50 protein-coding genes (1 of these 50 running past the window's edge) are annotated in these 56,912 nt (G+C 72.3%); 23 read left to right on the top strand and 27 right to left on the bottom strand.

What is annotated here, in order from left to right; genetic code table 11:
- On the bottom strand, positions 1-250 hold the start of the coding sequence (locus AB0N31_RS05635; protein WP_366057075.1) for a cob(I)yrinic acid a,c-diamide adenosyltransferase. Its footprint begins 323 nt before the window's first position; 250 of the gene's 573 nt are visible here — the first part of the coding sequence; it begins with the start codon at positions 248-250; its stop codon lies off the left edge, out of view.
- 448 nt (positions 251-698) lie between these two features.
- On the opposite strand from AB0N31_RS05635, the gene AB0N31_RS05630 reads away from it, so the two are divergent.
- Together AB0N31_RS05630 and AB0N31_RS05625 are read left to right on the top strand one after the other, a co-directional pair.
- A complete protein-coding gene (locus AB0N31_RS05630) occupies positions 699-1,022 on the top strand; it encodes an STAS domain-containing protein (protein ID WP_086770578.1) in 324 nt (107 codons plus the stop codon).
- 244 nt (positions 1,023-1,266) lie between these two features.
- Positions 1,267-3,783, top strand: a complete 2,517-nt coding sequence (locus AB0N31_RS05625) for an ATP-binding protein (RefSeq protein ID WP_366057074.1) — start codon at positions 1,267-1,269, stop codon at positions 3,781-3,783.
- Between the two features lie 64 nt (positions 3,784-3,847).
- Here the strand turns inward: AB0N31_RS05625 and nucS are convergent, their stop codons facing one another.
- Complete coding sequence (gene nucS, locus AB0N31_RS05620; RefSeq protein WP_363090937.1) at positions 3,848-4,519, bottom strand: endonuclease NucS; 672 nt, start codon at positions 4,517-4,519, stop codon at positions 3,848-3,850.
- Positions 4,520-4,827: 308 nt separating this feature from the next.
- On the opposite strand from nucS, the gene AB0N31_RS05615 reads away from it, so the two are divergent.
- Entirely contained in the window at positions 4,828-5,220 is a 393-nt protein-coding gene (locus AB0N31_RS05615; RefSeq protein WP_366057073.1) for an SCO5389 family protein, read from the top strand.
- A gap of 71 nt (positions 5,221-5,291) precedes the next feature.
- Here the strand turns inward: AB0N31_RS05615 and AB0N31_RS05610 are convergent, their stop codons facing one another.
- The gene (locus tag AB0N31_RS05610) at positions 5,292-6,320 is read right to left on the bottom strand and encodes an LLM class flavin-dependent oxidoreductase (RefSeq protein WP_366057072.1); all 1,029 of its coding nucleotides are present in this window, start codon (positions 6,318-6,320) and stop codon (positions 5,292-5,294) included.
- A 221-nt stretch (positions 6,321-6,541) separates the two neighbouring features.
- Here AB0N31_RS05610 and AB0N31_RS05605 point away from each other — a divergent pair, with 221 nt between their 5' ends.
- Positions 6,542-6,874: an ATP/GTP-binding protein gene (locus AB0N31_RS05605; RefSeq protein ID WP_366057071.1), complete on the top strand. Its 333-nt coding sequence runs from the start codon at positions 6,542-6,544 to the stop codon at positions 6,872-6,874.
- Between the two features lie 25 nt (positions 6,875-6,899).
- Here AB0N31_RS05605 and AB0N31_RS05600 read toward each other — a convergent pair whose 3' ends face one another.
- The 7 genes from AB0N31_RS05600 to mce all read right to left on the bottom strand — a co-directional run bounded on the left by AB0N31_RS05600 (position 6,900) and on the right by mce (position 16,738).
- Positions 6,900-7,769: an ABC transporter permease gene (locus AB0N31_RS05600; RefSeq protein ID WP_366057070.1), complete on the bottom strand. Its 870-nt coding sequence runs from the start codon at positions 7,767-7,769 to the stop codon at positions 6,900-6,902.
- Complete coding sequence (locus AB0N31_RS05595; protein ID WP_366057069.1) at positions 7,766-9,073, bottom strand: ABC transporter ATP-binding protein; 1,308 nt, start codon at positions 9,071-9,073, stop codon at positions 7,766-7,768. The genes AB0N31_RS05600 and AB0N31_RS05595 overlap by 4 nt, the downstream gene beginning before the upstream one ends.
- Positions 9,074-9,184: 111 nt before the next feature.
- Positions 9,185-9,955: an ABC transporter permease gene (locus AB0N31_RS05590; RefSeq protein ID WP_366057068.1), complete on the bottom strand. Its 771-nt coding sequence runs from the start codon at positions 9,953-9,955 to the stop codon at positions 9,185-9,187.
- 1 nt (position 9,956) lies between these two features.
- Positions 9,957-10,910, bottom strand: coding sequence for an ABC transporter ATP-binding protein (locus AB0N31_RS05585; RefSeq protein WP_366057067.1), 954 nt, complete (start codon positions 10,908-10,910; stop codon positions 9,957-9,959).
- A 117-nt stretch (positions 10,911-11,027) separates the two neighbouring features.
- Positions 11,028-11,963 carry a cellulose-binding protein gene (locus tag AB0N31_RS05580; protein WP_366057066.1) on the bottom strand — a complete coding sequence of 312 codons (936 nt, stop codon included), beginning with the start codon at positions 11,961-11,963 and terminating at the stop codon, positions 11,028-11,030.
- A gap of 183 nt (positions 11,964-12,146) precedes the next feature.
- Positions 12,147-16,061 (bottom strand): polarized growth protein Scy, encoded by a 3,915-nt coding sequence (gene scy / locus AB0N31_RS05575; RefSeq protein ID WP_366057065.1) that lies wholly within the window; start codon positions 16,059-16,061, stop codon positions 12,147-12,149.
- A gap of 236 nt (positions 16,062-16,297) precedes the next feature.
- Entirely contained in the window at positions 16,298-16,738 is a 441-nt protein-coding gene (gene mce / locus AB0N31_RS05570; protein WP_366057064.1) for a methylmalonyl-CoA epimerase, read from the bottom strand.
- A 150-nt stretch (positions 16,739-16,888) separates the two neighbouring features.
- On the opposite strand from mce, the gene AB0N31_RS05565 reads away from it, so the two are divergent.
- The 3 genes from AB0N31_RS05565 (at position 16,889) to AB0N31_RS05555 (ending at position 20,433) form a co-directional block, all read left to right on the top strand.
- Positions 16,889-18,091, top strand: a complete 1,203-nt coding sequence (locus tag AB0N31_RS05565; RefSeq protein WP_366057063.1) for an acetyl-CoA C-acetyltransferase — start codon at positions 16,889-16,891, stop codon at positions 18,089-18,091.
- 34 nt (positions 18,092-18,125) lie between these two features.
- On the top strand, positions 18,126-19,085 hold the full coding sequence (meaB, locus tag AB0N31_RS05560; RefSeq protein WP_366057062.1) for a methylmalonyl Co-A mutase-associated GTPase MeaB: 960 nt from the start codon (positions 18,126-18,128) through the stop codon (positions 19,083-19,085).
- Positions 19,086-19,251: 166 nt separating this feature from the next.
- Positions 19,252-20,433, top strand: coding sequence for an MFS transporter (locus AB0N31_RS05555; protein ID WP_366057061.1), 1,182 nt, complete (start codon positions 19,252-19,254; stop codon positions 20,431-20,433).
- Positions 20,434-20,567: 134 nt separating this feature from the next.
- Here AB0N31_RS05555 and AB0N31_RS05550 read toward each other — a convergent pair whose 3' ends face one another.
- From AB0N31_RS05550 to AB0N31_RS05535, 4 genes are all read right to left on the bottom strand, one after another.
- Positions 20,568-21,044, bottom strand: coding sequence for a MarR family transcriptional regulator (locus tag AB0N31_RS05550; RefSeq protein ID WP_366057060.1), 477 nt, complete (start codon positions 21,042-21,044; stop codon positions 20,568-20,570).
- Positions 21,045-21,136: 92 nt separating this feature from the next.
- Entirely contained in the window at positions 21,137-21,931 is a 795-nt protein-coding gene (locus AB0N31_RS05545; protein ID WP_366057059.1) for an AIM24 family protein, read from the bottom strand.
- Positions 21,928-22,578 carry an AIM24 family protein gene (locus AB0N31_RS05540; protein WP_366057058.1) on the bottom strand — a complete coding sequence of 217 codons (651 nt, stop codon included), beginning with the start codon at positions 22,576-22,578 and terminating at the stop codon, positions 21,928-21,930. The genes AB0N31_RS05545 and AB0N31_RS05540 overlap by 4 nt, the downstream gene beginning before the upstream one ends.
- A gap of 1 nt (position 22,579) precedes the next feature.
- Entirely contained in the window at positions 22,580-23,212 is a 633-nt protein-coding gene (locus AB0N31_RS05535; RefSeq protein ID WP_366057222.1) for an AIM24 family protein, read from the bottom strand.
- A 227-nt stretch (positions 23,213-23,439) separates the two neighbouring features.
- Here AB0N31_RS05535 and AB0N31_RS05530 point away from each other — a divergent pair, with 227 nt between their 5' ends.
- Positions 23,440-23,787 (top strand): DUF3817 domain-containing protein, encoded by a 348-nt coding sequence (locus AB0N31_RS05530; protein WP_366057057.1) that lies wholly within the window; start codon positions 23,440-23,442, stop codon positions 23,785-23,787.
- Entirely contained in the window at positions 23,784-24,086 is a 303-nt protein-coding gene (locus AB0N31_RS05525; protein ID WP_366057056.1) for an MTH1187 family thiamine-binding protein, read from the top strand. Before AB0N31_RS05530 ends, AB0N31_RS05525 begins: the two co-directional genes overlap by 4 nt.
- A gap of 26 nt (positions 24,087-24,112) precedes the next feature.
- On the opposite strand, the gene AB0N31_RS05520 is transcribed toward AB0N31_RS05525, so the two are convergent.
- Genes AB0N31_RS05520 through AB0N31_RS05510 form a run of 3 tightly spaced genes read right to left on the bottom strand, consistent with a single transcriptional unit; the run spans position 24,113 to position 26,192 of the window.
- Positions 24,113-24,766, bottom strand: coding sequence for a TetR/AcrR family transcriptional regulator (locus tag AB0N31_RS05520; protein WP_366057055.1), 654 nt, complete (start codon positions 24,764-24,766; stop codon positions 24,113-24,115).
- Positions 24,763-25,443, bottom strand: coding sequence for a DUF4166 domain-containing protein (locus AB0N31_RS05515; protein WP_366057054.1), 681 nt, complete (start codon positions 25,441-25,443; stop codon positions 24,763-24,765). The genes AB0N31_RS05520 and AB0N31_RS05515 overlap by 4 nt, the downstream gene beginning before the upstream one ends.
- Complete coding sequence (locus AB0N31_RS05510; protein WP_366057053.1) at positions 25,440-26,192, bottom strand: hypothetical protein; 753 nt, start codon at positions 26,190-26,192, stop codon at positions 25,440-25,442. The genes AB0N31_RS05515 and AB0N31_RS05510 overlap by 4 nt, the downstream gene beginning before the upstream one ends.
- A gap of 251 nt (positions 26,193-26,443) precedes the next feature.
- Here AB0N31_RS05510 and AB0N31_RS05505 point away from each other — a divergent pair, with 251 nt between their 5' ends.
- The 4 genes from AB0N31_RS05505 to AB0N31_RS05490 all read left to right on the top strand — a co-directional run bounded on the left by AB0N31_RS05505 (position 26,444) and on the right by AB0N31_RS05490 (position 30,173).
- On the top strand, positions 26,444-27,403 hold the full coding sequence (locus AB0N31_RS05505) for a matrixin family metalloprotease (protein WP_366057052.1): 960 nt from the start codon (positions 26,444-26,446) through the stop codon (positions 27,401-27,403).
- Between the two features lie 79 nt (positions 27,404-27,482).
- Positions 27,483-27,992 carry a MarR family transcriptional regulator gene (locus tag AB0N31_RS05500; protein WP_366057051.1) on the top strand — a complete coding sequence of 170 codons (510 nt, stop codon included), beginning with the start codon at positions 27,483-27,485 and terminating at the stop codon, positions 27,990-27,992.
- A 66-nt stretch (positions 27,993-28,058) separates the two neighbouring features.
- The gene (locus AB0N31_RS05495; RefSeq protein ID WP_366057050.1) at positions 28,059-28,397 is read left to right on the top strand and encodes a DUF3817 domain-containing protein; all 339 of its coding nucleotides are present in this window, start codon (positions 28,059-28,061) and stop codon (positions 28,395-28,397) included.
- Positions 28,398-28,472: 75 nt separating this feature from the next.
- Entirely contained in the window at positions 28,473-30,173 is a 1,701-nt protein-coding gene (locus tag AB0N31_RS05490; RefSeq protein ID WP_366057049.1) for a methylmalonyl-CoA mutase family protein, read from the top strand.
- Here the strand turns inward: AB0N31_RS05490 and AB0N31_RS05485 are convergent.
- Positions 30,170-30,832, bottom strand: coding sequence for a TetR/AcrR family transcriptional regulator (locus AB0N31_RS05485; RefSeq protein WP_366057048.1), 663 nt, complete (start codon positions 30,830-30,832; stop codon positions 30,170-30,172). The genes AB0N31_RS05490 and AB0N31_RS05485 overlap by 4 nt on opposite strands.
- Before the next feature lie 213 nt (positions 30,833-31,045).
- Between AB0N31_RS05485 and AB0N31_RS05480 the strand changes: the two genes are divergently transcribed.
- The 4 genes from AB0N31_RS05480 (at position 31,046) to AB0N31_RS05465 (ending at position 35,443) form a co-directional block, all read left to right on the top strand.
- Positions 31,046-32,020 carry a tetratricopeptide repeat protein gene (locus tag AB0N31_RS05480; RefSeq protein ID WP_366057047.1) on the top strand — a complete coding sequence of 325 codons (975 nt, stop codon included), beginning with the start codon at positions 31,046-31,048 and terminating at the stop codon, positions 32,018-32,020.
- 649 nt (positions 32,021-32,669) lie between these two features.
- Positions 32,670-33,302 carry a DUF6230 family protein gene (locus tag AB0N31_RS05475; protein ID WP_366057046.1) on the top strand — a complete coding sequence of 211 codons (633 nt, stop codon included), beginning with the start codon at positions 32,670-32,672 and terminating at the stop codon, positions 33,300-33,302.
- A 145-nt stretch (positions 33,303-33,447) separates the two neighbouring features.
- Positions 33,448-34,059: a DUF6114 domain-containing protein gene (locus AB0N31_RS05470; RefSeq protein ID WP_366057045.1), complete on the top strand. Its 612-nt coding sequence runs from the start codon at positions 33,448-33,450 to the stop codon at positions 34,057-34,059.
- Positions 34,049-35,443, top strand: a complete 1,395-nt coding sequence (locus AB0N31_RS05465; RefSeq protein WP_366057044.1) for a hypothetical protein — start codon at positions 34,049-34,051, stop codon at positions 35,441-35,443. Before AB0N31_RS05470 ends, AB0N31_RS05465 begins: the two co-directional genes overlap by 11 nt.
- Before the next feature lie 110 nt (positions 35,444-35,553).
- Here the strand turns inward: AB0N31_RS05465 and pyk are convergent, their stop codons facing one another.
- The 3 genes from pyk to pta form a co-directional block, all read right to left on the bottom strand.
- On the bottom strand, positions 35,554-36,984 hold the full coding sequence (gene pyk / locus AB0N31_RS05460) for a pyruvate kinase (RefSeq protein ID WP_366057043.1): 1,431 nt from the start codon (positions 36,982-36,984) through the stop codon (positions 35,554-35,556).
- Positions 36,985-37,073: 89 nt separating this feature from the next.
- Positions 37,074-38,306 carry an acetate kinase gene (locus AB0N31_RS05455; protein WP_366057042.1) on the bottom strand — a complete coding sequence of 411 codons (1,233 nt, stop codon included), beginning with the start codon at positions 38,304-38,306 and terminating at the stop codon, positions 37,074-37,076.
- Positions 38,303-40,393, bottom strand: a complete 2,091-nt coding sequence (gene pta, locus AB0N31_RS05450; RefSeq protein ID WP_366057041.1) for a phosphate acetyltransferase — start codon at positions 40,391-40,393, stop codon at positions 38,303-38,305. The genes AB0N31_RS05455 and pta overlap by 4 nt, the downstream gene beginning before the upstream one ends.
- 222 nt (positions 40,394-40,615) lie before the next feature.
- Between pta and AB0N31_RS05445 the strand changes: the two genes are divergently transcribed.
- Positions 40,616-41,641, top strand: coding sequence for an ATP-dependent 6-phosphofructokinase (locus AB0N31_RS05445; RefSeq protein ID WP_366057040.1), 1,026 nt, complete (start codon positions 40,616-40,618; stop codon positions 41,639-41,641).
- Positions 41,642-42,031: 390 nt separating this feature from the next.
- On the opposite strand, the gene AB0N31_RS05440 is transcribed toward AB0N31_RS05445, so the two are convergent.
- Both AB0N31_RS05440 and AB0N31_RS05435 read right to left on the bottom strand, forming a co-directional pair.
- Positions 42,032-42,739, bottom strand: a complete 708-nt coding sequence (locus AB0N31_RS05440) for a response regulator (protein WP_366057039.1) — start codon at positions 42,737-42,739, stop codon at positions 42,032-42,034.
- Positions 42,736-44,382 carry a sensor histidine kinase gene (locus AB0N31_RS05435; RefSeq protein ID WP_366057038.1) on the bottom strand — a complete coding sequence of 549 codons (1,647 nt, stop codon included), beginning with the start codon at positions 44,380-44,382 and terminating at the stop codon, positions 42,736-42,738. The genes AB0N31_RS05440 and AB0N31_RS05435 overlap by 4 nt, the downstream gene beginning before the upstream one ends.
- A gap of 151 nt (positions 44,383-44,533) precedes the next feature.
- Between AB0N31_RS05435 and AB0N31_RS05430 the strand changes: the two genes are divergently transcribed.
- Positions 44,534-45,934: a cation:dicarboxylase symporter family transporter gene (locus AB0N31_RS05430; RefSeq protein ID WP_366057037.1), complete on the top strand. Its 1,401-nt coding sequence runs from the start codon at positions 44,534-44,536 to the stop codon at positions 45,932-45,934.
- A 320-nt stretch (positions 45,935-46,254) separates the two neighbouring features.
- Here the strand turns inward: AB0N31_RS05430 and AB0N31_RS05425 are convergent, their stop codons facing one another.
- Positions 46,255-46,896, bottom strand: a complete 642-nt coding sequence (locus AB0N31_RS05425) for a TetR/AcrR family transcriptional regulator (RefSeq protein WP_366057036.1) — start codon at positions 46,894-46,896, stop codon at positions 46,255-46,257.
- A gap of 154 nt (positions 46,897-47,050) precedes the next feature.
- On the opposite strand from AB0N31_RS05425, the gene AB0N31_RS05420 reads away from it, so the two are divergent.
- The 4 genes from AB0N31_RS05420 to AB0N31_RS05405 all read left to right on the top strand — a co-directional run bounded on the left by AB0N31_RS05420 (position 47,051) and on the right by AB0N31_RS05405 (position 52,354).
- The gene (locus AB0N31_RS05420) at positions 47,051-48,739 is read left to right on the top strand and encodes an MFS transporter (protein WP_366057034.1); all 1,689 of its coding nucleotides are present in this window, start codon (positions 47,051-47,053) and stop codon (positions 48,737-48,739) included.
- A 460-nt stretch (positions 48,740-49,199) separates the two neighbouring features.
- Complete coding sequence (locus AB0N31_RS05415) at positions 49,200-49,628, top strand: MerR family transcriptional regulator (RefSeq protein ID WP_366057033.1); 429 nt, start codon at positions 49,200-49,202, stop codon at positions 49,626-49,628.
- Positions 49,625-49,957 (top strand): thioredoxin, encoded by a 333-nt coding sequence (trxA, locus tag AB0N31_RS05410; protein ID WP_366057032.1) that lies wholly within the window; start codon positions 49,625-49,627, stop codon positions 49,955-49,957. Before AB0N31_RS05415 ends, trxA begins: the two co-directional genes overlap by 4 nt.
- Before the next feature lie 165 nt (positions 49,958-50,122).
- On the top strand, positions 50,123-52,354 hold the full coding sequence (locus tag AB0N31_RS05405) for a UvrD-helicase domain-containing protein (protein WP_366057031.1): 2,232 nt from the start codon (positions 50,123-50,125) through the stop codon (positions 52,352-52,354).
- A gap of 90 nt (positions 52,355-52,444) precedes the next feature.
- On the opposite strand, the gene glgB is transcribed toward AB0N31_RS05405, so the two are convergent.
- The 3 genes from glgB to AB0N31_RS05390 form a co-directional block, all read right to left on the bottom strand.
- Positions 52,445-55,204 carry a 1,4-alpha-glucan branching enzyme gene (gene glgB / locus AB0N31_RS05400; RefSeq protein WP_366057030.1) on the bottom strand — a complete coding sequence of 920 codons (2,760 nt, stop codon included), beginning with the start codon at positions 55,202-55,204 and terminating at the stop codon, positions 52,445-52,447.
- Between the two features lie 13 nt (positions 55,205-55,217).
- Positions 55,218-56,597 (bottom strand): phosphotransferase, encoded by a 1,380-nt coding sequence (locus AB0N31_RS05395; protein WP_366057029.1) that lies wholly within the window; start codon positions 56,595-56,597, stop codon positions 55,218-55,220.
- A gap of 85 nt (positions 56,598-56,682) precedes the next feature.
- Positions 56,683-56,912: alpha-glucosidase C-terminal domain-containing protein (locus AB0N31_RS05390; RefSeq protein WP_363093035.1), on the bottom strand; the 230-nt coding region annotated here is incomplete at its 5' end.

The raw sequence follows: 56,912 nt of genomic DNA, 5'->3' as shown, positions 1-56,912 counted from the left end.
GGTTTTCCACCACCGGCGTCGACAGGTCCGCGCCCACGTCGAACAGGTCGTTCTGCACGCGGGTGAGGACCGCGACGATCGCCTCGTCGAGTCCGCCCAGCGCGATCGCCGTACCGATGACCGCGTTCGCCTCGTTCGCGTCCGCGTACGCCGCGATGCGCAGGTCGGTCTTGGCGACCCGGCTCATGTCGCCGAGAGCGGTGGTGCCCTGGTCGCCGGTCCTGGTGTAGATGCGCGTCAGATTGACCATGCCGCCAATCTAGACCGTCCCCGGCGCCGTGCGGCGTACCGTCCGTCACGGCCGTCGGACGCCGTCCGGGAGGGGGTCAATCGGCGCGAATCCGGCAGGAATTGAGGACGTGACCGGCGTCTCACGCCCTGAGACGTGAAACGCGTTACTAACCGGTCACACAGCGCCTCACGCCCGCTAGTGTCCGGCCGAGAGCCATGCGGAGGGGAGTTCGCTCCGTCGGCACGCAATGCGCCGGATGGTTGACGCCGGTGATATCGGACGTGGGAGCGGGCAGGGCTTTCCGGAAGCGCTGAAACCGCACAGGCCCCATGGGCCTCACCCCTGCGGGTGAATTCGGTATCGGTTCGCTCACAGACGGCAACCTCTGACCGCTTGGCGCAGTCAGACGATGCAACACCGGACATTCACCACCGCGGAGCACGAGACGCACGCTTAGGGGAGCGCTATGCACATCAGGGGCGACCACGTCGAGCTGGCCGTCGGGGGCCGCCTCGACGTCCGCAGCGCGGCGGACGCCCGTACGGTCCTGCACACGGCGGTCGACGACGGTGTCGGCGACCTGGTGCTCGACCTGTCCGAACTCGACTCCTGGGACGCCACCGGACTCGGCGTCATCATGGGCGCCCACCGCCGGGCGGGCCGCTGCGGCCGGCGCCTGGTGCTGCGGGACGTACCGCCCCAGATGCAGCGCCTCCTGGTGGCCACCCGGCTGCACCGGATCCTCGCCATCGAGGGCGGCATCGGAGTGGAGTCCCTCCCGCGCGTGTGAGACCGTCCCCGGCGGGCACCCGAGGCGCGCAAACCTCACATGTACGACGCGCGCAATCCTCACCGGACCGTGACGTCTCGGACGGCGCGGCACCCCGGGCTGTCGTGGATACTGTGCGAAGGTTTACGGTTCGTCTGCCCGCGCCCGCAGCCCTCGAGCGGGCACCGGACCAGAAGCGACAGCGCAGTGTGCAGCGAGGCCGGGAGGGGCTGTCTCCACACCACGCTTTTGGGGGGCTTTACCTATGGACCCGACGCACCGCGGATCCGAGGAGTACGGCCGCGACGGCCACGCGCCGCGCCCGCGCCCCTCCAAGGACCCCCTCACCCCCGACTTCGGACAGCACGCGCCGGCTCTCGCCCGCACCGTGCGACTCGTCGCCGGCGAGCACCTGCTCACCGTCAACCCGGTCGACGGCAGCGAGATCGAACTCTCCCCGCCCACCGGGCGGCCCGGACGCCCTGTCAAGCGCACCCTCGAGGAGCGCGCCGAGGTCGACGAGGCGGCCCGGCCGCCCGCTCCCGCCGGACCCGCCCAGCCCGAACATCCCCTCCTCGGCCGCCAGGAGGAGCGAGAACAGCTCGTCCGGCTGCTGGCCCGCGGCCGTTCGGTGCGTCTCACCGGCCCCGCCGGCTCCGGCCGCACCAGCCTGCTCGACCTCGTCGCCGAGGACTGCGAGGACCTCGCGCCCGACGGCGTGGTCCGCCTCACCGGTTACCGCCGCACCACCGCCGACCTCCTCCACGACCTCTTCCACACCGTCTACGACGCCCCGCTGCGCCGCCTCGACGACGAGGAACTCCGCGCCCTCGTGGGCGAGATCGGCGCGGTCGTCGTGGTCGACGACCTGGAGTTCGGCGGCGCCGACCTCGACGGGCTGCTGGAGGCCACCCCCGAGTGCGCCTTCCTGTTCGGCACCACCCCCGACACGCCACCGCCCACCGCCGGCTCGGCCGTCGCGGAGGTCGCCCTGAGCGGCCTCGACCGCGCGGGCGGCGTCGAGGTGATCGAACGGGCCGTCGGCCGCGTCCTGACCGAGGAGGAGGCCAACTGGGCCGGCGACCTCTGGTTCGAGTCCGAGGGCCTGCCGCTGCGGTTCGTCCAGGCCGGCGCCCTGCTGCGGCAGCGCGACCGGCTGCGGGCCGACACCGCCGCGGTCGACGAGTTCGGCGTCTTCGAGGACGCCCGGCCGTTCACCGCCCCCGCCGACACCCCGCCCGGCGAGGCCGAGGAGATACCCCTGCCCTCCCTGGGCGAGGCCGCCGCGCCCGCTCCCCTGCTCGCCGCCCGGCTCAGCGCCTCCGCCCGCACCGCCCTGCGCTTCGCCGTCGCCCTCGGCGGCGAGGTCCCGCACCAGGCCCATCTGCCCGCCCTGGTCGGCGACACCCACGCCGACGCCGCCCTCGGGGAACTGACCGCCTGCGGGCTCGTCACCCCGGTCGGCGCCCGCTACCGTCTCGCGGCCGGCGTGCAGGCCCAGCTGGAGGCCGCCGGATACGCCGACGACGTCACCGCCCGCGCCCACACCGCCGCCCGGCACTACGCCTGGTGGGCCGGACATCCCTCGGTCACCCCGGCGCGGGTGTGCGCGGAGGCCGACGCCGTGCTCGCTGCCCTGGCCGCGACCGTCCCGGCGACCGAGCGGTCCGCCGAGGGCGAGCGGTCCGCCGAGGGCGAACGGGCCACCGCGGTCGAGCTGGCCCGCACCGCGGCGCCCGCCTTCGCCGCCGGACTTCACTGGGGCGCCTGGGAGCAGGCCCTGCACGAGGGTGCCGAAGCGGCCCGCCTCGCGGGGGAGTCCGCCGACCGGGCCTACTTCCACCACGAACTGGGCGTCCTCGCCCTCTGCACCGGACAGCTCGACCGGGCCCGCTCCGAGCTGGAGGCCTCCATCGGGCTGCGCGGCTCCCTCGCCGACAAGCGGGGCACCACGGCCGGCCGCCGTGCCCTCGCCCTGGTCGCCGACCGCTCGGGCGACGTACCCGGCCTGGTCGTGCTCACGCCGGGCGAGGAGACGCCCGACGCCCGCCGCGAGGAGCCGGTGTCCCCGCCCCGCGGCATCACCGCGGCCCTCCCGTCGGCACCGCCCATCGGGCCCACCGTCGTCACCGGCCGGCCCGCCGCCGCGCCCGCGGCCCACCGCGGCCGGGGCGGCCTGCGGGGCCTGGCCAAGCGCAACCTCGTCGCGGCCGGAGCGGGCGCCCTGCTCGTCGCCGTCCTCGGCACGGTGGTGACCCTCGGCGCCACCTCCGGCGCCGACCCGAACGCTCCCTCCGACACCGGGCGCGTCAACCCCACCGCCGGCACGAGCGTCGGCGACGACGACCTCGACGACGACCTCCCGGCCGCCGACACGGGCGCCGGTGACACCGGGGAGGCCGCCGGTGCGCCCACGGACCCGGGACCGGACGGGACGATGGGGACGTCGGACGACCCGACGCCGACGGGAACGGCGGAGCCGTCGCCGTCGGCGAGCAGCTCGCAGGGCGGCGGCGAACCCTCCGGCTCGCCGAAGCCGTCCTCGTCGACGAGTTCGACCTCCAGGCCTTCGTCCACCCCGCCGCCGACCTCCCCCTCGACGCCCCCCTCCACTCCTGCGACGACTCCGCCCTCGACGCCGCCGACCGAGACCGCTGACCCGTCCCCCTCGGCCAGCACCGACCCGTCGACGTCGACGTCGGCCAGTGGTTCCGCATCCGGCACCCCCGCCGGCTCGTCCGGCACCCCCGCCGGGTCGAGCCCCTCGGACCCCCTGATCTGACCCCGCGACACAAGCGAGGGGGGCGGGTCCCGCAAGGACCTGCCCCCCTCGTCGTGCGGCCGCCTCAGAACAGCCGGAGCTTGTCGTCCTCGATGCCGCGCATGGCGTCGTAGTCGAGGACCTGGCAGCCGATGCCGCGGTCCGTGGCCAGCACCCGGGCCTGCGGCTTGATCTCCTGCGCGGCGAAGACGCCCCGCACCGGAGCCAGATGGGGATCGCGGTTCAACAGCTCCAGATAGCGCGTGAGTTGCTCGACGCCGTCGATCTCGCCGCGCCGCTTGATCTCGACCGCGACGGTCCGGCCCTCGGCGTCGCGGCAGAGGATGTCGACCGGGCCGATGGCCGTCATGTACTCGCGGCGGATCAGCGTGTAGCCCTCGCCGAGGATCTCGATGCGGTCGGCGAGGAGTTCCTGGAGGTGTGCTTCCACGCCGTCCTTGATCAGGCCGGGATCGACGCCGAGTTCGTGCGAGGAGTCGTGCAGGACCTCCTCCATCGTGATGATGAGCTTCTCGCCCGCTTTGTTGACGACGGTCCAGACGCCGTCCTCCGCGTCCGTGCCCTCCTTCAGCGTGCAGGGCGGCGACATCCAGTTGAGGGGCTTGTAGGCCCGGTCGTCCGCGTGGATCGAGACGCTGCCGTCCGCCTTCACCAGGATCAGACGGGGGGCGGAGGGGAGGTGGGCGGTGAGCCGGCCCGCGTAGTCCACGGAGCACCGGGCGATGACGAGGCGCATGGTCGGCAACGCTACTCGACACCCCGCACGCCACGCGATTCGCCCACCTGTCTCCCCTCCCCCACCCCTCACGACGGTCCCGGGCGCCGCACGATTTCACCTGGAAAACACACGTTCGACAGTGGCCGATACTGCGCCCCACCGCGGCCCCCTATGTGCCCGTTCTCCTGGTGCGGTCACGGTCCGTTGCCTACCGTAGGAACGGGAGGTCGCGGTGTGTGTACGCAGCGTGCTCGGTGGCCGTGCGCGGCGAACTCCCTCTATCTGTCCGGCAACCCCTGCGCCTCGGGGGTGCGAGAGGAGTATCCATGTCGCTCGACGTCTCACCGGCCCTACTCGAACAGGCCGAGCGAGGCGAGGTCGACGAAGCAGAATTCGTCGACTGCGTCCGGACCTCCCTGCCCTACGCATGGGAGATGATCAGTTCCCTGGTGGCCCAGCTGAAGGTGGACGGCGGCCAGTTCGCCGACAACCAGACGCCCCCGCCGGACGAGCAGGCACGCGGGCAGTTGCTGCGAGCGCTGGCGAGTGACGCGATACGCGGCGCCCTGCAGCGGCACTTCGGTGTCCGGCTGGCCTTCCAGAACTGCCACCGGGTGGCGGTGTTCCCGTTGGACACGTCGGTCGACGAGTCGCTGTCCCGCTTCACGTCGGTCCGCAGCCAGGTCCTCAACCAGTCCCCGGAATTCCGGGACTGCTGAAGCTCTCGCTTGCCGCTCCCGACCGGGGAGGACTCAGCACGGAGCGGCAAGCTTCCCGGCGGCGGGGCCGCTCACCGGAGGTGGGGGAGGACCTCCGAGCCCAGCCGCCGTACGTTCTCCTCCGTGGCCGCGAGGTCGCCGGAGCCCTCGACGAGCAGGGCGAAGCGCGAGATGCCGGTTCGCTCGCTGGTCGCCGCGAGGCGGTCGGCGCACAGCCGCGGGGTGCCCACCGGGTGCAGCCCGCAGAGGAGTTCGGTGTACGCCACCGGGTCCCGCATGCCGCGGGCCCGGCCGTCCACCGTCACATGGGCGTCGAGGCCCTGCTTCAGCCAGCCCGGCATCGCCTTCACCAGCGTCTCCACGGCGTCGGCGCGGCGGTCCGCGATCTGGCAGACGCCCGCCGAGACGTGGCCGGCGCCCCGGATCTCCGCGGCCGGCCGGCCGGCCGTGCGCGCGTGCTGCCGCCACAGGGCGACCATCTCCGCCTTCTCCTCGTCCCCGACGTGCATGCCGAGCAGCATCGGCAGGCCCCGCTCGGCGGCCAGCCGCACACTCGCCGGGGAGGTGCAGGCGACGACCACCTCCGGGCCCGCCACGTCCGTCAGGGCCTCCGAGGGCCGCGGTACGACGGGGACCTCACGGAAGCGGAAACGCTCGCCGTCCGCCCCCACGGACGGTTCGCGCAGCCAGCGCACCAGCAGGTCCAGCGATTCCGGGAACCCCGACTCGTACGCCTCCAGGCCCGAGCCGAACACCTCCAGGTCGACCCAGGGGCCGCCACGCCCCACGCCCAGCGAGAAGCGGCCGCCGCTCGTCAGATGGAGCAGCGCGGCCTGCTCGCCCAGGGCGACGGGGTGCACGGTGGGCAGCACGCTCACCGCCGTGCCCACCCGCAGGCGCCGGGTGCGGCCGAGCAGCAGGGCCGCCAGGGTGACCGCGGACGGGCACGTGCCGTACGGCACGAAGTGGTGCTCGGCCAGCCAGACCGAGTCCAGCCCCGACTCCTCGGCGACCTCCGCGGAGCGGACGGCGCGGTGCAACGCCTCCCCCTGGCCCTGCCCCGGGAACTGGGCCGCCAACACGAAACTTCCAACACGCATGGGACTTTCCTGCTTCCTCGGCTCCGACACGGAGCTCCCCCGCCCGGCATAACCGCCCGACACGTGCCGAGGTCACGGTCCGGCGAGGAGATTTGCGGATTGTCCGGAGAATGCGCCGTCCGGCGGCGGGCCCGGCGGCACCGGTCCGCCCGGGTACCCGGTACGGCTCCGCGTAGGCTGGTCGGCAACCCTGCACCCTGTACAGCCCCGTGAGGTGTCCCTTGTCCCCGCGTCGCAACCGCCCCAAGGGTGACGACTCGTCCGGCCGGAGCGCCGAGGACGACCGCGCGAGCCGGTACGGCGGCTGGCAGTCCGGCGTCAGCTGGGCCGGCGAGGAGTGGAGCGTGCGGCACGTCGCGGGCACGAGCGCGCAGGGCAAGACGTACCGCTGTCCCGGCTGCGACCAGCTGATCCCCGGCGGCATGCCGCACGTCGTCGCGTGGCCCGAGCACTCGGGGGTCGACGAGCGCCGGCACTGGCACAAGGCATGCTGGAACGCACGGGACCGCCGCACCCCCGGGGTGCGGCGGTCCCGTAACGCGCCGAGGTTCTAGGACCTTCCGTCCGGATCGGGCCGGATCAGACGTCGCGCTTCTGGAGCAGGGCGAAGGCGCCGCCGAGGGCCGCCGCCGTCACGCCGAGCGCGATCCACAGCGGGTCCCAGCCGGACGGTCCGGTGTCGGTCAGCGAGGTGGAGTAGAACACGCTGAGCTGGTTCGGGATCGAGTACTCGAACAGGGCCTGGCGCAGGTCCTCCAGCGAGGACGAGAACATGAACAGCGCGATCACCAGCGGCGCCAGGACGAGGCCGATCATGATGGTGATGGCGCCCGCCGAGTGCCGGATGAGCGAGCCCATCGCCAGCGAGAGCAGGCCGAGCAGCGCGATGTAGAGGGACACGCCGACGGTGCCCTTCAGCCATTCGCCGGTGGAGGGGTCCCTGGCGTCCGTCAGCAACGCCACGTCCACCAGCGCGACGAGAAGGGACGACACCAGCGTCACCACGAAGGCGACCAGGAAGAACACGAGGGCCTTCGCGGCGAGCACGCGGCCGCGGGACGGGCAGGCCACCATCGTGGTCCGGATCATGCCGGTGCCGTACTCCGAGGCGGTGGTCAGCACGCCGAGCGTGATGATGCACATGCTGCCCAGGAGCAGCCCGAAGAAGCCGAACGACAGCGGGTTCTCGCCGCTCACGTCGCCCTCGGACGCGCTCGCGGAGACGATCGCCGCGGTGAGCAGCCCGATGCCGACGACCAGCAGGACGAACACGCCCAGCGTCCACATCGTGGAGCGCACCGACCGGATCTTCGTCCACTCCGAGGCGACGGCGTGCCCGAGGTGCGTGCGCACGACGGGGATCGGCGAGGTGTAGCCGGGGTACGAGGGGCCGGGCGCCGCCTGCCAGGCGGGCGCGGCCTGCGGGGCCGGGGTCTGGGGCGTGCTCATCGGGCGTCCTCGGTCGTGGTCGGGGCGGATGCCTGCGGCGCGACGGCGGGCTGCTCCGACGCCTGCGGAGCGGCGGCCGGGGCCGCAGGCGCCGGTGCGGCGGCCGGCTGTGCGGGGGCGGCGGTCGGCTGCGCGGCCGGCGGCTGCGCAGCGGGCGCGGGTGCCGGTGCGGGGGCCGCCGGCGCGACCGGCTGGGCGTACGGGTTGGGCACGCCGGGCGCCCCGGCGCCGTACGGGCCCGGAGCGGCGCCCGGCGGGGGCTGCGGGGGCGCGTAACCCTGCTGCGGGTGCGGCGGGGCGTACCAGCCGGGCTGGCCCTGGCCGGGCACCGGCATCGGGGGCTGGACGCCCGGCGGCAGCGGCTGCTGGAGTCCGGCCTTCTGGTCGGTGGTCGACCGGTAGTCGACGGCCCCCTGCGTCATCCGCATGTAGGCCTCCTCCAGCGAGGCCTGGTGCGGCGACAGCTCCCACAGGCGTACGTCCGCGTCGTGGGCGATGTCGCTGATGCGGGGGAGCGGCAGGCCGGTCACGCGCAGCGCGCCGTCCTGCTCGGGCAGGACGTGGCCGCCCGCCTCGGTGAGCGCGCCGGCGAGCTTCTCGCGCTGCTGCGGCTCGGTGTGCGGGGTGCGCACGCGCGCGAAGTCCGCGGAGTTGGCCGAGATGAAGTCGGTCACGCTCATGTCGGCGAGGAGCTGCCCGCGCCCGATGACGATCAGGTGGTCGGCGGTCAGGGCCATCTCGCTCATCAGGTGCGAGGAGACGAAGACCGTACGGCCCTCCGCCGCGAGCGACCTCATCAGGTTGCGCACCCAGAGGATGCCCTCGGGGTCGAGGCCGTTGACCGGCTCGTCGAACAGCAGCACCTGGGGGTCGCCGAGGAGCGCGGCGGCGATGCCGAGCCGCTGGCCCATGCCGAGGGAGAAGCCCTTGGAGCGCTTGCGCGCCACGTCCTGGAGCCCGACCACCCCGAGCACCTCGTCCACGCGCCGGGCCGGGATGCCGGAGAGCTGGGCGAGGCTCAGCAGGTGGTTGCGGGCGTGCCGGCCGCCGTGCACGGCCTTGGCGTCCAGCAGGGCGCCTACCTGGCGGGGGGCGTTCGGCAGCTTGCGGTAGGGGTAGCCGCCGATCGTCACCGAGCCCGCGGTCGGGTTGTCCAGGCCGAGGATCATGCGCATCGTCGTCGACTTGCCCGAGCCGTTGGGCCCGAGGAAGCCGGTGACGGCGCCGGGCCGTACCTGGAAGGAAAGGTTGTACACAGCGGTCTTGTCGCCGTAGCGCTTGGTCAGGCCGACTGCTTCGATCATGCTCCGCACCCATCGACAGGTTCAGGACAGCGGGGCACGCGCCCCCCGTAAGGCTTAGGAGGATATCGAGGCGCTGACGGTTCCGCTCACCTCAAAGCAAAGCCCAAAGCTTCACGCATCGCGTTTCCTCAGCAGCAGGTACCCGCCCGCGAGCGCCGCCGCCACCCAGGCCGCCATGATCGCCAGTCCGCCCCAGGGACCGTACGGGGTGTCGTCGTCGAGCGGGGTGACCACCTGCATGATCCTGCTGCCGGCCTGGTCGGGCAGGTACTGGCCGATCTTCTTCGTCGCGTCGACGTTGCCCAGGATGTTGGAGATCAGGAAGAAGAACGGCATCAGGATGCCCAGCGACAGCATCGGCGAGCGCAGCATCACGGCCACGCCCATCGAGAACACCGCGATCAGCGTCATGTAGAGACCGCCGCCGATCACCGCCCGCAGCACGCCGCTGTCGCCGATCGACGCCCTGTGCTCGCCGAGCATGGCCTGCCCGAGGAAGAACGCGGCGAAGCTGGTCGCCATCCCCACCACGAGCGCGAGCCCGGTCGCCACCGCGATCTTGCTGAACAGGAAGGTGCCCCGCTGCGGCACCGCCGCCAGCGAGGTGCGGATCATGCCCGTGCTGTACTCGTTGGACACCACGAGCACCCCGAACACGATCATCGCGAGCTGGCCGAGGCTCATCCCGGCGAAGCTGATGAACGTCGGGTCGAAGGAGAGCCGGTCGCCCCGGCTCATGTCGTCGAACTCGTTCCTCGACAGCGCCGAGATCAGCATGCCGAGGGCGATGGTGACCACCACGGCGAGGGACAGCGTCCAGACGGTGGACGCCACGGAACGGATCTTCGTCCACTCCGAACGGATGACCTGGGTCGCCGCCATCTCAGTCCTTCCTCCGTCCGTCGCCCCACGGCTGCCGCTGCACGGGGTCGCCGCTGTGTGCGTGGTACTCGACCGACTCCGCGGTCAGCTGCATGAACGCCTCCTCCAGGGAGGCCCGCTGGGGGCTCAGCTCGTGCAGCACGATCTGGTGCTGCGCGGCCAGCTCACCGATCCGCTCCGACTTGTCCCCGTCCACCTCCAGCACCTCACCGCCGGTCTCCACGACGGTGACCCCGGCCCCGTGCAGCACATCCAGCAGCCGCTCCCGCTGCGGGGTGCGGATGCGGACGTACGACCGTGAGTTCTGGGCGATGAAGTCGGCCATCGAGGTGTCGGCGAGCAGCCGGCCCTGGCCGATGACGACCAGGTGGTCGGCGGTCAGCGCCATCTCGCTCATCAGATGGGAGGACACGAACACCGTCCGGCCCTGCGCGGCGAGCGACTTCATCAGGTTGCGGATCCAGTGGATGCCCTCGGGGTCGAGACCGTTGACCGGCTCGTCGAACATCAGGATCCGCGGATCGCCGAGCAGCGCGCCCGCGATGCCCAGCCGCTGCCCCATGCCCAGCGAGAACCCCTTGGCCTTCTTCTTCGCCACCGACGTCAGACCGACGGTCTCCAGCACCTCGTGCACCCGGCCGGTGGGGATGCCGTTGCTCTGCGCCATGCACAGCAGGTGGTTGAAGGCGCTGCGCCCGCCGTGCATGGCCTTGGCGTCGAGCAGGGCGCCGATGTACTTCAGCGGGTCCCTGAGCCGGTCGTAACGCTGTCCGTCGATGCGGACGTCCCCGGCGGTCGGCCGGTCGAGGCCGAGCATCATCCGCATGGTGGTGGACTTCCCGGCGCCGTTCGGACCGAGGAAGCCCGTGACGATGCCCGGTCTGACGGTGAAGGTCAGGTTGTTGACCGCCACCTTCTCGCCGTACCGCTTGGTCAGGCCCTCGAGCTCGATCATGCGGCCACGCTAGGGCCGGTGCGGGGCCGGTGCCAACCCGGCGGGCGAACGGCGGCCGAAGCCGACGTGAAAGAGGCGGTGGGAACAGGCCCCACCGCCCCTGATCACCTTCGGCGACTACCGGGTCTGCTGCGCCGGCACACCGCGGGAGATCGGCTCGTCCTCGGCCGGGGAGCTTGCCGCGGCCACCGCGGCGCCCGTGAGGGTGGCGAGCATCTCGCGCACGTTCGTCAGCTGGGCGTTGATCGAGTCGCGGCGGTTGGTGAGAGCCGCCAGCTCGCGCTCCGATTCCGAACGGATCCGGTCCGCCTTGGCGTTCGCGTCGGCCACGATGTCCTCGGCCTGGCGCTGCGCCGTCTCGACGGTCTGACGGGCCCGGCGCTCGGCGTCCGTGCGCAGCTTCTCCGCCTCCAGACGCAGCTGCTCCGCGCGGTGCTCGATCTCCGCGAGGCGCTTCTCCGCCTTCTGCTGACGCGACGCCAGGTCGCGCTCGGACTGCTCGCGGCGCTTGGCGAGGTTCGTCTCGAAGTCGGCGGCGGCCTGCGCGGCCTTGGCGCGGGTCTCCTCGAAGAGGGCGTCGGCCTCCTCGCGCTTGGACTGCGCGTCCTTCTGGGCCTCGGAACGCAGCTGCTGGGCGTCGCTCTTGGCCTTCTCGATGACCCGGACGCCCTCGTCCTCGGCCTTGGCCTTGCGCTCCGCGGCGAACGACTCCGCGTCGTTGCGGACCTGCTGGGCCGCCGACTCGGCCAGCTCACGGTGCTGCTCGGCCGCGCGACGGGCCTCCTCGCGCAGATCCTTGGCCTCCTCCTCGGCGAGGCGGAGGATCTTCTCGACACGCGCGCCGAGACCGGCGTACGACGGCTCGGCGTCGCTCACCTGGGCCTGGGCGTTCTGCGTCTCGAGGTGGAGCTCCTCGATGCGCTTTTCCAGAGCAGTGATACGGGCCAGAGCGCTGTCACGGTCGGAGACGAGCTTCGAGATGCGTTCGTCCACCTGAGCGCGGTCGTACCCACGCCGCACAAGCTCGAAGCCGTAGGGGGAAGTGTCGCTCATGGGGTTCCTGTCGAATGAGACCGGTGAGGTGATAGGGGGAATCCTAGGGGCCGAAGCGGTGTGTCATCGAGCGGATGCGCGTTTGATACGGAGAATGAGACCCCTTTTGGGTGGCTAAGCGTCAGACGGCTTGCGGAAGACCGGGGCAAATGCCCCAGACTTCAACGCAACGCCCCCGCTCGGCTAGCGATCCGAGGACTTGCCACCCGACCGGGGAGCACCCACCGTCGCACCCGCCTTGACACCGCCGTCCTTGTTCCCCGGCGGGGCCTCGAAGGACTCCAGAGCCTCCAGCACGTCCTGGACGCGCGAGATCTCGGCGTTGATGTCCTCGCGCCGCCGCACCAGGACCTCCAGCTCGCGCTTGCCCTCCTCGACCGTGCGCCGGGCCTCGCGGATCGCCTCGGCCTTCAGCTCCTCGGCCTCGCGGATCAGCGTGGCCTTCTTCTGCTCGGCCTCCTTGAGCAGGCCCTCGGCCTTCTTCACGGCGGCGATCCGGACCTTGCCGGCCTCCGAGTTCGCCTCCGACACCAGCTCCTTGGCCTTCGCCTGAGCCTTGCCGAGCTGCTCCTCGGCCGCCTTGATGAGCGCGTCGCAGCGGTCGCCGGTCGAGCGCATCGTCTCGGCGGCCTCGCGGCGGGCCCGCTCGTGCAGCTCCTCGATCTCGGAGGTGATGCGGTCGCGCAGCTCCTCCGCCCGTTCCCTTATGGCGGTCGCGTCCCGGCGGGCGCCGACGAGCAGCTCGTCCGCGTCCGTCCGGGCCTTCTCCACCCGCGAGTTGCCCTCGACCGTCGCCTCGGAGACGAGCCGCTCGGCCTCGGAACGGGCCGCGCCGACCATCGTGTCCGCCTGCGCCTCCGCCTCCGCGGTGGTCTTCAGCGCCTGCTGCTGCGCCTCGGTGAGCAGCTTGTCCGCCTCGGCGGCGGTCTCCGTGATGAGCGTGTCGACCTGCTCGGCGGCCTCGGAACGCCGCTTGTTGGCCTCCTTGCGGGCCTCGTCGAGCGTCGAGTCCGCCTCGTCGCGGGCCACGCTCAGCATGCGGTCGGCCTCCGCCGCCGCCTCCTGCTTGACCCGTTCGGCCTCGGCACGCACCCGCTCGGCGTGCTGCCGCGCGGAACCCACCGTCTCGGCGGCCTCGGCGCGCAGCCGCTCCGCGTCGCCGGCGGCGTCCCCGATGAGCTTCTCCGCCTTCGCCACCGACTCGGTGCGCAGCCGCTCGGCCTCCGCGGCCGCCTCGGTACGGACCCGCTCGGCCTCCGCGGCCGTCTCCGACTGGAGCCGCTCGGCCTCGGCGACGGTCTCCGTCTGGAGCCGCTCCGCCTCGGAACGGGCCTCCGTGATGAGGGTGTCGGCCTGCGTCGCCGCGTCCGACCGGATGCGGTTGGCGTCGTCACGGGCGTCCGCCCGGGTGCGCGACGCGTCCTGCTCGGCCTGCGCGATGGTGTCCGAGGCCTCCGTGCGTACCCGCTGGGCGTGCGCGGACGCCTCCGAACGCAGCCGTTCGGCCTCCGCCACGGCGTCGCCGACGGTCCGCTCGGCCAGCGCGCGGGCGGCCTCCGTCTCCTCGCTCGCCTCGCGCCGCAACCGGCTCGCGTCCTCCGCGGCCCGCTCCCGCTCGGAGTAGGCGTCGGCGCGGACCCGGTCCGCCTCCTCCTCGGCCTCCCGGCGGGTGCGGTCCGCCACGTGCTCGGCGGCGGACCGCAGCCCGGCGATCTCGTCCTGCGCCTGCTCGTGCAGCCCGGCCACGGAGTCCCGTACCTGCTGCGCGTGCTGCTCGGCCGCCGACACCGTCTCGGTGGCCCGCCGGTCGGCCTCCTCCACCAGCCGTACGGCCTCGGCCTGGGCGTCCTCCACGCGCTTGCGCGCCGACGCCAGCAGTTCCTCGCTCTGCTCGCGGGCCCGCTCCCGCTCCTGGTCGGCCTCCTGGCGGGCGGCGCCGAGGTAGTCCTCGGCCTCGCGGCGGCGCCGGGCGGCCTCCTCCTGGGCGGCGACCAGCGTCTCGGACGCCTCGGTGGCCAGCCGCTCGGCGGCGGCCTGCGCCTCCGCGCGCATCCGGTCGGCGGTCTCCTGCGCCTCGGTCCGCAGCCGCTCCGCCTCCGCGGCGGCCTCCGACCGCAGCCGGACGGCGACGGACTCGCCCTCGGCCCGCGAGACGGACGCGTCCGCGGCGGCCTCGGTGCGCAGCCGCTCGGCCTCGGTCTCGGCCTGCTGCTGGAGCGTACGGATCCGCTCGGCGGCCTCGCCGCGCAGCCGTTCGGTCTCCTCGGCGGCCTCGCGGCGGATCCGCGCGGCGGCCTCGCGTGCGTCGCCGAGCGCCTCCTCGGCGGCGGCGAGCCGGGTCTCCGCCTCGGTGTGCAGCCGGGTCAGTTCCTCGGTGGCCTCCGCCTGCCGCGCCTCGACGGCGCGCTCGGCCTCCTCGCGCAGGGCGAGCGCGGCCCGCTCGGCGTCGGCCGTGATGGCCTCGGCCTGCTCGGCGGCCTCGGCGCGGTGCCGTTCGGCCTCCTTGCGGGTGCGCTCCAGGGTGTCCTCGGCCTGCCGGCGCAGCGTGGTGGCCCGCTCGATGGCCTCCGTGCGGACCTTCTCGCTGTCCGCGGTGGCCTTCTGGCGCAGTTCGTCGGCGTCCTGACGGGCCTTCGCCAGCAGTTCCTCGGCGGTCTTGGCCGCCTCCTCGATCTGCTGGACGGCCTCCTTGCGGGCCTCCGCGCGGATCTTCTCGCCCTCGGCGACCGCGTCGGCGCGCAACTGCTCGGCCTCGCCGCGCAGTCGGCGGGCCTCCTCCTGGAGCTCGACCGTCCTGGCCCGGTACTCCTTGGTGTCGTCCTTCGCCGCGCCCTTGAGCTCCTCGGCGATGTCGTGCGCCTCGGCGCGCAGCCGGTCGGCCTCGGTCTCCGCCTCCCGGCGGATCCGCTCGGCCTCCTCGGCGGCGGCCTTCGTGGTGCGCTGCGCGTCCTCCTGCGCCTTGTTGAGGACGTCCTCGGCGGTCTTGGCCGCCTTCGACAGCTGGGTGGCGCTCTCCTCGGCGGTGAGCGTCCGGGCCTTCTCGGCGGCCTCGGCGAGGAGCTTCTCGGCCTCGGCGCGGGCGTCGGCGACGAGCTGCTCGGCGTCCGCCCTGGTGGCCTCGGCCTCCTTGGTGGCCTCGCCGACCAGCCGGGCGACCTGCTCCTTGGCCGTACGGGTGCGCTGCTCGTTGGCCGACTCGGCGCCGGCGAGGGCCTTCTCGGCGGCGGCCCTGGCCTCCGCGACGACCTTCTCGGCCTCGGACTGCGCCTTGCGCAGCGCCTCCTCCGCCTCGGCCATGCGCTGCTCGGCGGTCCGGCTCAGCTCGGTCGCCCGGCGGCGGGCCGCGTCGGACTCGGTGACCGTGGAGCTGCGCAGCGCCTCGGCGTGCTCGGTGGCCTCCTGGGCCTGGGTGGAGGCGGCGTTCAGCAGGCGCTCGGCGTCCGTGCGGGCGCGGCGCAACAGCTGCTCGGCCTCGGCGCGGGCCGACTCGGCCTCGCTCTGGAGCCGCTGACGGGCCTCCGCGGTGACCCGCTCGGCCTCGGCGCGCGCGGCCGCCATGGCCTGCTCGGCCTCGGCGCGCGACTCCTCCAGGAGACGGCGGGCCTGAGCCTCGGTACGGGCCCGCAGCTGCTCGGCCCACGCCACGTTCTCGTTGACGTGCGACTCGACGGTCTGCCGGCGCTCGGCCAGCTCCTGGTCGAGCTGCTGGCGCCGGGTGACCGCCTCCTGGTGCAGCTCCGCCTGGAGCCGGGCCGCCTGTTCGGCGTGCTCCTGGAGGATGCGCTGGGTCTGCGAGCGGGCCTGGCTCAGCTCCCGCTCGGCGTCCGCGCGCAGCTGGTCGGCCTGCATCTGCGCGTTGCGCAGCAACTGTTCGGCCTGGTAGCCGAGGTCCCCGCCGTCGAAGGAGGGCCGGGACATGATGGTGCGCCGCGCCTCGTGCAACTTGGCGCGCAGCACCTCGACCTGGTAGCCGAGGTCCTCGGCGTGCTGGATCGCCTTTTCCCGTTCGGTCTTCAGCCGCTTCATCTCGGCTTCGAACCGAGTGAGGTGGTCGACGTCAGCCGCCGGATCCCGCTCCTGGCTCTCGTAGCCCCGCACTGCGCGGTCCCATCCGTCCCCTGGTCGCAAGCTTCTCCGTACGAGCTCCGTCCATCCGCCGGACGGGGCCCCCGGGGAATGGTGTCAGATCAACGGCGGAGCACGGGCTGCCGCCCCGACGCTCGTCCCCCGAAACCCGGACCCCGGACGGGTCCTGCCGACATGACGGCAGGACACCGGTCGCCCTGGCTGGAGCGGCGACCGACCCCAACCCTACCGGCCCATATGTACGAGGGTCAGTGCTCAGGTGACTCAACGGGGGCCGATGTGACCAGTTCTGTCAGGACTCCGTGGCAATCCTTTGGGTGAAGGAAGGTGATTCGTGACCCCATGGAGCCGCGTCGGGGCTCTTCGTACAGCACGCGTACGCCCTTGTCGCGGATGTCCGCGGAGTCCGCGTCGACGTCCGCCGTACCGAAAGCGATGTGGTGGACGCCCTCGCCGTTCTTGGCGAGCCACTTGGCGACGGTGGAGTCCTCCCGGGTCGGTTCCAGGAGCTGGAGGTACGAGGCGCCGCCGTCGGACGTATCGTTGATCTTGAGCATGGCCTCGCGGACGCCCTGCTCCTCGTTGATCTCGGAGTGGAACACCTCGAAGCCGTACGTCGCCCGGTAGAACTCGACGGTGGCGTCGAGGTCGTGGCAGGCGATCCCGATGTGGTCGATTCGCGTCAGCATGCTGTCAGTGCAGCGCGACGGAGGTGGTTACGCAACGTGCGCGCGATCACACCGATGGCCCGATGACGGGTGAAGAGCCTGTCAGTACATTCGAAGTAAACCCTCGTTCACTCCTCGGCCCGTGCAAGGCCGGTAAGGGGATCGCAGCTCATGACTGGAACCAACAGCACGACCTCGGTGATCGTCGCGGGTGCCCGTACGCCCATGGGACGGTTGCTGGGCTCGCTGAAGTCCTTCTCCGGAGCCGACCTCGGCGGCTTCGCGATCAAGGCCGCCCTCGACCGTGCGGGGATCGGCGGCGACCAGGTGCAGTACGTGATCATGGGCCAGGTGCTCCAGGCCGGCGCGGGCCAGATCCCGGCCCGGCAGGCCGCGGTCAAGGCCGGCATCCCGATGAACGTCCCGGCGCTCACCGTCAACAAGGTGTGCCTGTCGGGCCTCGACGCCATCGCGCTGGCCGACCAGCTGATCCGCGCGGGCGAGTTCGACATCGTCGTGGCGGGCGGCCAGGAGTCCATGACCAACGCCCCCCACCTGCTGCCGAAGTCCCGCGAGGGCTTCAAGTACGGGGCGATCGAGATGCTCGACGCGATGGCCCACGACGGGCTGACCGACGCCTTCGAGAACATCGCCATGGGCGAGTCCACCGAGAAGCACAACACGCGCCTCGGCATCGCCCGCCCCGAGCAGGACGAGATCGCCGCCCTGTCCCACCAGCGGGCCGCCGCCGCGCAGAAGAACGGCCTGTTCGAGGCCGAGATCACGCCGGTGGAGATCCCGCAGCGCAAGGGCGAGCCGGTCGTCTTCAGCAAGGACGAGGGCATCCGCCCCGAGACCACGGCCGAGTCGCTCGGCAAGCTGCGTCCCGCCTTCGCCAAGGACGGCACCATCACCGCCGGTTCCGCCTCGCAGATCTCCGACGGCGCCGCCGCCGTGGTCGTGATGAGCAAGGCCAAGGCGCAGGAGCTGGGCCTGGAGTGGATCGCCGAGATCGGTGCCCACGGCAACGTGGCCGGCCCGGACAACTCGCTCCAGTCGCAGCCGTCCAACGCCATCCTGCACGCCCTGAAGAAGGACGGCCTGGAGGTCTCCGACCTCGACCTCGTCGAGATCAACGAGGCCTTCGCCGCCGTGGCGGTGCAGTCGATGAAGGACCTGGGGGTGTCGACGGAGAAGGTGAACGTCAACGGCGGTGCCATCGCCCTCGGCCACCCCATCGGCATGTCCGGCGCCCGGCTCGTGCTGCACCTGGCCCTGGAGCTGAAGCGGCGGGGCGGCGGCATCGGCGCGGCCGCGCTGTGCGGCGGCGGCGGCCAGGGTGACGCGCTGATCGTGCGGGTACCCAAGGCCTGAGTTCCCTGTACGTCATTACCCGAACGGAGCTGTGATGCAGGACGTCTCCTCGCTGGTCGCCCAGGCCAGGGAAGGCCGGCCCCGGGCCGTGGCCCGGCTGATCTCCCTGGTGGAGGGGGCGTCGCCGCAGCTCAGGGAGGTCATGGCGGCACTGGCCCCGCTGACCGGCAACGCCTACGTGGTGGGCCTGACCGGCTCGCCCGGCGTCGGCAAGTCGACGTCCACCTCCGCGCTGGTCACGGCGTACCGCAAGCAGGGCAGACGGGTCGGCGTCCTGGCGGTCGACCCGTCCTCGCCGTTCTCCGGCGGCGCCCTGCTCGGCGACCGCGTCCGGATGTCGGAGCACGCCTCCGACCCCGGCGTCTACATCCGCTCCATGGCCACCCGCGGGCACCTCGGCGGCCTGGCCTGGGCGGCCCCGCAGGCCATCCGGGTGCTCGATGCGGCGGGCTGCGAGGTGATCCTCGTGGAGACGGTCGGCGTCGGCCAGTCCGAGGTCGAGATCGCCTCCCAGGCCGACACCAGCGTGGTCCTGCTGGCCCCCGGCATGGGCGACGGCATCCAGGCCGCCAAGGCGGGAATCCTGGAGATCGGCGACGTGTACGTCGTCAACAAGGCCGACCGCGACGGGGCCGACGCCACCGCCCGCGAGCTGAACCACATGCTGGGCCTCGGCGAGTCCCGCGCCCCCGGCGACTGGCGCCCGCCGATCGTGAAGACGGTCGCCGCCCGCGCCGAGGGCGTCGACGAGGTCGTCGAGGCGCTGGAGAAGCACCGCGCGTGGATGGAGGAGCACGGCGTCCTCGCCGAACGCCGCCGTGCCCGCGCGGCCCGCGAGGTGGAGACGATCGCCGTGACCGCCCTGCGCGAGCGCATCGGCGACCTGCACGGCGACCGCCGGCTCAGCACGCTCGCGGAGCGGATCGTCGCCGGCGAACTGGACCCGTACCGGGCGGCGGACGAGCTGGTGGCGGGACTGACCCAGGGGCGGTGAGGCGCCCCGCGGGTGACCCGGCGGTCGCCGACCCGGCGCCGCCGCTGGTACTTTGACGCCCATGTTCCTCTTCCTGGCGTAGGGCACACCCCGCCACGGACCGGCCGCACCGGCCGCCGTGGCCCCAGGTGTCCCCTTCTCCCGCCTCACGTCGAGGAACTCACCCGTGTCTGCGCCCCTTTCGCGGCCGACCTATGCCGCCGTGCTCCGCGTCCCGCACGCCCGCCGCACCTTCGCCGCCGCCCTCCTCGGCCGGCTCGCGTACGGCCTCGTCCCCCTCTCCCTCCTCCTCGCCACGGTCCGCGCCACCGGCTCCTACGCCGTCGCCGGCACCGTCCTCGCCCTCTTCGGCACCTCGGCCGTCCTCCTGATGCCGCTGCGCGCGTCCCTCGTCGACCGCCACGGTCCCCGGCGCGCCCTGCCGCCCATGACCGCCGCGTACGCCGTCCTGCTGACCGCGCTCGCCGCCGCGACCTGGCGGACGGGAGCCCGGCCGGTGGCGCTCGGCGCGCTCGCCGCGCTCGCCGGAGCCTGCGCGCCCCCGCTCGGACCCGTCATGCGCGCGGTGTGGGCCGACCTCGTCCGGGACCGGCGGCTGATGCAGCGGGCGTACAGCCTCGACGGCGTCGCCGAGGAACTGCTGTACGTCTCCGGCCCGGTGCTGGTGGGGGTCCTGGTGCGGTTCGCGCCGCCCGCGGCGGGGGTGCTGCTCGGCGCCGCACTGATCGCGGGCGGGACCCTGGCCTTCGTGGCCTCGCCGCCGCTGCGGGCGGTCCGGGTACCGGCGGCCGGACGCCCGCCGGGCCGGCAGCGCCTCGGCCGGGGCCTGCGCGGGCCGGTCCTGGTGGCCGTCGGGGCAGGCACCGCGCTCAGCGCCGTCGACCTGTTCGTCACCGCGTACGCCGAGGACGGCGGGTACGGCGGCGACGGGGCCGCCTGGACCCTGGCCGCGCTGTCCGCGGGCAGCGCGGTCGGCGGCCTCCTCAACGGCGCGGTCGACTGGCGTACGCCCGCCCGTGCGAGGCTGCCGCGGCTGGCGGCGGCACTGGGGCTGGCCCTGGCCTGCGCGGGCCTGGCCCCGGACCTGTGGACCCTGGCCGCGGCGGTGGCCTGCGCCGGGATCTTCGTCGCCCCGATCCTGACGACGGCCTACCTCGTCGCCGACGAGACGGCGGCGCCGGGCGCCCGGACCGGTGCCGGCGCCTGGATCAACACCGGCGTGAACGCGGGAAGCTCCCTCGGCTCCGCGACCTCGGGACTCCTCCTCGGCCACGCGCCGCTCGCGGTGTGCTTCGCGGCGGCGGGCGGCGTCGCCCTGCTGGCCGCGGCGGCCGGGCGGGGCCGCTGAGGGATCGGCCGGCCCTCGTCCTCACGGTCCCCGGGACGCCGGAAGGCGGAGCCCTGTTCGGGCTCCGCCTTCCGGGGGTCCGGGTTCTTTCGGCCGGACCGGGCCCGGCTCCGTCCGCCGGACGAGGGGCCCCCTCAGGGGCGTCCCCGCTGCTCGCGGAGGTGGTCCGCGATGGGCGTCAGGGCCTTGTCGAGTTCCGCCAGGGCCTCGGGGGAGAGCAGGTCGATGAAGTGCCGCCGCACGGACGCCACGTGGTGGGGTGCCACCTTGCGCATCGTCTCCATGCCGTGCTCGGTGAGGACCGCGAACAGACCTCGGCGGTCGGACTCGCAGTTCTCACGGCGCACCAGGTCGGCGTTCTCCATGCGGGTGATCTGGTGCGAGAGCCGGCTCTTGGACTGGAGGGTGGCGGACGCGAGGTCGCTCATCCGCATCCGGACGTCCTCCGACTCGGACAGATTCACCAGGATCTCGTAGTCGTTCATGGTCAGTCCGAACGGCTGAAGATCCTTTTCGAGCTGGTACGTCAACAGCCTGTTGACCTCCAGGTGGGTGCGCCAGGCGCACTGCTCCGCTTCGGTCAGCCAGCGCGTGGCCGTGTCGGTCTCCATAAATGAAGTCTACCTAAAATGTTGAAAAGCGAACTAGTAAGGGTGGTGTGACAGTGCGCACGCGTTCGACGTCACACTCCGCAGACTACCGCTCACAGCCCGAAGCGACGCTGGAGGTCTCCCAGCTGTCCGGGAAGGCGCGGTGCGCCCGCTTGACCTCCGAAGCCGCCCGGCCCACCGCCGCCGGGCACCCCCGGCTCGGGTGGAACCGCTCCCGTGGCCTGCTCGGCCATGAGGACCTCGGTGGACTGGAGCAGCACCGTGCCGGCGCCCACGAACTCGAACTGGTGCTCCTCCCCGGAAGCCCCGCCCAGGCCCGTCAGCGCACGTAGGCCGCCCATCACGCCCGTCATGTACCCGTGGTCGTAGTGATGGCACGGGGACGGGCAGTCGGCCCAGCCGACGAGCGCCTGCGGGTCCACCCGGATCGGGGGTTCCATGAACACCACCGGGCCGTTAGATGCGGCGACGAACTTGCCGGTTCCGATCAGCGTCAGAAAACCCGGAACGATCGACTGCTTGAGTGCGAGAGTTGGCTGAAAAGCGAGCAGATTGCCCGAGCGAATGGTCAGGTTGCCGTCTTCGAGGTCGTACGAGTTCACGTCGAAGGCCCGGTCGGCGAGGAGCATCTTGCCCGAACCCTCCGCCACGACCCAGTCGCTCGCGTGCAGAGGCGAATGGAACGACGTGCGCACCAGGCGGTCCAGCCGGCCGTGTCCGATGCCGTTGAAGTCGATCGAGCCGTAGTAGGCGATCATCTTCCCCTTCTGCAGGAACCACTGGCTCCCCTTCAACTCCACGCAGAAGGTGTACGCGTTCACGTTGTCGTCGGCCGGCAGGCTCATGGGGTCGAGGACGGTGGGGCCGGTGCCCGGGTGGGTGGTCACAGCTTCTCCTCCGACGCCTGGACGTACACCGTGCCGCTGCCGCTCAGCTCCAGCTGGAACGCCTCTCCTGAACCGCGGCCCACCATGTCCCGCCAGCCGAGCGCGGTCGACAGCTTGTTGCGCACGTCACCGTGGTGGGCGACGTAGGCCTGCGGGTCGACGTGGACCGGGCGCTGGGGGGTGATGGGGACCTCGAAGACGCCGCCGTGGGCCATCACGGCGACCGAGCCGTGGCCCGCCAGCGTCGTGGTGAACAGGCCCTGGCCGCTGATCTGGCCGCGGACCATGCCCATGACGCCGCCCTGGGAGCCCATGAACATGGTGCCCTGCTGCAGGGTGCCCTCGAAGGCGAGGAGGCGGTCCGCCTCGACGTAGAGCGTCTCGCCGGTGAGGTTGATGATCTGGACGTGGTGGCCGCCGTGTCCGAACAGGACCGTGCCGCTGCCCTCGACGGACATCAGGGGCGTGTCCTCGTTCGCCAGGCGGCGGCCGATCATCGACATCACACCGCCCTGACCGCCCTGCACGTTCGGGGTGAAGGACACCTCGCCCTGGTACGCGAGCATCGCGCCGCGCTGACTGAACAGGCGCCGGCCGGGCACCACGGTCGCCTCGACCATCTTGGAGTTGATCTCGCGGAAGGACATGTCACACGTCCCCCGCGATCGTGTTCCGCTCGCTGGGCTGGACGTACACCAGGCCGTCCCCCTCGAAGCGGATCTGGAAGGCCTCACCGCCGCCCTCGCCCATCAGGGTGCGGAACGTCACACCGGACTGGAAGGACTGCCGGACGTTGCCCTGGTGGGCGACGTACGCCCCCGGGTCCACGGTCAGCGGGAACTGCGGGCTCACCCGGAGCACCACCGCCGGACCGTCCGAGGTGATCGCCGCCTGGCCGTGTCCCTCGACGGTCGTCGTGAACAGCCCGTTGCCCTGCGAGGCGCCGCGCAGGCCGGTGAAGGACGTGCCCGTCCTCAGCCCCGCGTCCGTCGCGAGCAGATTGCTCGACTCCACGTACAGCTTGTCCCCCTGGAGACTCACGAGGTTGATCTCGGAGGCGCGGTCCGCGAACCAGCAGGTCCCCTGCCCCCGCACCTCCATCACGGTCATCTGCTCGCCGGTGAGTCGCCGGGTCACCATCCCCCGCAGCCCCTCGCCGCCGCCGCTCATCTTCTTGAAGGCCATCTGCCCGTCGTACGCGACCATCGAGCCGTTCTTCGCCTTGACGGCGTCCCCGGTCATGTCGACGGCGAGCACCTTGCTGCCTTGGAGTCGAAACATCGCCACGCTGCGAAGGTAGCCCCTGGGGCGCCGCGCCGACAGGTCCTCCGGGTGGAGATCGTCCCTGAACAGACCCCTACGGGTCCGCCGGCCGCGACCGGGCGCCGCCCGGCCCCGCCGCACCCCGCCCGGCTCGCCGCCCCGCCCGTTTGTCACAATGGGCCAACGTTTGTGCGTGCGTTCACAAACGACCGGATCAGCACCGCATCTCCCACCGAAGGTGACCCGTGGACCTCAAGACAGCCTCCGCCCTCCGCCGACTCCGCCTGGTCTCCGCGCCCGAGGCGGTCTCGTTCCTGCTGCTGCTCGTCTGCTCGGTGCTCAAGCGCACGACGGACTTCAACGCGGTGCCGGTGATGGGCGCGCTCCACGGCCTGCTGTTCGTGCTGTACGTGATCTTCTGGGCGGACGCCTGGAACCGCGCCAAGTGGCCCCTGCGCACAGCCGCCCTCTACTTCGTCCTCTCGGTCCTGCCGACCGGCGGCTTCTTCGCCGAGCGCAGGCTCCGCCGCGAGGCCGAGGACGCGGTCATCGCCTCCCGCGCCCGGCGCGAAGGCGTGGTGAAGACGTCGTGATCGTCGCCTTCTCCGTCACCCCGCTCGGCGTCGGCGAGGACGTCGGGGAGTACGTCGCCGACGCCGTCCGGGTGGTCCGCGAGTCCGGCCTGCCGAACCGCACCGACGCCATGTTCACGTCCATCGAGGGCGAGTGGGACGAGGTCATGGACGTCGTCAAGCGGGCCGTCGCCGCGGTCGAGGCACGGGCGCCGCGCGTCTCCCTGGTCCTCAAGGCCGACATCCGCCCCGGCGTGACGGACGGCCTGACCTCGAAGGTGGAGACCGTCGAGCGGCATCTCGCCCCGCGGGGGGAGTAGCGACGGCAGGCCCGCCGGGGCCGGCCTCACCGCTTCCCCGACGCCCGCCGCAGGTACTGCCGCACCGCCCGCTGGGCCACCGGCCCCAGCTCCTCCAGCGCGCCCACCAGCAGACCGAGTTGCTCCAGCGCGTCCAGCGCCGACGCGGCGCCCGCGCCGTCGACCCCCTCGTACAGCTCGATGCCGACGAACGAGGCGGCGACCGCGCGGGCCAGCCCGGCCGGGTCGGTGAACTCGCGGAACGGCGTCCCCGCGAGCACCCGGTCCAGCACCTTCTCGATCTCCACGATCCACAGGTCGAGCCCCGCCGCCGTGGCCGGGCCGAGCGTGGCGTGGGTCTGCGCGCCGGCCAGCAACTGGCCCAGCAGCATCACCTGGCCCCCCACCCGTTCCTGCTCGTGGATCTCCCGCCCGAGGGCGAGCAGTTCGGACAGCGTGCCGACCGCCGCGAAGCGGTCCCGGTACCGCGACACCGACCGCTCCGCGCCGTACCGGCAGGCCGCCGCGAGCAGTTCGTCCACCGAGCCGAAGTGGTAGAAGACCAGGGCCTGGTTGACCCCCGCTGCCGCCGCGACCGTACGGGCCGACGTCCTCGCGATGCCCTGCTCGGTGAGCGTGCGCAGCGCCCCGTCGAGCAGCTTCGTCTTCGTCTCCAGGGACCTGGCGGTCTCCGGGGTCACGCGCGGGCCTCCTCGCGCACCGGCCGCAGTCCCGGCCGCACGCCGCGGGCGCGGGCGTCCGCGTACGTGGCGGTGAAGGAGCCCTCGTAGCCGAACAGCGGGCCGACGTACCGGTTCACCACCCGCACGCGGATCCGGAACCGTCCCGTCGTGTCGTCGTACGACTCCCGTACCTCCGCCCTCGCCCCGATCAGTTCCGGTACGCGCGCGTCGACCCCGCCCTCCCGGAACCGGTGGGTGCCCGAGCGGATCAGCAGGGAGCCGTCCGGCTCGGCGTGGAAGTGCAGGTCGGTGGCGAGGTGCTGGTGGGTGCCCAGGTAGTCGAGGACGCGGTCGCCCCTCGGGCCGAGCACCATCTGGGCGTCGAACCGGCGGGCCCGGCCGGGCAGGTCGAAGGTACGCACGAAGCTCACCGTCTCACGGCCGAAGGAGTCGGTGTACGGCACGTTCTCGATGACGAACGGCACCGCGCGTCCCGTGCGCGGGACGAGGATGTTGCGGGTGCCGCCCAGCGTCAGGAACGGCTTCACGAACGCCCCGCCGTGCCAGATGCGGTCCATCACGCCCCGGCCCGTGCAGGCCTCCCCGCTCGCCAGCCCCACCGAGAAGCGGCGTTGCAGCTGCGGGTGCAGCCGGTCGAAGCCGGCTCCCGTCGCCGTTCGGAAGATCGAGGTCATCGCGGACTCTCCAGGGTGCGCAGGAGGCGGGGCGCACGCGCGCGTGCCGGTGGGGTGCGCAGGCAGCGGCGGGCGGCCGGGGTGCAGGCGAGGGGCGAGGTGAACAGGGCGAGGCAGACCACGACGCTCAGCAGCAGGGGGAGCAGGTAGGCCGTCGACGCGGCGAACGGCCCCAGCAGGCGCAGGAACGACTCCCACCCGAGGCCCGTGCAGGCGACGGTGACGGTGACGGTGCGCAGGGCCAGCTCCGCGAGCCAGTTGCGCAGGGCGCGCTCCGGTGTGATGCCCCGCTCCAGCCACAGCCGCAGCCGGTCGAAGGACCACGCCGTCGCCCAGCCCATCAACGGACGGAACACCAGCCGGTCGGCGAGCGCGCCGAAGGCGCCCCACCGGGGACGGTAGTCGTAGCCGGTGAGGAAGCGGACGCCGTCGCCGTCGGGGACGTAACGCCAGTAGCCGCTGCCCTCGGCGAGCAGCGAGAGCGGGTGCGGGGAGGCGAAGCGCAGGGCGGAGGTGCGGGTGCCGTCCGGGCGCTTCCTTTCCCCCGCCGACACGCCCGTGCCCGCGACGGTCAGGAACGGCAGCACGCGCACGGCGTACCGGAACCGCTGCGGCTCGCCCTCCGCGCGCGGGAGGTGGGTGATCTCGGTGAAGCGGAGGTCCCAGCGCTGGTGCCGCGCCGGGTCCTGGGTGCGGGTCCACAGGTCGTCCAGGTCGGCGCGGATGCGTGCCTCGACATAGAGCCCCATGTGAACCCCCTGGATCGGGCCGGTGTTTGAGCGTTCGCTCAACGCTCCGGGGGTGAAGGTACACGTGTTTGAGCGGTCGCTCAATCGAGTGATGGTGAACGGGGTTGCGAGCCTCGGCGGACGGCTAACCTTCCCGGGAATCGATCACGTCCCGTCCGAAGGCCGGGCAGGCACGCGGAGGCGAAGTGGCAGCGCGGCGCGGGCCGGCAGGGGTGGGCGGGGCGAGGGCGGCGGCCGTGGGGAGGGCGGTCGTGGCGGCCGCGACGGCCGTGTCACTGGCGGTGCTGAACGGCGGCGCCCCGGTGCCGCGCGCGGGAGCCTGCGCCCTCACGTCCGGCGCGCTGACCCCCGGCGACCTGCCGGCCGGGTCCTCCGTGCTGGACTGCGCGGCCGTCGGCCGCCTCGTCACCCACGCCGGGGCCGGCGTCACCGTCCCCGAACCCGGCACGACGGTGAGCGTCGACGCCCTCACGGTGGACGGCTCCCTGCACGGCTTCACCCTGGCGGTGGCCGCCGACGGCACGGTCTCCTACGACCTGGCCGACACCGGGACCCACGCGACCGCCCCCGACCACGCGCACGCCGCGGCGGGCACCCCCGGCCGGGCGCGGGCCGCGTGCGCCGACGGCGCCCACGCCACCGCCGACCACAAGGTGTACGACACCTACGAGTGGTTCCTCGGCGACGGCGCCCTGCCCGGAAACCTTTCCCCCGGCGACGCCCGCCGCGCCTTCGAGGGCGCCATCGGCACCATCACGGCCGGCCGCAACGACTGCGGCTTCGGCGACGCGGTCACCGCCGAGGCGCGGTTCCTGTCCCGCACCGGCAACGAGGCCGACATCGACCGCGACGCCCACTGCACGGCACGCGACGGCATGAGCGTCTGGGACGCCGGCGACCTCGGCGGCGGGGTCGTCGCGACGACCTGCTCCTGGAGCCGGGCCGTGTCCGGCGGCCCCGACGAGCTGCGCGAGGCCGACGTCCGCTTCAACATCGCCGACCACGCCTTCACCGATCGCCCCACCGACACCTGCTCCCACACCTACGACGTCCGCAGCGTCGCCACCCACGAGGCCGGACACGTCTTCGGCCTGGCCCACGTCGGCCAGGGCCACGAGAGCCAGACGATGTTCACCAACTCCTTCGCCTGCTCCACCGCCGCCCGCACGCTGGGCCGCGGCGACGTCCTCGGCCTGCGCACCCTGTACTGACCCGGTCCGACGCGGCCCGGTGGACCGAGGACCGAGACGGGGCTGACCGCGATATGACCGACGGGTAGGGTCTGGTGCCGTGCCGAAGCCGTCCAGCCTTTCCTTCGACCCCATCGCCCGCGCCGACGAGCTCTGGAAGCAGCGCTGGGGAAACGTGCCGTCCATGGCCGCGATCACCTCGATCATGCGCGCCCACCAGATCCTTCTCGCCGAGGTCGACGCGGTGGTCAAGCCGTACGGGCTGACCTTCGCGCGCTACGAGGCCCTGGTGCTGCTCACCTTCTCCAAGGAGGGGGAGCTGACGATGTCGAAGATCGGCGAACGGCTCCAGGTGCACCCCACCTCCGTGACGAACACCGTCGACCGCCTGGTGAGGTCCGGTCTCGTCGCCAAGCGCCCCAACCCCAACGACGGCCGCGGCACCCTCGCCACCATCACCGACAAGGGCCGCGAGGTCGTCGAGGCGGCCACCCGCGACCTGATGGCCATGGACTTCGGCCTCGGCGTGTACGACGCCGAGGAGTGCGGGGAGATCTTCGCGATGCTGCGCCCCCTGCGCGTGGCGGCCCACGACTTCGACGAGGACTGAACCGGGGCCGGACGCAGGAGCGACCCGGGGCAAGATCGCCCGGAACGCCTGGTTACGCTCGACGGCATGAAGAAGAGCGTGCTGACCCGCTACCGCGTCATGGCCTATGTCACCGGTGTGCTCCTGGTCCTGCTGTGCCTGTGCATGATCGGTAAATACGCCCTGCACCTGGACGGTGCCGCGGACGCCACCCGGGTCGTCTCCATCGCCCACGGCTGGCTCTACGTCGTCTACCTCGTCTTCGCCTTCGACCTGGGCTCCAAGGCCAGGTGGCCGGTCCGCAAGCAGCTCTGGGTACTGCTGGCCGGGACCGTCCCGACGGCCGCGTTCTTCGTGGAGCGGAACGTCACGCGCGAGCTGGAGACCAAGGCCGCCGGGGAAGCGCCGGCGGTCGCCAAGGCGTAACCCCGCACCGCCGTACGCAGGTGTACGGCGGTCTCCCATCGACATTTACTAGGACGTCCTAGTAAATTCGAGTGTATGGACGCTGACGCCATCGAGGAAGGCCGCCGACGCTGGCAGGCCCGGTACGACGCCGCGCGCAAGCGCGACGCAGACTTCACCACGCTCTCCGGCGATCCCGTGGAGCCGGTGTACGGGCCTCGGCCCGGGGACGCCTACGAGGGCTTCGAGCGGATCGGCTGGCCCGGGGAGTACCCCTACACCCGCGGGCTGTACCCGACCGGCTACCGGGGGCGCACCTGGACCATCCGGCAGTTCGCCGGGTTCGGGAACGCCGAGCAGACCAACGAGCGCTACAAGATGATCCTCGCCAACGGCGGCGGGGGCCTCTCCGTCGCCTTCGACATGCCGACCCTCATGGGCCGTGACTCCGACGACCCGCGCTCGCTCGGCGAGGTCGGGCACTGCGGGGTCGCCATCGACTCCGCGGCCGACATGGAGGTGCTGTTCAAGGACATCCCCCTCGGGGACGTCACCACCTCGATGACCATCAGCGGACCGGCCGTACCGGTCTTCTGCATGTACCTCGTCGCCGCCGAACGGCAGGGCGTCGACCCGGCCGTCCTCAACGGCACCCTCCAGACCGACATCTTCAAGGAGTACATCGCGCAGAAGGAGTGGCTCTTCCAGCCCGAGCCCCACCTGCGCCTGATCGGCGACCTCATGGAGTACTGCGCCGCCGGCATCCCCGACTACAAGCCGCTCTCCGTCTCCGGCTACCACATCCGCGAGGCCGGCTCGACGGCCGCGCAGGAGCTGGCGTACACGCTGGCGGACGGCTTCGGGTACGTCGAACTGGGGCTCAGCCGCGGGCTGGACGTCGACGTGTTCGCCCCCGGCCTGTCCTTCTTCTTCGACGCGCACCTCGACTTCTTCGAGGAGATCGCCAAGTTCCGCGCCGCGCGCAGGATCTGGGCCAGGTGGATGCGGGACGTCTACGGGGCCACGTCCGAGAAGGCGCAGTGGCTGCGGTTCCACACGCAGACCGCCGGTGTCTCCCTGACCGCCCAGCAGCCGTACAACAACGTGGTGCGCACGGCCGTGGAGGCGCTCGCCGCCGTGCTCGGGGGCACCAACTCGCTGCACACCAACGCCCTGGACGAGACCCTCGCGCTGCCCTCGGAGCAGGCGGCCGAGATCGCGCTGCGCACGCAGCAGGTGCTGATGGAGGAGACCGGCGTCGCCAACGTCGCGGACCCGCTGGGCGGTTCCTGGTACGTGGAGCAGTTGACCGACCGCATCGAGGCCGACGCCGAGAAGATCTTCGAGCGGATCAAGGAGCGGGGACTGCGGGCGCATCCCGACGGGCGGCACCCGATCGGGCCCGTGACGTCCGGGATCCTGCGGGGCATCGAGGACGGCTGGTTCACCGGGGAGATCGCGGAGTCCGCGTTCCGGTACCAGCAGGCGCTGGAGAAGGGCGAGAAGCGGGTCGTCGGGGTCAACGCGCACACCGGATCGGTGACCGGGGACCTGGAGATCCTGCGGGTCAGCCACGAGGTGGAGCGGGAGCAGGTGCGGACGCTGGGTGCCCGCCGGGCCGCCCGGGACGAGTCGGCCGTGCGGGCCGCGCTGGACGCGATGCTGGCGGCCGCGCGGGACGGGTCCAACATGATCGGGCCGATGCTGGACGCGGTGCGGGCGGAGGCGACGCTGGGGGAGATCTGCGGGGTGCTGCGGGAGGAGTGGGGGGTGTACACGGAGCCCGCGGGCTTCTAGGACGGGCCTGACGGGCCGGTGGCGCCGGACGGGCCGGCCTCGGCCGGGGGTCCCGCCAGGCCGTGCAGCAGCAGCCTGGTGAGGTCCCCCACCCACTCCTCGTCCGCCGGTTCCGCGCTGACCAGGGTGCGGTGGACCACCGCACCCGCGACCACGTCGAAGATCAGGTCGATCGTGCGGGCCGCTTCCGCCGGGTCCGTCTCCGGCGGGAGTTCCCCCCTGGTCTGCGCGCGGGCCCGGCCCTCCAGGACCAGGTCCTTCTGGGGGTCGACGATGGACGCGCGGATGCGTTCGCGCAGGGCGTCGTCGCGGGTGGACTCCGCGACCACCGCCATCAGGCCACTCCTGGCCTCCGGGCGGGCGAGGATCGCCGCGAACTGCAGGACCACGCCCTCGATGTCGGCGGCCAGACTGCCCCGGTCGGGGAGTTCGAGCTCGCCGAAGAGTTCCGCGACCGCGTCCACGACCAGTTCGTTCTTGCCGGACCAGCGGCGGTAGAGCGTCGTCTTGGCCACCCCTGCCCGGGTCGCCACGTCCCCCAGCGTGAGCTTGGACCAGCCGAGCTCGACCAGTGCCTGCCGGGTCGCGGACAGGATCGCGGTGTCAGCGGCGGCGCTGCGCGGGCGTCCGGTACGGCTGGCTGGCGTGCGGCTCTGCATGCTCCGACCATATCCGGCCGATTCCGTGCGGTCGTGAGGGAGATCACCGGGACGGGGCGGCGGGAAGGGCCCCCGCGGTATTACGCTACGACTCGTAGCGAAAGCTCGTGAACGGACGTACACGAGTCGCGACCGGACGACGCGGGGTGGGGACCCCGGCGCTCATTTCCGATCGCTTTTCACGCAGACGCGCGGACGGGGGAGGATAGACGCATGCAGCCACGGAACATGTCCATGAGCGGAGTCGTCGACCTCGCCGCGGTGAAGGCGGCCCAGGAGGCCAAGGCGAAGGCGGAGCAGGCCCGGGCCGAAGCCGCCCGACAGGGCGGGACGGGGGCGGTGTCGCCCGCGGACCTCGTCATCGACGTCGACGAGGCCGGGTTCGAGCGGGAGGTCCTCCAGCGGTCCGCCGAGGTCCCGGTCGTCATCGACTTCTGGGCCGAGTGGTGCCAGCCCTGCAAGCAGCTCAGCCCGGTGCTGGAGCGGCTCGCCGTCGAGTACGACGGGCGGTTCCTGCTCGCCAAGATCGACGTCGACGCCAACCAGATGCTGATGCAGCAGTTCGGGGTGCAGGGCATCCCGGCCGTCTTCGCCGTCGTCGCGGGGCAGGCGCTGCCGCTCTTCCAGGGGGCCGCCGGCGAGACGCAGATCCGCCAGACCCTCGACCAGCTCATCCAGGTCGCCGAGCAGCGCTTCGGCCTGACCGGCCTCACCGTCGATCCCGAGGCCCGGCCCGGCGAGCGCGCCGAGGCCACCGAGGCGCCGGCCGGCCCGTACGACGCCCTGCTGGAGGCCGCCGTACAGGCCCTGGACGCCGGGGACTTCGGCGGGGCGGTGCGCGCGTACCAGAACGTGCTGTCCGACGACCCCGGCAACACCGAGGCCAAACTCGGGCTCGCGCAGGCCGAGTTGCTGTACCGGGTACAGGACATGGACCCGCAGCGGGTGCGCAGGGAAGCCGCCGACAAGCCGGGTGACGCGCAGGCGCAGATCGCCGCCGCCGACCTCGATCTGGTGGGCGGACACGTCGAGGACGCCTTCGGGCGGCTCATCGACACCGTGGCCCGGACGGCGGGTGACGAGCGGGACGCCGCACGGCTGCGGCTGCTCGAGCTGTTCGAGGTGGTCGGGCCGGACGACCCGCGGGTGGCCGCGGCGCGCAGGGCGCTGGCGCGCGCCCTCTTCTAGCAGGGCGGGCGCCCGGTTCTGACCAGTCGCTAAACGTCGGAGCCGGTGCCGCCCGTGGGGAAAATTCAACCGACACGGTTCCGCCGCGGCCGCGCTTTACCAAATCTTGGTAATCGCGGCCGCTGTTACTGGCAGTAAGTCAGGGCCGTTGTTCTGTCGGATTCTGTCCAGCGATCAACAGTTTTGTCCTGGGCATGGTTGCCACCGAGCGTCGCCGGTCGAGACCGGTGGGTCGTTGTTCGGTTATCCGGCCGTTACTAGCGAGTAACGAACCCCCTTGTGCGGGCGGCGAGAATGCACCACGATCGGCCACGCTCGGTCCGTTCCCGTACCCCGACAGCCGGTTGGGTCAACGGGTTTTCCTGGGTCCCCACCGAGCAGAGACGACGGCAGCAGTGGCGTCGGCTCTTGGGCAGGGGGGTCTTCGCCACGGTGAAGCCTGTCCAGCAAGGTTGTGCGTGATGCGTGTCAGGCGCGACCAGTGGTTGTCGCTCGGGGGTGATCGCCGGTGATCCGGGCGCGGTTCGCGCCTCCGGGTACAGGCGCTCCCCTTCCCGAGGACGTAGCACTTCTCCCATCCCTGCCCGGCTGAGCCGCCGTTCCGGGGGCGAGTCAGGGCCAGGAGATGTACGTCCGAGAAGGAGGAAATATGGAGTCCCAGGTGCGTGGCGGGACCAGATGGAAGCGGTTCGCTGTGGTCATGGTGCCCAGCGTCGCCGCCACGGCGTGCATAGGCGTCGCCCTCGCGCAGGGTGCGCTCGCCGCGTCGTTCAGCGTTTCGGGTCAGTCGTTCAAGGTCACCGCGGACAAGCTCGTCGGTACGGGCTTCTCGCAGTACGGCGCGATCGACTCGGGCTACACCCTCGACGGCAAGAAGACGGCTCACCCCGTCGCCGTCTCCGGGTTCAAGAGCGCGTCGATCACGAACATGTGCCAGTCCGTGGTCACGCCGAACATCCCGCTGCTCGGCTCGGTCAGCCTCACGCTGAAGGCCGGCGGTGGCGACACCCCGGTCCAGGCCGAGAACCTCTTCATCGACGTCGAGGACCTCGCGGCCGACGCGACGTTCAAGAACATCGACATCGGTGTGGCCGCCAAGGACCTGAAGAAGGGTCCCGGCATCAAGGACGGCGACACCGCGAACCCGTTCGGGTTCGCGCAGGAGGCCGAGTCGGCCGTCCTGACCGACGTGAAGCAGACGGCGTGGGCCACCACCGCCGGAACCTTCAAGCTCAGCGGCCTGAAGATGTCGCTGTCGACGGGTGTCAAGGAGTGCTACTAAGCACTCTCTGACGGGCGGGGGAGCCGGTGGCGCCCCCGCCCGTCCAGTCTCACCCGTCCGGACCGGAGCGCCCGTCCAGTCGTGGGCGCCGGTCCCCCTCGCAGGACAACCACCACAGCAACGCCGCACCAGGGAGCTGTTTTCCATGAGCGCCGAGACCCCTGTCGCCCCCGGCCAGTTCGACCACCGGAGGCAGCAGTTCCGCGCCTGGCGGGGCACGAGGCCGTTCTGGGCCGGCCTGTTCGTTCTCATCAGCGGGCTCCCCATCGCCTACTTCCCGTACGCGCACCTCCAGATCGGTCACCTGACGCTGGCGATGGCGACCACCGCCGGCGCCGGCTCGCTGATCATCGGTGTGCTGCTGGTGGTGCTGGGCGTCAGCCTGTGGTTCCAGAAGCACGTACGGGTCTTCGCGGGTGTCGCGGCGATCCTGCTGGGACTGGTCTCCATCCCGGTGTCCAACCTCGGCGGCTTCCTCGTCGGTTTCCTCTTCGCCCTGATCGGCGGAGCGATGGCCATTTCCTGGGCGCCGGGCGCACCGCCGGCGGAGCAGGCGCCGGGCGGCAATCCGGGCACGGGCACGACGCCCGCGGCCGCCTTCCCGCAGGACGCGGGAGCCGCCCCGGCGGGTCCCGCCGAGAACCCGTACAGCACGGGCCCGGCCCTCACCAAGGACGCCGGCGGCACGGACGAGCCGAACGAACTGTCAGGAACGAGCCCGGCGAACGGGGCGAACGGGAGGCACAGTGCCGGCTGACGAGGTGACCACCGGGAGCGATGTGGACGCTGCCCGCGTGAGAACCGGGCCGCGCCACGCGGCACCCAAGAAGCCGCTGTTCACCAGGTTCCACATGCCGGCCGGCAAGGCGATAGCCCTGGCGGCCATGCCGACCGCGGTCCTCATGGGCATGGGGTTCACACCGACCCTCGCCAACGCCGAGGACCAGCCGGCGTCCAAGAGCCTCACCGTCGACGAGTACAAGGACTGCGTCGCGGCCCTGGAGGACGCGCAGGACCCCTCCGCGTCACCCACGCCGTCCGCCTCGCAGAGCGCGAGCGGGTCCGCGGACGACGCCGCGGACGGCACGAAGGACGACTCCGCGTCCGGCTCCGGGGACGGGGCGACGGGCGGCGGTTCGGACTCCTCCGGCGGCACGAGCGGTTCGGGCGGCTCCACGTCGCCGGATTCAGGTTCCGGCGACGTGACCGAGCCCGCCCCGGCGGCCTCGGCCGAGGCTTCCGAGCCGCAGAAGTCCGAGACCTCCGCCGACACCCCGACGGCCGCCCCCTCGCCGTCCGAGACCGACAAGAACCTGCTGGAGACGATCGGCGACACGATCACCGATCTCTTCGACGGCAAGGACGCCACCGGGACGGCCACCGCGAGCCCGACCCCGTCGGCCTCCGAGACCGCCTCGACGGGCACCGGTGACACGGCGACGGACACGGACACCGGTACCGGCTCCGACACCGGGTCGGCGGACTCCGGTTCGGCCGGCTCCGGCAAGGGCACCACCGACGCCGCCGGCGACGCCGTCAAGGACACCGCCGACAAGGCGGGCGACACGGTGGCGGACACCGGGAAGAAGGCGGAGGAGACGGCCGCGGACGCCGCCGACGCCACCGCCTCGCCGAGCCCGTCCGAGAGCGCCACGACCGACGTGGACGACTGCCCGGTCGCCACCGAGGACGAGAGCGGCATCGACAACAAGACGCCGCTGCCGGACGACCCGTGGTACCTCAACGCCAGCTCGCTGCTCCTCAAGGGCGCCGACTACCAGGGCATCGTCGAGGTGAAGACGGCCAACGGGACCAGGAAGAAGGTCCTGAAGTACGTCATCTCCGAGGGCACCGACATCGGCGACCTGCACCAGACGGTCAGCGACGAGCGGGCGGGCGTGACCTACCACGTCCAGGCCGGCCCGGGCACGACGTCGACCATCCGCAACGGCGACACGATCATGTACACCGAGAGCATCTCGGGGAACCTGTTCGGCCTGATCCCGGTGACGTTCGACCCGGAGAACCCGCCTCCGCTGAACATCCCGCTGATCTACTTCACCAAGGTGAAGGTCGTCCAGGCGGGCCAGTTCGGCGGCGACCTCCACATACCGGGGATGCACCTCTACAACACCGAGTAGCCGTCCCCCGCAGTCCCTTCCGGGAGCCGCACAACGCCTGAGGGCGCCCCCTGAACCAGGGGGCGCCCTCAGCGCCGTTCGTACGGGGGCCGGCCGCGGGCCGGACCGGGTCAGTCGCGGGAACCCTGGCCCAGGTGGTGGACGCGGACCATGTTGGTGGTGCCGGGGACGCCGGGGGGCGAGCCGGCGGTGATGACCACGGTCTCACCCGGGTTGAAGCGGTTGAGCTTGAGGATCTCCTGGTCCACCAGCTCGACCATCTCGTCGGTGCTGTTCACGAACGGCACGATGTGCGACTCGACGCCCCAGCTGAGCGCCAGCTGGTTGCGGGTGCCCTCGTCGGTGGTGAAGGCGATGATCGGCTGGGTCGCGCGGTAGCGCGAGAGGCGGCGGGCGGTGTCGCCGGACTGGGTGAACGCCACCAGGCCCCGGCCGCCGAGGAAGTCGGCGATCTCGCACGCGGCGCGCGCGATCGAACCACCCTGCGTGCGCGGCTTCTTGCCCGGCACGAGCGGCTGGAGGCCCTTGGAGAGCAGCTCCGTCTCGGCCGCGGCGACGATCTTCGACATCGTCTTGACGGTCTCGATCGGGTACGCGCCCACGCTCGACTCGGCGGACAGCATGACCGCGTCCGCGCCGTCCAGGATCGCGTTGGCCACGTCGGAGGCCTCGGCGCGGGTCGGACGGGAGTTGGTGATCATCGACTCCATCATCTGGGTCGCCACGATCACCGGCTTGGCGTTGCGGCGGCACAGCTCGATGAGCCGCTTCTGCACCATGGGGACCTTCTCGAGCGGGTACTCGACGGCCAGGTCGCCACGGGCGACCATCACGCCGTCGAACGCCATCACGACGTCCTCCATGTTCTCCACCGCCTGGGGCTTCTCCACCTTGGCGATGACGGGGACGCGGCGGCCCTCCTCGTCCATGACGCGGTGCACGTCCTGGACGTCCTTGGCGTCGCGGACGAAGGACAGCGCGACCAGGTCGGCGCCCATGCGCAGCGCGAACCGCAGGTCCTCGATGTCCTTCTCGCTCAGCGCGGGCACGTTGACGGCCGTGCCGGGCAGGTTGATGCCCTTGTGGTCGGAGATGACGCCGCCCTCGATGACGATCGTCCGCACCCGCGGGCCCTCGACGTCGAGGACCTTCAGCTCGACGTTGCCGTCGTTGATGAGGATCTGGTCGCCGCGCGAGACGTCGCCGGGCAGCCCCTTGTAGGTGGTGCCGCAGATCGTCTTGTCGCCGGGCACGTCGTCGGTGGTGATGGTGAACTCGTCACCGCGCACCAGCTCGACCGGCCCCTCGGCGAAGGTCTCGAGGCGGATCTTCGGGCCCTGGAGGTCGGCGAGGACACCGATGGACCGGCCGGTCTCCTTGGCGGCGGCCCGGACCCGGTCGTACCGGCCCTGGTGCTCGGCGTGCGAGCCGTGGCTGAAGTTGAAGCGGGCCACGTTCATGCCGGCCTCGATCAGCGACACGAGCATTTCGTGGGAGTCGACCGCGGGGCCGAGAGTACAGACGATTTTCGAACGGCGCATGGGGCGATCCTATCGGTTTGTTTCGCTGCGGAATATTCCGTCTGGCGGAAGATACAAATGGGCGGGAACGCGCTCAGTTGCTTTCCTGCTCAGTTGCCACGCGGCGGAGCCGCATATCGATTCCGCTCGACCAGCGCGTAGGTCTGCGTGGCGATCTCCAGTTCCTCGTCCGTGGGCACCACGGCGACCTTCACCCGCGCGTCCGCGGGCGAGATCAGCCGCGACCGGTCACTCCGTACGGCGTTCAGCTCGTCGTCCACGGCCAGGCCCAGGGTCTCCAGGCCCGCGACCGCCGCCGCGCGCACCCGCGCCGCGTTCTCGCCGACCCCGGCGGTGAACGCCACCGCGTCCACCCGGCCCAGCACGGCGTAATAGGCGCCGATGTACTTCTTCAGACGGTGAATGTAGATGTCGAAGGCGAGCTTCGCCTGTTCGTCGCCCTCGTCGATCCGCCGCCCGATCTCCCGCATGTCGTTGTCGCCGCACAGGCCGATCAGGCCGCTCTTCTTGTTGAGGAGAGTGTCGATTTCGTCGATGGACATTCCGCCAACACGTGCCAAATGGAAGATGACGGCCGGATCGGCGTCTCCGGAGCGGGTGCCCATGACGAGGCCCTCGAGCGGGGTGAGGCCCATCGAGGTGTCGACGCACTTCCCGCCCCGCACGGCGGAGGCGGACGCGCCGTTGCCGAGGTGCAGCACGATGACGTTCACCTCCTCCGGCGCCCTGCCCAGCAGTTCCGCGGTGGCGCGGGAGACGTACGCGTGCGAGGTGCCGTGGAAGCCGTAGCGGCGGACGCGGTGCTCGTCGGCGGTCCGCACGTCGATCGCGTAGCGCGCCGCCGACTCCGGCATCGTGGTGTGGAAGGCGGTGTCGAAGACGGCGACCTGCGGCAGGTCCGGGCGCAGCGCCCGCGCCGTGCGGATCCCGGTCAGGTTGGCCGGGTTGTGCAGCGGCGCCACCGGGATCAGCCGCTCGATCTCCGCGAGCACCCTCCCGTCGATCACGGTCGGCTCGGTGAAGTGCTTGCCGCCGTGCACCACCCGGTGCCCGATCGCCGCCAACTCCGGTGAGTCCAGGCCCAGTCCGTCCTTGGCCAGTTCCTCGGCGACGGCCTTGAGGGCCGCGTCGTGATCGGCGACGGGCCCGCTCCACTCGCGGGACACGCCCGTCGCGAGCGGCGTGTGCCGCAGCCGCGAGGTCTGCTCGCCGATGCGTTCGACGAGCCCCTGTGCCAGCCGGCTGCGGTCGCTCATGTCGAGCAGCTGGTACTTCACCGAGGAGGAACCGGAGTTCAGGACGAGGACGCGCGTGCCGCTCACTGCTGGGAGACCTTCTGCTCGGAGGACTGGGCCTGGATCGCCGTGATGGCGACGGTGTTCACGATGTCCTGGACGAGGGCGCCGCGGGACAGGTCGTTGACCGGCTTGCGCAACCCCTGGAGCACCGGGCCGACCGCGATCGCGCCGGCCGACCGCTGCACGGCCTTGTAGGTGTTGTTGCCGGTGTTGAGGTCGGGGAAGATCAGCACGCTGGCCTGACCCGCCACCTCGGAGCCCGGCAGCTTGGTCGCCGCGACCGTCGGCTCCACGGCCGCGTCGTACTGGATCGGACCCTCGATCTTCAGGTCGGGACGCCGCCGCCGTACCAGCTCCGTCGCCTCGCGCACCTTGTCGACGTCGGCGCCAGAGCCGGAGGTGCCCGTGGAGTACGACAGCATGGCGATCCGCGGCTCCACGCCGAACTGCGCGGCGGTCGCGGCCGCCTGGACGGCGATGTCGGCGAGCTGCTCGGCGTCCGGGTCGGGGTTGACCGCGCAGTCGCCGTAGACGAGGACCTTGTCGGCGAGGCACATGAAGAACACGGACGAGACGATGTCGGCGTCCGGCTTGGTCTTGATGATCTCGAAGGCGGGCCGGATCGTCGCGGCCGTGGAGTGCACGGAGCCCGACACCATGCCGTCGGCGAGACCCTCCTGGACCATCAGCGTGCCGAAGTAGTTCACGTCGGAGACGACGTCGTACGCCAGCTCCACCGTGACGCCCTTGTGGGCGCGCAGGCCCGCGTACTTCTCGGCGAAGGAGTCGCGCAGTTCGCTGGTGGCCGGGTCGATCAACTGGCAGCCGCCCAGGTCGATGCCGAGGTCGGCGGCCTTCTTGCGGATCTGGTCGACCGGGCCGAGGAGCGTCAGGTCGCACACCCCGCGGCGCAGCAGGACCTCGGCCGCGTGCAGCACCCGTTCCTCGGTGCCCTCCGGCAGGACGACCCGGCGGCGGTCGGAGCGGGCCTGCTCCAGCAGCTTGTGCTCGAACATCATCGGCGTGACGCGGTCGCTGCTCGGCGCGGAGACGCGGTCCAGCAGGCCGACGGTGTCGACGTGCCGCTCGAAGAGGCCGAGCGCGGTCTCCGCCTTGCGCGGGGTGGCCGCGTTGAGCCTGCCCTCCAGGGAGAACAGCTGCTCGGCCGTGGGGAAGCTGTTGCCGGCCACCGACAGCACGGGCGTGCCGGGCGCCAGGCGGGCGGCGAGCGTGAGGACCTCCTGGCTCGGCACCTCGCCCAGGGTGAGCAGCACGCCCGCTATCGGCGGGGTGCCGGCGCTGTGCGCGGCGAGCGAGCCGACGACCAGGTCGGCCCGGTCACCGGGGGTGACGACCAGGCAGCCGGGCGTCAGCGCGTGCAGGAAGTTCGGCAGCATGGCACCGCCGAAGACGAAGCCGAGGGCGTCGCGGGCCAGGCCCGAGTCGTCGCCGAGCAGCACCTTCGCGCCCAGCGCGCTGCTGACCTGGGCCACCGTCGGCGCCGACAGGGCGGGCTCGTCGGGCAGCACGTAACAGGGCACCGGCAGCCGGGAGGCGAGCTTCGCGGCGATCTCCTCGCGGTCTTCGCGGGCGACCCGGTTGGCGATCATGGCGAGGACGTCGCAGCCCAGGCCGACGTAGGCGCGGTAGGCGTTGCGGGTCTCGGCGCGCACCGACTCCGCGCTCTGCCCGCGGCCGCCGACGACGGGGATCACGGAGGCGCCGAACTCGTTCGCCAGGCGCGCGTTCAGGGACAGCTCGTCCGGGAACTGCGTGTCGGCGTAGTCGGTGCCGAGGACCAGGACGACGTCGTAGTCCCGGGCGACGCGGTGGAAGCGGTCCACGAGCGTGGACACCAGCTCGTCGACGCCCCGCTCGGCCTGGAGGGCGGACGCCTCGTGGTAGTCCATGCCGTACACGGTCCCCGGGTCCTGCGCCAGTCGGTAGCGGGCCCGCAGCAGGTCGAACAGGCGGTCCGGCCCGTCGTGGACCAGGGGGCGGAAGACGCCCACCCGGTCGACCTGACGGGTCAGGAGCTCCATGACCCCCAGCTCCACGACCTGACGGCCGTCGCCGCGGTCGATCCCGGTCACGTACACGCTGCGCGTCACGCGTGCTCTCCGTTCCTTCTGTGGGGCCGTTCGGCAGTCGGCCACCCGGCTTCCGCCCGGTGTCCGCCCGGCTCATAAAAATCGCCCACCGAGGTGAGCAGAACCCTCTTGACAGTACCTCTGCCCACGGTTAAGGCGCCCGTCAGGAGACAGTCTCCTCGGGGACGTGGAACAATCGACACTGGCTCACCGGTACCCACAGCGAGCAGGAGACAGAGCAGGATGCGCATCGGAGTCCTCACCGCAGGCGGCGACTGCCCCGGCCTGAACGCAGTGATCCGATCGGTCGTGCACCGCGCGGTCGACAACTACGGCGACGAGGTCATCGGCTTCGAGGACGGATACGCGGGTCTCCTCGACGGCAACTACCGCCCCCTCGACCTGAACGCCGTGAGCGGCATCCTCGCCCGCGGCGGCACGATACTCGGCTCCTCCCGGCTGGAGCGCGACCGTCTGCGCGAGGCCTGTGAGAACGCCTCGGACGTGATCCACCAGTTCGGCATCGACGCGCTGATCCCGATCGGCGGCGAGGGCACGCTGACGGCGGCCCGCATGCTGTCCGACGCGGGTCTGCCGGTCGTCGGCGTCCCGAAGACCATCGACAACGACATCTCCTCCACGGACCGCACCTTCGGCTTCGACACGGCCGTCGGCGTCGCCACGGAGGCCATGGACCGCCTCAAGACGACGGCGGAGTCCCACCAGCGGGTGATGGTCGTCGAGGTCATGGGCCGGCACGCGGGCTGGATCGCCCTGGAGTCCGGCATGGCGGCCGGCGCCCACGGCATCTGCCTGCCCGAGCGCCCCTTCGACCCGGCCGACCTCGTGAAGATGGTCGAGGAGCGGTTCGCGCGCGGCAAGAAGTTCGCCGTGATCTGCGTGGCCGAGGGCGCCCACCCCGCCGAGGGCACGATGGACTACAGCAAGGGCGCGATCGACCAGTTCGGCCACGAGCGCTTCCAGGGCATCGGCACGGCGCTGGCGTACGAGCTGGAGAGGCGGCTCGGCAAGGAGGCCCGCCCGGTCATCCTCGGCCACGTCCAGCGCGGCGGTGTGCCGACGGCGTACGACCGCGTCCTCGCGACCCGCTTCGGCTGGCACGCGGTGGAGGCCGCGCACCGGGGCGAGTTCGGCATGATGACCGCGCTGCGCGGCACCGCCGTGCGGATGGTGCCGCTCGCGGACGCGGTGACCGAGCTGAAGACGGTGCCGAAGAACCGGATGGAAGAGGCGGAGTCGGTCTTCTAGCCCGGCCGTCCCGCAGGTCCCGGGGCCACCGGTCGTCGGGCCCGCCGGTCTCCTGTCCCCGGGTCGTCCTCGGGCCCGCGGCCGGGCCCGGTGCGCGCCGGGCCGAGGACACGACCCTGCCGACCCGCTCGGTGCGGGCCGGCCCGCCGATGCCACCCGCGCCGCGCGGGAGTGCGGCGACTTCGGCCTCACGGCCTCACGGCCGCCGACGGTGACCAGGCCGGGTGCGGTGAGGCCGGGCGGTTCGGTGAGCAGGGCGGGCCGGCGGCCGGTGCCGTGCCACCGACCGGTCTCCTCCGTGCGCGGCGGGGCGGGGACGTCGTGACCGACGGCTCGGGCTGCGGTCGTACCGGGAAGCGGGCGGACCCGCGTCCGGCGCCCGCGGGCGTCTCAGCGGCCGGCCGGCACCCACCGGTACACCAGCTCGGGTCTGCCCACCTGCCCGTACAGCGGCTTGCGTTCCGCCCTCCCCGCCTCCACCAGGTGCTCCAGATAGCGGCGGGCGGTGATACGGGAGATCCCCACCGCCTCGGCCACGCCCGCAGCGGTCAGTCCCTGCGCCGCCTCCCTTACGGCCCCCGTCACCCGTTCCAGGGTCGGGCCGCTCAGCCCCTTGGGCAGCGCGACGGGGCCCGGTGCGCGCAGGGTGGCGAGGGCGCGGTCGACCTCGTCCTGGCCGCTCGCCTCGCCGGCCGCCCCGCGGAACTCCGCGTACCGCACGAGGCGGTCCCGCAGGGTGGCGAAGGTGAACGGTTTCAGCACGTACTGGACGACGCCCAGCGAAACGCCCTCCCGCACCACCGTCAGGTCGCGCGCCGAGGTGACCGCTATCACGTCCGCGTGATACCCGGCCGCCCGCAGCGAGCGGGCCAGCTGGAGCCCGTGCCCGTCCGGCAGGTGCAGGTCGAGCAGCAGCAGGTCCACCGGCGTACGGTCCAGCAGCCGCCGCGCCTCCGCGCCGGTGTGCGCCTTGCCCACCGCCGTGAACCCCGGCACCCGGCCGACGTACAGGACGTGCGCGTCGGCCGCCACGGGGTCGTCCTCGACCACCAGGACCCGGATCGGCCCGTCGCCCGACCCGCCCGGAACACCTGTCATTCCTCGCCTCCCGACACCGGCACGGCGGCGACCGCCGTGCGCAGGGGCAGCCGTACCACGAACTCCGCTCCGCCGCCCTCGGCCTCCGCCACCGACAGTGTCCCGTCGTGGCGGTGCACGGCCTGCCGGACGAGGGCCAGACCGAGGCCGCGGCCGCCGGGGCCGGACGGCTTCGTGGAGAAGCCCCGCTCGAAGACCTGCTCGGCGAGCGCCGGATCCACCCCGGCGCCGGTGTCCGCCACCCGCAGCACCAGTTCGCCGCCGCCCTCCGCGCGGTGCCCGGTGCACGCGGTCACCGTGACCCGCGCCCGCATGCTGCCCTGCGCCGCGTCCACGGCGTTGTCGATGAGGTTGCCGAGGATGGTGACCAGGTCCCGGGCGGGCAGCGACTCCGGGAGCAGCCCGTCGTCGAGCCCGCTGCCCCGCGACACCACCAGCTCCACACCCCGCTCGTTCGCCTGTGCCGTCTTGCCCAGCAGCAGCGCCGCCAGCACCGGCTCGCTCACCGCGGCCACCACCTGGTCGGTCAGCGCCTGGGCCAGCTCCAGTTCGGCGGTCGCGAAGTCCACGGCCTCCTCGGCACGGCCCAGTTCGATGAGCGAGACGACGGTGTGCAGGCGGTTCGCCGCCTCGTGGGCCTGCGAGCGCAGGGCCAGTGTGAAGCCGCGTTCCGAGTCCAACTCGCCCATCAGGGACTGGAGTTCGGTGACGTCGCGGAGGGTGACCACGGTGCCCCGGCGTTCTCCGCCGGACACCGGCGAGGTGTTCACCGCCACCACCCGGTCCGCCGTCAGGTGCACCTCGTCCACGCGCGGTTCGGAGGACAGCAGGGCGCCCGTCAGCGGGGCGGGCAGACCGAGGTCGGCGACGGACCGGCCCACCACCTCCTCCGAGACGCCCAGCAGTTCACGGCCGCCGTCGTTGATCAGCGCCACCCGGTACTGGCCGTCCAGCATCAGCAGCCCTTCGCGCACCGCGTGCAGTGCCGCCTGGTGGTAGTCGTGCATCCGGCTCAGCTCGGCCGCGTTCATGCCGTGCGTGTGGCGGCGCAGCCGGGCGTTGACGACGTAGGTGCCGACCGCGCCCAGCGCGAGCGCGCCCGTCGCGACGCCGAACAGCGCCGTCACCTGGTCCTGCACCCGCTTGGTGATCGCCTCGACCTTGATGCCCGCGCTGACCAGGCCGACGATCCGGCCGTCGTCCCCCTCGACGGGGGCGACCGCGCGGACGGACGGGCCGAGGGTGCCGGTGTAGGTCTCGGTGAAGGTCTCGCCCTTCAGGGCCCGCGCGGTGTTGCCCCGGAAGTGCAGGCCGATCTGCTTCTCGTCCGGGTGGGTCCAGCGGATCCCCGCCGGATTCATGATCGTGACGAAGTCGACCTCGGTGTCGCGCATGATCCGCAGCGCGTACGGCTGGAGTTCCGCGGTCGGGTCCGCGGTGCCGATCGCCTCCCGCACCGAGGGGGAGTCGGCGACCGAGCGGGCCACCGCCGAGGCCTGCCGGCTCGCGGCCCCCTCGGCCTGGCTGCGGTCGCTGAGGTAGGTGAACAGCGCGTAACCCGCGACGACCACCGCTATCAGGACGGCCTGCATGGCGAACAGCTGGCCGGCCAGGCTGCGGGGTCGCGGGACGGGGATGCGCATGCCGTCAGTGTGCCTCCCGCGTCGGACGTGAACTAAATGAACGCAAGGGTGACCGCCCTCACAGCGCGGGGGGATAGTCACGGCATCCCCCGAACCCCCGGACGTGAGCCGCACGCCGGTGATGCCGACGAAGACGTCAAGGAGGGCAGCCGTGGCCGCCAGCACCCCCGATACGGCATCCGCCGTACCCGCCGCCAAGCGGGACCGCACGCACTACCTGTACATCGCGGTGATCGTCGCGGTCGCCATCGGCATCGCCGTGGGCCTGATCGCTCCCGACTTCGCGGTCGAACTGAAGCCCATCGGTACCGGCTTCGTGAACCTGATCAAGATGATGATCTCGCCGATCATCTTCTGCACGATCGTGCTCGGCATCGGATCGGTCCGCAAGGCCGCCAAGGTCGGCGCCGTCGGCGGCATCGCCCTGGGCTACTTCACGGTCATGTCGCTGGTCGCCCTCGGCATCGGCCTCGTCGTCGGCAACATCCTGGAGCCGGGCACCGGCCTCGCGCTCACCGACGCGGTCAAGGAGACCGGTCAGGCGCAGGTGTCGGCGGAGGCCAAGGACACCACCGAGTTCCTGCTGGGCATCATCCCGACCACGATCGTCTCCGCCTTCACCGGCGGCGAGGTGCTCCAGACGCTGCTCGTCGCGCTTCTCGTGGGCTTCGCCCTCCAGGCCATGGGCCCGGCCGGACAGCCGGTCCTGCGCGGTGTCGAGCACATCCAGCGCCTCGTCTTCCGCATCCTCGCGATGGTGATGTGGGCCGCCCCGATCGGTGCCTTCGGCGCCATCGCCGCGGTCACCGGCTCGGCCGGCGTCGACGCCCTCAAGAGCCTCGCCGTCCTGATGCTCGGCTTCTACGTCACCTGCTTCCTGTTCGTCTTCATCGTGCTCGGCGCGCTGCTGCGGGTCGTCTCGGGGCTGAACATCTTCGTCCTGTTCAAGTACCTGATCCGCGAGTTCCTGCTGATCCTGTCCACCTCCTCCTCCGAGTCCGCGCTGCCGCGCCTCATCGCGAAGATGGAGCACCTGGGCGTCAGCAAGCCCGTCGTCGGCATCACCGTCCCGACCGGCTACTCCTTCAACCTCGACGGCACCATGATCTACATGACCATGGCCTCCCTGTACATCGCCGACGCCATGGGGACGCCGATGTCGGTCGGCGAGCAGATCCCGCTGCTGCTGTTCCTGCTGATCGCCTCCAAGGGCGCGGCCGGTGTCACCGGAGCGGGTCTCGCGACCCTGGCCGGCGGCCTCCAGTCGCACAAGCCGGCCCTGGTGGACGGCATCGGCCTCATCGTCGGCATCGACCGCTTCATGAGCGAGGCACGCGCCCTGACCAACTTCGCGGGCAACGCCGTCGCCACGGTCCTGATCGGCACCTGGACCAAGGAGATCGACAAGGAGCGCGTGGGCCGGGTGCTCGCGGGCGAGCTGCCCTTCGACGAGAAGACCCTGCTCGACGACGCCCACGGCGGCCAGGACGCCCCGGTGGTGGAGGTGCCCGAGCAGCGCGAGGAGGGCGAGAAGGAACTCGCCAAGGCCTGACGCCGTCGGCGACACCCACCCCCTGTGCACCGGGTGCCCGGCCCCGCCTGAACCCGGGCCGGGCACCCGGTACCCGCCCCGCCCGCCGGTGGCCGTTCCACCCGGCGGTGTTCGCCCCCCGAACGCCGGGCGGCCGAGTACTCCCCCGTAGCTCGGCCGCCCGGTTCTCCGTCTCCGCCCCGCAGGCCTTCGGTGTTTCGCGCACCGGGGGCCTGCGGCGTTTCCCGGGCACTCGCGCGCCCGCGGTCCGCACTCGCGGGCCCGCCGTCCGGACTCACGCGCCGGCGCGCGCCGGTCAGCCCGGCCCGATGACGCGCCGGTCAGCCCGACGCGTCCGACGCGCCGGACTCGCTCACCTTCGTCACGAGGGCGGTGGCCAGGGTGGCGGGCACACCGGCCGCGGTCAGCGCGGTGACGGCGGCCGAGCGGCCCGCCTCGCGCGTGCTCAGCAGTCCGTCGTTCACGGCCTCCATCAGCGCGAACACGATCTGCTCGTGCACGTACGCCAGCGCCGGCGCCGGCAGGGGTGAGGCGAACGTCCCCTCGTCCAGGCCGCGCTGGAGCAGCCGGATCGTGTCCTCGCGCACCGGGGTGAGCCGCTCCCGGATGCCCTGCATGGTGACCGTGCGCTGGGCCAGCGCGACCAGCAGGCGGTAGCGGTCGGCGATCCGCCACACGGCCAGCACGGACCGGGCCAGTTCCTCCGCGGGGTCCCCGCCGCCCTCGCCCTCCCCCTCGTGGGCGGCGGCCAGCACCGCCACCGCCTCGTCGACCAGCGTGCTGATCAGCGCCTCACGGCTGGGGAAGTGCCCGTACACCGTGCGCCGCACGACACCGGCGGCGCGGGCGATGTGGTTCATGGACGCGTCCGGGTCGCGCAACAGCTCGGCGAGGGCCACATCGAGGATGCGGCGTCGGTTTGCCTCCGCGCGACTGTTGTTACCCGTGGTCATGGCGGCCATTGTGCCTGCCTTCCGTCGTGGCGCGTTCCGGTCCCTCGATTTGCACACGACTGTGCAGCGGTCGTACATTGCACACTGTTGTGCAATTGCCCCGGCGTCGTGCGACCAGAGTCCTGTACGCCGCCGGGTACGTCCCGAGGAAGGCGATCCCCGCATGCGACTCGTCATGACCGAACCGGTGGAACGGATGGCGGGGCCCTACCGCCGACGCTGGTGGGCGCTCCTCGTCCTCTGCCTGAGCCTGCTGATCATCGTGATGGCGAACACCGCCCTCACGGTCGCCGCGCCCGCCATGACCGACGACCTGGGCCTGACCAGCGCCGACCTCCAGTGGGTCATCGACGGCTACACGGTGCCGTACGCGGCGCTGATGCTGCTGCTCGGCGCGATCGGCGACAAGTACAGCCGGCGCGGAGCGCTCCTGCTCGGGCTCGTGGTGTTCGCCGGCGGCGCGGTCTCCGGCTACCTCGCCGACAGCGCCGGCAGCGTGATCGCGGGCCGCGCCGTGATGGGCGTGGGCGCCGCGCTCATCATGCCCGCGACGCTGTCGCTGCTCGCCGCGACCTTCCCGCGCGCCGAACGCGCCAAGGCGATCACCCTGTGGACGGCGACCGCGGGCCTCGCCATCGCGGCCGGCCCGCTCGTCGCCGGCGCGCTGCTGGAGAACCACGGCTGGTCGTCGACGTTCCTCATCAACGTGCCCGTCGCCGTCGTCGCGATCATCGGCGCCCTCGTCCTCGTGCCGCCGTCGAAGGCCGGACACCACGACCGCATCGACTACGTCGGCGGACTGCTGTCGGTGGTCTGGATCGGCGCACTCGTCTACATGATCATCGAGGGGCCGCACTTCGGCTGGGGCCCCAAGGCGGTCGGCGCGGCGGTCGTCGCCGCCGTGGCCCTGGTCGCCTTCGTCCTGTGGGAGCTGCGCCACCCGCACCCGGTGCTGGACGTGCGCCGCTTCTCCGACCGCCGCTTCGCCGGGTCCAACCTCGCCGTGGCCCTGTTCTTCCTGGCCGTCTTCGGCGCCTTCTACTACCTCACCCAGCACCTCCAGTTCGTCCTCGGCTACGACGCCCTCGACACCGGTCTGCGCATGCTGCCCCTGGCCGGCGCGGTCTTCGTCGGCTCGGCCCTGACCGCCTACCTCACCCCGCGCGTCGGCATGAAGTGGACGGTCACCGCGGGCATGGTCGGCGGCACGGCCGCCCTCGCCCTCCTCACCCGGGTCGACGCCACGTCGTCGTACGGCGACTTCGTGGCACCCCTCGTCGTCCTCGGCGTGGCGATCGGACTCGCGCTGTCGCCCTGCACGGACGCCATCATGGGGGCGTTCCCCGAGTCCGAACTGGGCGTCGGGGGCGCGGTGAACGACACCTCGCTGGAACTGGGCGGCTCGCTCGGCATCGCGATCCTCGGCTCGCTGCTGGGCACGTCGTACTCCGACCACCTCGGCGACGCGGCGTCCGGCAGCGGCCTCCCGGCCGGCACCCTCGCCACCGCCCAGGACTCGGTCGGCGCCGGGTACGCCGTCGCGCAGGGCGTCGCCGACCGGGCGCACCAGCTCGGTGCGCAGGCGGCACGGTCCGGCGACCCGCAGCAGGCCGCGCAGCTCAAGGCGCAGGCCGCCGAACTCGCCGAGACCGCCCGCCGGATGGCCGACTCGGTCGGCTCCTCCTTCGCGGACGCGGTGGCCCACACCAGCCTGGTCGGCGCGGTGGTCCTCGGCGTCGGCACCGTCCTGGTGGCGGTGCTGCTGCCGGGCAAGGGCAAGTCGCCGGCGACCGGATCGGAGCAGGCGGAGCAGGCGAATGACGGGGAGCGGGTGTTCAGCCGGGTGCGCTGAACCTCACGGGGTGCCGTCGACGTGCCGGGGGCGCGTCGACGGCACCCGCCGTCGGCCGGGCCCGCGGCCGGTTCACTCCCACGGGTCGGTGATCTCCCGCAGGGCGGTCAGCGCCTCCCGCAGCCGCCGCATCCGGCGCTTGCCCGAGGTGCTCCTCCCACTCCTTCTCCACCGCCGCGACCACGCCGTCGGCGACCTCCTCCGCCGCCCACGCCTTCGCCGCGCCCCTGGCCCCTCCCGCCGGCCCGTCTGGTCGCCGCGGACATCGAGTGGAGCCACGGCGCGGGCAAGGAGATCAGCGGCCCGATCGGCGCCCTGCTGCTCCTGCTGACGGGCCGGGCCGGCGCGGCGGAGGCCCGTCTGACGCGGGCGGTGTGAGGGGGCCCGCCGGCGGAGCCGGGGCGGCGTTCCGCCGGTGCCCCTTGCCTTGACGTCGGGGTCAAGCCGTACGTTCGTGGGCATGCGAATCGGCGAGCTGGCCGCACGGGCCGGAACCACGACGCGGACGCTGCGGTACTACGAGTCGCGGGGGCTGCTGCCCGCGCGGCGCGACGAGCTGGGTCATCGGGCCTACGACGAGCGCGACCTGCGGGCGTTGCGGCAGATCAGGACGTTGCGGGACTTCGGGTTCGAGCTGGAGGAGACCCGGCCCTTCGTGGAGTGCCTGCGGGCCGGGCACCCGGAGGGCGACTCGTGTCCCGCCTCGCTCGCGGTGTACCGGCGCAAGCTGGACGAGCTGGACGCGCTCATCGGGGAGCTGACGGCGGTCCGCGAGAAGGTCGCCGGACAGCTCGTGCGGGCCGAGCGGGCACGTGACGAGCTGGCCGCCGAGGCGCTGGTTCCGGGGGGTCCGGAGCCCGTGTGCGAACTGGAAGGGCGGCAGCCGTGACCAAGGTGGCCGGAGTGGACGAGGTGACCGACGCGGACTTCGGGTCGGAGGTGCTCGCGGCGGATCGGCCGGTGCTGGTGGAGTTCACCGCCGACTGGTGCCCGCCGTGCCGCCAGATGGCGCCGGTGCTCGGGGCGCTCGCCGCGGAGGAGGGCGAGCGGCTGAAGGTGGTGCAGCTGAACGTGGACCGCAATCCCGAGACGACCAACCACTACAAGGTGCTGTCGATGCCGACCTTCATGGTGTTCCGGGCCGGCGAGCCGGTGAAGGCGATGGTGGGGGCCCGACCGAAGCGGCGGCTGCTGGAGGAGCTGTCGGACGTCCTGTGAGCCGACGTCGTACGAGGAAATCCCCCGGGCAATTGCGCCCGGGGGATTTCCTTCGCTATATTCGATGATTCGCGACTTCAGGAAACCCGGTCGCGGAAAGTTCACTGAGCAGAGTATATCCGGGCGGGAGTGGAATTGTCAAACACCGAATTGCACGACGGTGAAATGCGCGGCGAACAGGAATTCATCGACGGGCTGTACGCGCGCGTCGACGCGCTGCGCGGTGTCACCGAGAGCGCCGTCACCGACGCCCTCGCCCAGGGCAACACCTCCAGGCAGGCCCGCCTGGAGCGGGACGTCCTCGTCGCCGAACGCTCCGGACTGCTCGCCGCCCTGAACGCCGTGGACGGCTCGCTCTGCTTCGGCCGGATCGACCTGTCCTCCGGCACCAGCCACCACATCGGCCGGATCGGCCTGCGCCGGGACGACCCCGAGCGCACCCCCGTCCTCGTGGACTGGCGGGCCGACGTCGCCCGCCCCTTCTACCTGGCCACCGGCCACACCCCGATGGGCCTGCGCCGCCGCCGGCACATCACCACCGAGGGCCGCCGGGTCACCGCCCTGCACGACGAGTTCCTCGACCTCGGCGACGCCACCCGCACCGGCCACGAGGACCCCGCAGGCGACGCCGTCCTGCTCGCCGCCCTCGACTCCGCCCGGACCGGCCGCATGCACGACATCGTGCAGACCATCCAGGCCGAGCAGGACGAGATCATCCGCGCCCCGCACCGCGGGGTGCTGGTCGTCGAGGGCGGCCCCGGCACCGGCAAGACGGCCGTCGCCCTGCACCGCGCCGCCTACCTCCTCTACGAGCACCGCGAACTGCTCGCCAAGCGGGCCGTGCTGATCGTCGGCCCCAACCCCGCCTTCCTCGGCTACATCGGCGAGGTGCTGCCCGCCCTCGGCGAGACCGGCGTGCTCCTGGCGACGGTCGGCGAGCTGTACCCGGGCGTGCGGGCGACGGCCGGCGACACCCCGGAGGCGGCCGCCGTGAAGGGCCGCGCCGACATGGCCGACGTCCTCGCCGCCGTCGTACGCGACCGGCAGGCGCTGCCCGACCCGGTCATCGCGATCGAGCACGACCGGGAGGTGCTCATGCTCGACGAGGGCCTGGTGGGGGTCGCCCGCGAGCGCACCCGCGCCGCCAGGCTGCCGCACAACGCCGCCCGCGAGCACTTCGAGGGCCACATCCTCAACACCCTCACCGAGCTGTACGCCGAACGCGTCGGCACCGACCCCTACGACGGCTCCAGCCTCCTCGACCCCAGCGACATCACCCAGATCCGCGACGAGCTGGCCGAGAACCCCGAAGTGTGGGCAGCCGTGGACCAGTTGTGGCCGGTGCTCTCCCCGCGGCGGGTGGTCGCCGACTTCCTCGCCGCCCCCGAGGGCTACCTCTCCGACGAGGACGCCGCCGTCGTCCGCCGCCCGGTCACCCGGGCCTGGACGGTCGCCGACGTGCCGCTGCTCGACGAGGCCGCCGAACTCCTCGGCGAGGACGACCGGTCGGCGCGGGAGAGCGCCGAGCGCGAGCGGGCGCGGCAGGTCGCCTACGCGCAGGGCGTGCTCGACGTCTCCTACGCCTCCCGGACGTACGAGTTCGAGGACAAGGAGGACGACGACCCCGACGCCGGCGAGGTCCTGTCGGCCCACGACATCATCGACGCCGAACGCTTCGCCGAACGCCACGAGGAGGACGACCACCGCAGCGCCGCCGAGCGGGCGGCGGCCGACCGGACCTGGGCGTTCGGGCACATCATCGTCGACGAGGCGCAGGAGCTGTCGCCGATGGCGTGGCGGCTGCTGATGCGGCGCGTCCCGACCCGTTCCATGACCCTGGTCGGCGATCCGGCGCAGACCGCGGAGGCGGCGGGCGTCGGCTCCTGGTCTGACATCCTCGCACCGTATGTGGGGGACCGCTGGGAGCACACCCGGCTGGGCGTCAACTACCGCACCCCCGCGGAGATCATGGACGTCGCGGCGGCCGTCGTCCGCGCGGAGCAGCCGGACTTCGTGCCGCCGAGTTCGGTACGGTCCACCGGCGTACGGCCCTGGGCGCGGGCCGTCGACGACGTGCCCGGCGCGGTCGCCGGGGCGGTGGCGGAGCTGACCCCCGCGGAGGGTCGGCTCGCGGTGATCGCCCCCCGTGACCTGCACCGCCGGCTGGCGGCCCGCCTCGACGGTGTCACCGCGGACGCGGAGCCGGACCTCACCCGCAAGGTCGTCCTGCTGGACCCCCGCCAGTCGAAGGGCCTGGAATTCGACTCGGTCCTGGTGGTGGAACCGTCCCGCTACGGCACGAGCGACCTGTACGTCGCCCTGACCCGGGCCACCCAGCGCCTGGGCGTCCTGCACACCGGGACGCTGCCGGCGCCCTTGGCGGAGTCCCTCGGGTAGGCCCGTGCCCCCGGGGACTCCGCCCCGCATCCCCGGGGGCCGGCTCGGTGGGCGGTACCGGCCGTCCGGCGCCCGGGGGCGGGCACACCGCTACGCCGGGCGCAGCCACACCGTCGACAGCGGGGGCAGCGTCAGCCGGACGGACGCCGGATGGCCGTGCCACGGCTGGGGTTCCGGCTTCACCGGGTCGGCGTGGAACACGTCACTGCCTCCGTACCGCCCGGCGTCCGTGTTGAGCACCTCGAACCAGGCGGGTATGTCGTCCGGCACCCCCAGCCGGTAGTCCTGGCGGACGACGGGCGAGAAGTGCGACACCGCCAGCAGCGGCGTGCCGTCGGCGTCGCGGCGCAGGAACGCGAGGACGTTGTCGTCGGCGGCGTCCCCCACCACCCACTGGAAGCCGTCGGCGACGGTGTCCCGCTCCCACAGCGCGGGCGTCGACCGGTACACGGAGTTCAGGTCACCGACCAGCTCCCGTACGCCCCGGTGATCGGCCGCCGCCCCGTAGGCGGGGTCGAGCAGCCACCAGTCGGGCCCGCGCGCCTCGGACCACTCGGCCCCCTGCGCGAACTCCTGTCCCATGAAGAGGAGTTGTTTGCCGGGGTGGGCCCACATGTACGCCAGATAGGCCCGCAGGCTGGCGCGTTGCTGCCACCAGTCGCCCGGCATCTTCGACACCAGCGACTTCTTGCCGTGCACCACCTCGTCGTGCGAGATGGGCAGCACGTAGTTCTCGCTGTAGGCGTACACCATGGAGAAGGTCAGCTCGCCGTGGTGGTACTTGCGGTACACGGGCTCGTGGCTCATGTACTGGAGCGAGTCGTGCATCCACCCCATGTTCCACTTCAGCCCGAAGCCGAGTCCGCCGAAGCCGCTCGGCCCCCGGTGATGCGTCGCGCGCGTCACGCCGTCCCAGGCCGTGGACTCCTCCGCGATGGTCACGACACCGGGGACGCGCCGGTACACGGTGGCGTTCATCTCCTGGAGGAAGGCCACCGCGTCGAGGTTCTCCCGGCCGCCGTGCTCGTTCGGCGTCCACTGGCCCGGCTCGCGCGAGTAGTCGAGGTAGAGCATGGAGGCGACGGCGTCCACCCGGAGTCCGTCGATGTGGAACTCCTCGCACCAGTACACGGCGTTGGCCACGAGGAAGTTGCGCACCTCGCGCCGCCCGTAGTCGAACTCCAGCGTCCCCCAGTCGGGATGCGCGGCCCGCAGCGGGTCCTCGTGCTCGTAGAGGGGTCGCCCGTCGAACTCCGCCAGCGCCCATTCGTCGCGCGGGAAGTGCGCCGGCACCCAGTCCATGATGACGCCGATGCCCGCCCGGTGCAGGGCGTCCACGAGGAAGCGGAAGTCGTCGGGCGTGCCGAGCCGGGCCGTGGGCGCGTAGAACCCGGTGACCTGGTAGCCCCACGAGCCGCCGAAGGGGTGCTCGGCGACCGGCATCAGCTCGACGTGCGTGAACCCCAGCTCCTTGACGTATGCGGGAAGCTGCTCGGCGAGCTGACGGTAGGTCAGTCCGGGTCGCCAGGACGGCAGGTGGACCTCGTAGATCGACAACGGTGCCTCGTGGGCAGGGCGTTCCCCCCGACTCGCCAGCCACTCCTCGTCGCCCCACTCGTAGTGCGAGGACTCCACCACCGACGAGGTGGCCGGCGGTATTTCCGTACGGCGGGCCATCGGGTCGGCGCGCTGGGTGCGGGAACCGTCGGGCCGGGTGATGTCGAACTTGTACAGTTCGCCCTCGCCGATCGCGGGCACGAACAGCTCCCAGACCCCGGAGGAACCGAGCGACCGCATCGGGTACCCGATGCCGTCCCAGAAGTTGAAGGTGCCCACGAGCCGCACCGCGCGTGCGTTGGGCGCCCACACGGAGAAGCGGGTACCGCCCACCCCCTCGTGGACCATCGGGTGCGCGCCGAGCACCGTCCACAGTTCCTCGTGCCGGCCCTCCCCGATCAGATGCAGGTCCAGGTCGCCCAGCGTGGGCAGGAAGCGGTACGGGTCCTCGGTCTCCTGGACCGTCCCCTCGTACGCGACGACCAGGCGGTAGGCCGGGACCTCCCGCAGGGGGAGCAGGCCGGAGAAGAAGCCGTCGCCGTCGTCGTGCAGCTCGGCCCGCAGCTCGCCCGTGACGACGGTGACCGACAGGGCGTGGGGGCGGAAGGCCCGGAAGACGATCCCGCCGGGCGCCGGGTGCGCGCCGAGCACGGCGTGCGGGTCGTGATGGGTGCCGTGCAGCAGCCGCTCGCGGTCGCCGCCGTCCAGCGCGGGGGAGAGGGCGACTTCGACGGGCCCGGCCTGTGCGGGCTCGGCCGAGGACGGGACGGGGGGCCGGGGCGCGCGCCCCTTCGCGGGGGCGGGCGCGGAGGCGGGTGCCTTCTTCGCGGCACGTTTCGCCGGGGCGGCCTTCTTCGAGGCGGCCGTCTCCACCCCTGCCGTCTTCGCCGCGACCGCCTCGGCCACGGTCTTCTTCGTCGCGGTCTTCTTCGCCACGGTCTTCTTCGTGACCGCCTTCGCCGCGACGGCCTTCTTGGCCACGGCTTTCTTGGTGACGGCCTTCTTGGCCACGGCCTTCTTGGTGACGGCCTTCTTCGCCACGGCCTTCTGCGCCGAGGTCTCCCCGGCGGCGGCCGTCCCCCCGGCGGCCTCCTGAGGGGCGGCCTTCCGCCCGGAGGCCTGCACGGCGGCAGCCGCTGTCCTCCTGCCCCCCGCTTTCCTGGCCGCCGCTTTCTCGGTCACCGTCTTCTCGGCCACCGTCTTCTCGACCGCGGCCTTCGGGGCCGGGGCCTTCTTCGGGTCCTTCGGGTTCCCGGAGTCGGAACCGTGGGGGGACGGGGGGCTGGGAGTCACGGGGAAAGCCTCCTCAGGACGGGTCGGATGCGGCGAGCCGACGTATCGCGGACAGCGGGACGGAGAGCCAGTCGGGGCGGTGCCGGGCCTCGTAGACGACCTCGTAGACCGCCTTGTCCGTCTCGTAGGCCCGCAGCAGTACGGGGTCGGTGCGGGGGTCGGTGCCGGACACCTCGGCGTAGCCGGAGCAGTACGCGGCCCGGCACACCTCGGCCCAGCCGGGCGCCGGCGGGTCGGCCGAGAGGGCGGCGTAGTCGAAGGAGCGCAGCATGCCCGCCACGTCCCGGACGGCCGGCTGGGGCATCCGGCGCTCGGCCAGCGGGCGGGCCGGCTCGCCCTCGAAGTCGATCAGCGACCACTGGCCGGAGGGCGCCCGCAGGCACTGCCCGAGGTGCAGGTCGCCGTGGACGCGCTGGGCGGTCCAGGTCCGGCCCTCGGCCGCGAGGTCGGCCAGCGCCGAGAACGCGGTGCGCAGGCCGGGGGCGTAGGGGCGCAGGGCGGGCACGGCCTGGGCGGCCGCGTCCAGCCGCTCGGTCATGCCGTCGACCAGCGGTCCGAGCTGGGCATGGCCGAGGGTGGCGGTGGGCAGGGCCCGGGCCAGCGCGGTGTGCACCTCGGCGGTGGCCCGGCCCAGCGCCCGGGCCTCGGCTCCGAAGTCCTCGCCCTTGGCCAGCTCCCGCAGCGCCAGCTCCCAGCCGTCCGTCGCGCCCTGCACGAACGGCTGGAGGACACCGAGGACGTACGACTCGCCGGCGCCGTCCTCCAGGTCCGCGTGCAGCCATGCCGTCGGCGCCGGCACCCGGGAGGATCCCTCGCGGGCCAGGGCCAGCGGCAGCTCCAGGTCGGGGTTGATGCCGGGGACGACCCGGCGCAACAGCTTGAGAATGAACGTATCTCCAAAGACGACCGACGAGTTCGACTGCTCGGCGGTCAGCCGGCGTGGCACCAGACCGGCGCGTATCTCCTGCGCGGGGTCCCGTTCGCAGCGCAGGACGCCGATCCGGGCCTCGGTGCGCAGCGCCTCCAGGAGGACCTCGGCGGGCCGGGTGTCGTACAGGGCGTCGTAGACGGTCCGGCCGCCGAGCGGTCCGTCCGACACGTGCCCGATCAGCGCGGGCGCCAGCCGGGGCGGCAGCGCCTCGCGCGCCCCGATCAGGAGCTGGTAGCAGTCGCCGGGCACGGCGCCCTGGTGCGCGCGGACCAGCAGGTGGTAGAGGCCCAGCCTGGACGCGGCGGGCAACAGCTCGGTGCCCGCCACCAGCGAGAACCCCGTGACCGGACTCCCCTTGCCGGCGAACCAGCGCTGCCGTGGCAGCCACTCGCGCAGCAGGGGGGCCAGTGACGCGAGGAGCCCGGGACTGGTCGTGCCGGAGAGTGTGACCGTTTCCGCCATGGCGTCACGTCCTTTCCCCGGGGGGTCGGGGTGTTACTGATGCGTGCCCCGGGCGGGGCAGGAGAAACCGCCCCGCCCGGGGGTACTAGACGGTCTCCCTGCGCAGTCGGAACCAATAGAAACCGTGTCCCCCGAGGGTGAGCAGATATGGCAGCTCACCCACGGCCGGAAAACGGACTCCGCCGAACAGCTCGACGGGATGGCGCCCGCCGAACCGGCTCAGGTCCAGCTCGGTGGGCTGGGCGAAGCGGGAGAAGTTGTGGACGCACAGGACGAGGTCGTCCTCGTACTCGCGCAGGAAGGCGAGGACGGCCG

The sequence above is a fragment of the Streptomyces sp. NPDC051051 genome (assembly GCF_040682975.1).
Lineage (GTDB): Bacteria > Actinomycetota > Actinomycetes > Streptomycetales > Streptomycetaceae > Streptomyces.
Note: the sequence above shows the minus strand (reverse complement) of the source record. Positions and strands in the feature narration are given on the sequence as shown.

Bases quoted from the DNA above. Each gene is read 5' to 3' on its own strand.
- AB0N31_RS05440 (WP_366057039.1), bottom strand. From the start codon at position 42,739: ATGACAGGTGTTCCGGGCGGGTCGGGCGACGGGCCGATCCGGGTCCTG.
- AB0N31_RS05470 (WP_366057045.1), top strand. From the start codon at position 33,448: ATGAGCGCCGAGACCCCTGTCGCCCCCGGCCAGTTCGACCACCGGAGG.
- AB0N31_RS05415 (WP_366057033.1), top strand. From the start codon at position 49,200: ATGCGAATCGGCGAGCTGGCCGCACGGGCCGGAACCACGACGCGGACG.
- AB0N31_RS05510 (WP_366057053.1), bottom strand. From the start codon at position 26,192: ATGGGGCTCTATGTCGAGGCACGCATCCGCGCCGACCTGGACGACCTG.
- AB0N31_RS05445 (WP_366057040.1), top strand. From the start codon at position 40,616: ATGCGCATCGGAGTCCTCACCGCAGGCGGCGACTGCCCCGGCCTGAAC.
- AB0N31_RS05550 (WP_366057060.1), bottom strand. From the start codon at position 21,044: ATGGAGACCGACACGGCCACGCGCTGGCTGACCGAAGCGGAGCAGTGC.
- AB0N31_RS05600 (WP_366057070.1), bottom strand. From the start codon at position 7,769: ATGAGCACGCCCCAGACCCCGGCCCCGCAGGCCGCGCCCGCCTGGCAG.
- AB0N31_RS05395 (WP_366057029.1), bottom strand. From the start codon at position 56,597: ATGGCGGAAACGGTCACACTCTCCGGCACGACCAGTCCCGGGCTCCTC.
- AB0N31_RS05595 (WP_366057069.1), bottom strand. From the start codon at position 9,073: ATGATCGAAGCAGTCGGCCTGACCAAGCGCTACGGCGACAAGACCGCT.
- AB0N31_RS05580 (WP_366057066.1), bottom strand. From the start codon at position 11,963: ATGAGCGACACTTCCCCCTACGGCTTCGAGCTTGTGCGGCGTGGGTAC.
- mce (WP_366057064.1), bottom strand. From the start codon at position 16,738: ATGCTGACGCGAATCGACCACATCGGGATCGCCTGCCACGACCTCGAC.
- AB0N31_RS05630 (WP_086770578.1), top strand. From the start codon at position 699: ATGCACATCAGGGGCGACCACGTCGAGCTGGCCGTCGGGGGCCGCCTC.
- AB0N31_RS05590 (WP_366057068.1), bottom strand. From the start codon at position 9,955: ATGGCGGCGACCCAGGTCATCCGTTCGGAGTGGACGAAGATCCGTTCC.
- AB0N31_RS05495 (WP_366057050.1), top strand. From the start codon at position 28,059: ATGAAGAAGAGCGTGCTGACCCGCTACCGCGTCATGGCCTATGTCACC.
- pyk (WP_366057043.1), bottom strand. From the start codon at position 36,984: ATGCGCCGTTCGAAAATCGTCTGTACTCTCGGCCCCGCGGTCGACTCC.
- AB0N31_RS05405 (WP_366057031.1), top strand. From the start codon at position 50,123: ATGCGCGGCGAACAGGAATTCATCGACGGGCTGTACGCGCGCGTCGAC.
- AB0N31_RS05480 (WP_366057047.1), top strand. From the start codon at position 31,046: ATGCAGCCACGGAACATGTCCATGAGCGGAGTCGTCGACCTCGCCGCG.
- AB0N31_RS05610 (WP_366057072.1), bottom strand. From the start codon at position 6,320: ATGCGTGTTGGAAGTTTCGTGTTGGCGGCCCAGTTCCCGGGGCAGGGC.
- AB0N31_RS05475 (WP_366057046.1), top strand. From the start codon at position 32,670: ATGGAGTCCCAGGTGCGTGGCGGGACCAGATGGAAGCGGTTCGCTGTG.
- AB0N31_RS05490 (WP_366057049.1), top strand. From the start codon at position 28,473: ATGGACGCTGACGCCATCGAGGAAGGCCGCCGACGCTGGCAGGCCCGG.
- AB0N31_RS05435 (WP_366057038.1), bottom strand. From the start codon at position 44,382: ATGCGCATCCCCGTCCCGCGACCCCGCAGCCTGGCCGGCCAGCTGTTC.
- AB0N31_RS05535 (WP_366057222.1), bottom strand. From the start codon at position 23,212: ATGTTTCGACTCCAAGGCAGCAAGGTGCTCGCCGTCGACATGACCGGG.
- AB0N31_RS05565 (WP_366057063.1), top strand. From the start codon at position 16,889: ATGACTGGAACCAACAGCACGACCTCGGTGATCGTCGCGGGTGCCCGT.
- nucS (WP_363090937.1), bottom strand. From the start codon at position 4,519: ATGCGCCTCGTCATCGCCCGGTGCTCCGTGGACTACGCGGGCCGGCTC.
- AB0N31_RS05515 (WP_366057054.1), bottom strand. From the start codon at position 25,443: ATGACCTCGATCTTCCGAACGGCGACGGGAGCCGGCTTCGACCGGCTG.
- AB0N31_RS05615 (WP_366057073.1), top strand. From the start codon at position 4,828: ATGTCGCTCGACGTCTCACCGGCCCTACTCGAACAGGCCGAGCGAGGC.
- AB0N31_RS05625 (WP_366057074.1), top strand. From the start codon at position 1,267: ATGGACCCGACGCACCGCGGATCCGAGGAGTACGGCCGCGACGGCCAC.
- AB0N31_RS05420 (WP_366057034.1), top strand. From the start codon at position 47,051: ATGCGACTCGTCATGACCGAACCGGTGGAACGGATGGCGGGGCCCTAC.
- AB0N31_RS05425 (WP_366057036.1), bottom strand. From the start codon at position 46,896: ATGGCCGCCATGACCACGGGTAACAACAGTCGCGCGGAGGCAAACCGA.
- AB0N31_RS05540 (WP_366057058.1), bottom strand. From the start codon at position 22,578: ATGTCCTTCCGCGAGATCAACTCCAAGATGGTCGAGGCGACCGTGGTG.
- AB0N31_RS05585 (WP_366057067.1), bottom strand. From the start codon at position 10,910: ATGATCGAGCTCGAGGGCCTGACCAAGCGGTACGGCGAGAAGGTGGCG.
- meaB (WP_366057062.1), top strand. From the start codon at position 18,126: ATGCAGGACGTCTCCTCGCTGGTCGCCCAGGCCAGGGAAGGCCGGCCC.
- AB0N31_RS05485 (WP_366057048.1), bottom strand. From the start codon at position 30,832: ATGCAGAGCCGCACGCCAGCCAGCCGTACCGGACGCCCGCGCAGCGCC.